The sequence below is a fragment of the Bartonella sp. A05 genome (genome assembly GCF_026930145.1).
Classification (GTDB): Bacteria; Pseudomonadota; Alphaproteobacteria; order Rhizobiales; family Rhizobiaceae; genus Bartonella.
Map to the genome: position 1 here is coordinate 403,701 of NZ_JANHOJ010000001.1, position 57,671 is coordinate 461,371.

The 57,671-nt window shown below is 40.5% G+C and carries 48 protein-coding genes and 1 pseudogene (2 of these 49 cut by a window edge); 22 read left to right on the top strand and 27 right to left on the bottom strand.

Going from position 1 to position 57,671, the window contains the following annotated elements:
• From cobT to NPX98_RS01600, 3 genes are all read right to left on the bottom strand, one after another.
• On the bottom strand, nucleotides 1–952 hold the 5' portion of the coding sequence (gene cobT, locus NPX98_RS01590; RefSeq protein ID WP_269022221.1) for a cobaltochelatase subunit CobT. The gene continues 950 nt to the left of window position 1, outside the view; 952 of the gene's 1,902 nt are visible here — the first part of the coding sequence; it begins with the start codon at nucleotides 950–952; its stop codon lies beyond the left edge, outside the window.
• Nucleotides 953–979: 27 nt separating this feature from the next.
• Nucleotides 980–1,954 (bottom strand): cobaltochelatase subunit CobS, encoded by a 975-nt coding sequence (gene cobS / locus NPX98_RS01595; protein ID WP_269022223.1) that lies wholly within the window; start codon nucleotides 1,952–1,954, stop codon nucleotides 980–982.
• Nucleotides 1,955–2,163: 209 nt separating this feature from the next.
• Entirely contained in the window at nucleotides 2,164–2,784 is a 621-nt protein-coding gene (locus NPX98_RS01600; protein WP_269022224.1) for a J domain-containing protein, read from the bottom strand.
• A gap of 122 nt (nucleotides 2,785–2,906) precedes the next feature.
• On the opposite strand from NPX98_RS01600, the gene NPX98_RS01605 reads away from it, so the two are divergent.
• The gene (locus NPX98_RS01605; protein ID WP_269022225.1) at nucleotides 2,907–3,185 is read left to right on the top strand and encodes a BolA family protein; all 279 of its coding nucleotides are present in this window, start codon (nucleotides 2,907–2,909) and stop codon (nucleotides 3,183–3,185) included.
• Here NPX98_RS01605 and NPX98_RS01610 read toward each other — a convergent pair.
• Together NPX98_RS01610 and NPX98_RS01615 are read right to left on the bottom strand one after the other, a co-directional pair.
• Entirely contained in the window at nucleotides 3,182–4,180 is a 999-nt protein-coding gene (locus NPX98_RS01610; protein ID WP_269022227.1) for a tyrosine recombinase XerC, read from the bottom strand. The genes NPX98_RS01605 and NPX98_RS01610 overlap by 4 nt on opposite strands.
• A gap of 38 nt (nucleotides 4,181–4,218) precedes the next feature.
• The gene (locus NPX98_RS01615; protein ID WP_269022228.1) at nucleotides 4,219–5,031 is read right to left on the bottom strand and encodes a SapC family protein; all 813 of its coding nucleotides are present in this window, start codon (nucleotides 5,029–5,031) and stop codon (nucleotides 4,219–4,221) included.
• A 154-nt stretch (nucleotides 5,032–5,185) separates the two neighbouring features.
• On the opposite strand from NPX98_RS01615, the gene rimM reads away from it, so the two are divergent.
• The 7 genes from rimM to NPX98_RS01650 all read left to right on the top strand — a co-directional run bounded on the left by rimM (nucleotide 5,186) and on the right by NPX98_RS01650 (nucleotide 11,597).
• A complete protein-coding gene (gene rimM, locus NPX98_RS01620; protein ID WP_269022229.1) occupies nucleotides 5,186–5,731 on the top strand; it encodes a ribosome maturation factor RimM in 546 nt (181 codons plus the stop codon).
• Nucleotides 5,732–5,775: 44 nt separating this feature from the next.
• Nucleotides 5,776–6,474 (top strand): tRNA (guanosine(37)-N1)-methyltransferase TrmD, encoded by a 699-nt coding sequence (trmD, locus tag NPX98_RS01625; RefSeq protein WP_269022230.1) that lies wholly within the window; start codon nucleotides 5,776–5,778, stop codon nucleotides 6,472–6,474.
• Nucleotides 6,475–6,665: 191 nt separating this feature from the next.
• Nucleotides 6,666–7,106 carry a 50S ribosomal protein L19 gene (rplS, locus tag NPX98_RS01630; protein WP_269022231.1) on the top strand — a complete coding sequence of 147 codons (441 nt, stop codon included), beginning with the start codon at nucleotides 6,666–6,668 and terminating at the stop codon, nucleotides 7,104–7,106.
• Between the two features lie 1,040 nt (nucleotides 7,107–8,146).
• On the top strand, nucleotides 8,147–8,548 hold the full coding sequence (sdhC, locus tag NPX98_RS01635) for a succinate dehydrogenase, cytochrome b556 subunit (protein ID WP_269022233.1): 402 nt from the start codon (nucleotides 8,147–8,149) through the stop codon (nucleotides 8,546–8,548).
• A gap of 18 nt (nucleotides 8,549–8,566) precedes the next feature.
• Entirely contained in the window at nucleotides 8,567–8,953 is a 387-nt protein-coding gene (gene sdhD, locus NPX98_RS01640; protein ID WP_269022234.1) for a succinate dehydrogenase, hydrophobic membrane anchor protein, read from the top strand.
• 5 nt (nucleotides 8,954–8,958) lie between these two features.
• Nucleotides 8,959–10,803: a succinate dehydrogenase flavoprotein subunit gene (gene sdhA / locus NPX98_RS01645; RefSeq protein WP_269022236.1), complete on the top strand. Its 1,845-nt coding sequence runs from the start codon at nucleotides 8,959–8,961 to the stop codon at nucleotides 10,801–10,803.
• Between the two features lie 14 nt (nucleotides 10,804–10,817).
• Nucleotides 10,818–11,597, top strand: coding sequence for a succinate dehydrogenase iron-sulfur subunit (locus NPX98_RS01650; protein WP_269022237.1), 780 nt, complete (start codon nucleotides 10,818–10,820; stop codon nucleotides 11,595–11,597).
• Nucleotides 11,598–13,062: 1,465 nt separating this feature from the next.
• Here the strand turns inward: NPX98_RS01650 and virB11 are convergent.
• The 16 genes and pseudogenes from virB11 to NPX98_RS01730 all read right to left on the bottom strand — a co-directional run bounded on the left by virB11 (nucleotide 13,063) and on the right by NPX98_RS01730 (nucleotide 27,157).
• Nucleotides 13,063–14,124, bottom strand: coding sequence for a P-type DNA transfer ATPase VirB11 (virB11, locus tag NPX98_RS01655; RefSeq protein WP_329957891.1), 1,062 nt, complete (start codon nucleotides 14,122–14,124; stop codon nucleotides 13,063–13,065).
• Entirely contained in the window at nucleotides 14,099–15,247 is a 1,149-nt protein-coding gene (virB10, locus tag NPX98_RS01660) for a type IV secretion system protein VirB10 (RefSeq protein WP_269022239.1), read from the bottom strand. Before virB10 ends, virB11 begins: the two co-directional genes overlap by 26 nt.
• The gene (gene virB9 / locus NPX98_RS01665; RefSeq protein WP_269022240.1) at nucleotides 15,247–16,044 is read right to left on the bottom strand and encodes a P-type conjugative transfer protein VirB9; all 798 of its coding nucleotides are present in this window, start codon (nucleotides 16,042–16,044) and stop codon (nucleotides 15,247–15,249) included. The genes virB10 and virB9 overlap by 1 nt, the downstream gene beginning before the upstream one ends.
• A 10-nt stretch (nucleotides 16,045–16,054) precedes the next feature.
• Nucleotides 16,055–16,753, bottom strand: coding sequence for a virB8 family protein (locus tag NPX98_RS01670; protein ID WP_269022241.1), 699 nt, complete (start codon nucleotides 16,751–16,753; stop codon nucleotides 16,055–16,057).
• The gene (locus tag NPX98_RS01675) at nucleotides 16,740–16,892 is read right to left on the bottom strand and encodes a TrwH protein (RefSeq protein WP_269022242.1); all 153 of its coding nucleotides are present in this window, start codon (nucleotides 16,890–16,892) and stop codon (nucleotides 16,740–16,742) included. Before NPX98_RS01675 ends, NPX98_RS01670 begins: the two co-directional genes overlap by 14 nt.
• 192 nt (nucleotides 16,893–17,084) lie before the next feature.
• Nucleotides 17,085–17,969, bottom strand: coding sequence for a type IV secretion system protein (locus NPX98_RS01680; RefSeq protein ID WP_269022243.1), 885 nt, complete (start codon nucleotides 17,967–17,969; stop codon nucleotides 17,085–17,087).
• Nucleotides 17,970–18,196: 227 nt separating this feature from the next.
• On the bottom strand, nucleotides 18,197–18,865 hold the full coding sequence (locus tag NPX98_RS01685) for a hypothetical protein (RefSeq protein ID WP_269022245.1): 669 nt from the start codon (nucleotides 18,863–18,865) through the stop codon (nucleotides 18,197–18,199).
• Complete coding sequence (locus tag NPX98_RS01690) at nucleotides 18,862–21,333, bottom strand: VirB4 family type IV secretion/conjugal transfer ATPase (RefSeq protein WP_269022247.1); 2,472 nt, start codon at nucleotides 21,331–21,333, stop codon at nucleotides 18,862–18,864. Before NPX98_RS01690 ends, NPX98_RS01685 begins: the two co-directional genes overlap by 4 nt.
• A gap of 2 nt (nucleotides 21,334–21,335) precedes the next feature.
• Nucleotides 21,336–21,659 carry a type IV secretion system protein VirB3 gene (locus NPX98_RS01695; protein ID WP_269022248.1) on the bottom strand — a complete coding sequence of 108 codons (324 nt, stop codon included), beginning with the start codon at nucleotides 21,657–21,659 and terminating at the stop codon, nucleotides 21,336–21,338.
• Nucleotides 21,660–21,671: 12 nt separating this feature from the next.
• Nucleotides 21,672–22,037 (bottom strand): TrbC/VirB2 family protein, encoded by a 366-nt coding sequence (locus NPX98_RS01700; RefSeq protein WP_329957892.1) that lies wholly within the window; start codon nucleotides 22,035–22,037, stop codon nucleotides 21,672–21,674.
• Nucleotides 22,038–22,200: 163 nt separating this feature from the next.
• Nucleotides 22,201–22,518, bottom strand: a complete 318-nt coding sequence (gene trwL, locus NPX98_RS01705; RefSeq protein ID WP_269022249.1) for a VirB2 family type IV secretion system major pilin TrwL — start codon at nucleotides 22,516–22,518, stop codon at nucleotides 22,201–22,203.
• A gap of 121 nt (nucleotides 22,519–22,639) precedes the next feature.
• Nucleotides 22,640–22,951, bottom strand: a complete 312-nt coding sequence (gene trwL / locus NPX98_RS01710; protein WP_269022250.1) for a VirB2 family type IV secretion system major pilin TrwL — start codon at nucleotides 22,949–22,951, stop codon at nucleotides 22,640–22,642.
• A gap of 110 nt (nucleotides 22,952–23,061) precedes the next feature.
• A complete protein-coding gene (trwL, locus tag NPX98_RS01715) occupies nucleotides 23,062–23,367 on the bottom strand; it encodes a VirB2 family type IV secretion system major pilin TrwL (protein WP_269022251.1) in 306 nt (101 codons plus the stop codon).
• A pseudogene (locus tag NPX98_RS06610) lies at nucleotides 23,333–23,568 on the bottom strand (KorA family transcriptional regulator). Before NPX98_RS06610 ends, trwL (NPX98_RS01715) begins: the two are co-directional and overlap by 35 nt.
• 322 nt (nucleotides 23,569–23,890) lie before the next feature.
• Complete coding sequence (locus NPX98_RS01725; protein ID WP_269022253.1) at nucleotides 23,891–24,520, bottom strand: hypothetical protein; 630 nt, start codon at nucleotides 24,518–24,520, stop codon at nucleotides 23,891–23,893.
• 1,332 nt (nucleotides 24,521–25,852) lie between these two features.
• Nucleotides 25,853–27,157 carry a ubiquinone biosynthesis hydroxylase gene (locus tag NPX98_RS01730; protein WP_269022254.1) on the bottom strand — a complete coding sequence of 435 codons (1,305 nt, stop codon included), beginning with the start codon at nucleotides 27,155–27,157 and terminating at the stop codon, nucleotides 25,853–25,855.
• A gap of 108 nt (nucleotides 27,158–27,265) precedes the next feature.
• Here NPX98_RS01730 and NPX98_RS01735 point away from each other — a divergent pair, with 108 nt between their 5' ends.
• From NPX98_RS01735 to NPX98_RS01760, 6 genes are all read left to right on the top strand, one after another.
• Nucleotides 27,266–29,719, top strand: a complete 2,454-nt coding sequence (locus NPX98_RS01735; RefSeq protein WP_269022255.1) for an FtsK/SpoIIIE family DNA translocase — start codon at nucleotides 27,266–27,268, stop codon at nucleotides 29,717–29,719.
• A gap of 105 nt (nucleotides 29,720–29,824) precedes the next feature.
• A complete protein-coding gene (locus tag NPX98_RS01740; RefSeq protein WP_269022257.1) occupies nucleotides 29,825–30,454 on the top strand; it encodes a LolA family protein in 630 nt (209 codons plus the stop codon).
• A gap of 5 nt (nucleotides 30,455–30,459) precedes the next feature.
• Nucleotides 30,460–31,263, top strand: coding sequence for an exodeoxyribonuclease III (locus NPX98_RS01745; RefSeq protein WP_269022258.1), 804 nt, complete (start codon nucleotides 30,460–30,462; stop codon nucleotides 31,261–31,263).
• 136 nt (nucleotides 31,264–31,399) lie between these two features.
• Complete coding sequence (locus tag NPX98_RS01750; protein WP_269022259.1) at nucleotides 31,400–32,869, top strand: efflux transporter outer membrane subunit; 1,470 nt, start codon at nucleotides 31,400–31,402, stop codon at nucleotides 32,867–32,869.
• Nucleotides 32,869–34,083, top strand: a complete 1,215-nt coding sequence (locus NPX98_RS01755) for an efflux RND transporter periplasmic adaptor subunit (RefSeq protein ID WP_269022261.1) — start codon at nucleotides 32,869–32,871, stop codon at nucleotides 34,081–34,083. Before NPX98_RS01750 ends, NPX98_RS01755 begins: the two co-directional genes overlap by 1 nt.
• 4 nt (nucleotides 34,084–34,087) lie before the next feature.
• Nucleotides 34,088–36,070, top strand: a complete 1,983-nt coding sequence (locus NPX98_RS01760) for a MacB family efflux pump subunit (RefSeq protein WP_269022262.1) — start codon at nucleotides 34,088–34,090, stop codon at nucleotides 36,068–36,070.
• A gap of 279 nt (nucleotides 36,071–36,349) precedes the next feature.
• Here the strand turns inward: NPX98_RS01760 and NPX98_RS01765 are convergent, their stop codons facing one another.
• The 5 genes from NPX98_RS01765 to NPX98_RS01785 form a co-directional block, all read right to left on the bottom strand.
• A complete protein-coding gene (locus NPX98_RS01765) occupies nucleotides 36,350–37,060 on the bottom strand; it encodes a YdcF family protein (protein ID WP_442864442.1) in 711 nt (236 codons plus the stop codon).
• A 4-nt stretch (nucleotides 37,061–37,064) separates the two neighbouring features.
• Nucleotides 37,065–38,039, bottom strand: a complete 975-nt coding sequence (locus NPX98_RS01770; protein WP_269022264.1) for a cell division protein FtsX — start codon at nucleotides 38,037–38,039, stop codon at nucleotides 37,065–37,067.
• Nucleotides 38,032–38,691 carry a cell division ATP-binding protein FtsE gene (ftsE, locus tag NPX98_RS01775; RefSeq protein WP_269022265.1) on the bottom strand — a complete coding sequence of 220 codons (660 nt, stop codon included), beginning with the start codon at nucleotides 38,689–38,691 and terminating at the stop codon, nucleotides 38,032–38,034. The genes NPX98_RS01770 and ftsE overlap by 8 nt, the downstream gene beginning before the upstream one ends.
• A 141-nt stretch (nucleotides 38,692–38,832) precedes the next feature.
• Complete coding sequence (gene acs, locus NPX98_RS01780) at nucleotides 38,833–40,791, bottom strand: acetate--CoA ligase (protein ID WP_269022266.1); 1,959 nt, start codon at nucleotides 40,789–40,791, stop codon at nucleotides 38,833–38,835.
• Between the two features lie 256 nt (nucleotides 40,792–41,047).
• On the bottom strand, nucleotides 41,048–41,728 hold the full coding sequence (locus NPX98_RS01785; RefSeq protein ID WP_269022267.1) for a YggS family pyridoxal phosphate-dependent enzyme: 681 nt from the start codon (nucleotides 41,726–41,728) through the stop codon (nucleotides 41,048–41,050).
• A 151-nt stretch (nucleotides 41,729–41,879) separates the two neighbouring features.
• Here NPX98_RS01785 and leuS point away from each other — a divergent pair, with 151 nt between their 5' ends.
• From leuS to NPX98_RS01820, 7 genes are all read left to right on the top strand, one after another.
• Nucleotides 41,880–44,525 carry a leucine--tRNA ligase gene (leuS, locus tag NPX98_RS01790; RefSeq protein ID WP_269022268.1) on the top strand — a complete coding sequence of 882 codons (2,646 nt, stop codon included), beginning with the start codon at nucleotides 41,880–41,882 and terminating at the stop codon, nucleotides 44,523–44,525.
• Between the two features lie 2,367 nt (nucleotides 44,526–46,892).
• Nucleotides 46,893–49,094, top strand: a complete 2,202-nt coding sequence (locus NPX98_RS01795; RefSeq protein WP_329957893.1) for a primosomal protein N' — start codon at nucleotides 46,893–46,895, stop codon at nucleotides 49,092–49,094.
• A 622-nt stretch (nucleotides 49,095–49,716) separates the two neighbouring features.
• Nucleotides 49,717–50,301, top strand: a complete 585-nt coding sequence (locus tag NPX98_RS01800; protein ID WP_269022271.1) for a F0F1 ATP synthase subunit delta — start codon at nucleotides 49,717–49,719, stop codon at nucleotides 50,299–50,301.
• The gene (atpA, locus tag NPX98_RS01805) at nucleotides 50,301–51,836 is read left to right on the top strand and encodes a F0F1 ATP synthase subunit alpha (protein WP_269022272.1); all 1,536 of its coding nucleotides are present in this window, start codon (nucleotides 50,301–50,303) and stop codon (nucleotides 51,834–51,836) included. The genes NPX98_RS01800 and atpA overlap by 1 nt, the downstream gene beginning before the upstream one ends.
• A 20-nt stretch (nucleotides 51,837–51,856) precedes the next feature.
• Nucleotides 51,857–52,768 carry a F0F1 ATP synthase subunit gamma gene (locus tag NPX98_RS01810; protein ID WP_269022273.1) on the top strand — a complete coding sequence of 304 codons (912 nt, stop codon included), beginning with the start codon at nucleotides 51,857–51,859 and terminating at the stop codon, nucleotides 52,766–52,768.
• A 19-nt stretch (nucleotides 52,769–52,787) separates the two neighbouring features.
• A complete protein-coding gene (gene atpD, locus NPX98_RS01815; protein WP_269022274.1) occupies nucleotides 52,788–54,374 on the top strand; it encodes a F0F1 ATP synthase subunit beta in 1,587 nt (528 codons plus the stop codon).
• Nucleotides 54,375–54,421: 47 nt separating this feature from the next.
• A complete protein-coding gene (locus tag NPX98_RS01820; RefSeq protein ID WP_269022275.1) occupies nucleotides 54,422–54,838 on the top strand; it encodes a F0F1 ATP synthase subunit epsilon in 417 nt (138 codons plus the stop codon).
• A 1,178-nt stretch (nucleotides 54,839–56,016) separates the two neighbouring features.
• Here the strand turns inward: NPX98_RS01820 and NPX98_RS01825 are convergent.
• On the bottom strand, nucleotides 56,017–56,301 hold the full coding sequence (locus tag NPX98_RS01825) for a DUF883 C-terminal domain-containing protein (protein WP_269022276.1): 285 nt from the start codon (nucleotides 56,299–56,301) through the stop codon (nucleotides 56,017–56,019).
• Nucleotides 56,302–56,544: 243 nt separating this feature from the next.
• Here NPX98_RS01825 and ispG point away from each other — a divergent pair, with 243 nt between their 5' ends.
• Nucleotides 56,545–57,671, top strand: the 5' portion of a protein-coding gene (gene ispG, locus NPX98_RS01830; RefSeq protein WP_269022277.1) for a flavodoxin-dependent (E)-4-hydroxy-3-methylbut-2-enyl-diphosphate synthase. 127 nt of this gene lie beyond the right edge of the window; only the first 1,127 of its 1,254 coding nucleotides appear in the window; the start codon lies at nucleotides 56,545–56,547; the stop codon falls past the right edge of the window.

Genomic DNA, 57,671 nt, shown 5'->3' on the forward strand with positions numbered 1-57,671 from the left:
TAAGCCTCTCCATTTGTTGCAAAGTATGGAAAGGGGGTTTTGATTTATGTATTGTTTTCTGGCAAAGATTTTCTTGTTCTGCCTCACCTTTAGCATCATCACTTGATTGGGTGGCTCGAGCTTTTCCTTTGTCTTGTGTATCGCTTTTTTGTTCAGTTATTTTTTTTTCATCACTTTGGAGATGCTTTTTGTTCACGCTCCCTTCGTTTTCTTGATTTTTGATATCATCACTGTTTTTTGATTTTTTGTTGTTGGTATTATCGGAATTATCTTCCAGTTTGACCGCCATCTTTAGTGCAAAAAGCATCTGGCGTACAATACGCGCGAAAGCATCTTGGTTATGAATATGGTGTGTGAGTTCGTACAGTTCTGAAGCGGCTTTTTGCTCGATTTCTTGACGCCATAGCTCCAGTACCGATCCGGCTTCTGGTGGAGGAGGACGTGCTGTTATTTTTTCGCGTAATAGAAGTGCGATCGCTTCCTGGATAGGCGCTTCACTTTGGCTGCTGATCATTTGATAATGGGCTTTTTTGTATTTATCAGCGAGCATTCTATCAAGATTATATGCGATCCCTTCCATTGCTAAAGTGCCAATTGCCTCAACACGTGTTTGCTCAAGAGCGTCAAAAATGGCACGTGCTTCAGGTTCTGTTGGGGAGAATTGGGCGTGAATATAGCTATTATGCCACGCTTTTCGTAACGCTATGGAATCTCCTAATCCGCGTGTGACAGCAATATCTGCATCTGTTGCATGTTGTGGCAATTCTGGTAAACAAGCGCGATTTCCATTCAGTGATGGTCTGTTATGGCTAAAAACGATTTCAAGATCGCGTGTGCCAGCAATTGTGCGTATACAGATGGAAGTGGCTGTTTTGAAAGATTCAACATCAAGGTTGTCGTTGAGAGAGCGATTTGTCAGATTTTGGTAGTTATCGCCAGCTTCTGCGACCATGATTGACGGTTTCCTTAGAGTCAGACATCATGAATTAAATGATGCGGAGAGCTCTTTTCCAAAAGCACGTTGATAAAATTCTGCAACAGTTGTACGTTCGAGTTCATCACATTTATTGAGAAAGGTTAAGCGAAAGGCAAAGCCAATATTTTGAAAAATTTCGGTATTTTCTGCCCAAGTAATAACTGTACGTGGACTCATAACTGTTGAAAGATCACCATTGACAAAAGCCTGGCGTACCATGTTAGCGACATGCACCATTTGTGAAATTGTTTTTCTTCCTTCAGTTGTTTGAAAATATTTGACCTTCGAATAAACGATATCGACTTCGGTGTCATGGGGCAAATAATTTAATATGGTTACAATAGACCAACGATCCATTTGGGCTTGATTGATCTGTTGGGTGCCATGATAAAGCCCCGTTGTATCGCCAAGGCCAATCGTATTTGCTGTTGCAAAAAGACGAAATGCTGGATGAGGAGAAATAACACGGCTTTGATCTAACAGGCTGAGTCGTCCAGAAGCCTCAAGAACGCGTTGGATGACAAACATAACATCCGGTCGGCCTGCATCATATTCATCGAAAACGAGAGCGATATTATGTTGATAAGCCCATGGTAAAATACCATCTTTAAATTCAGTAATTTGCATACCATCTTTTAAAACAATTGCATCTTTGCCTACGAGATCAATGCGGCTGACGTGACTATCGAGATTGATCCGAATACAAGGCCAGTTAAGGCGTGCAGCAACTTGTTCAATATGCGTTGATTTACCTGTGCCATGATAGCCAGAAATCATAACACGGCGGTTACAAGAAAAGCCTGCCAAGATGGCTAAGGTTGTTTGCTGGTCAAAAAGATAATCGGGATCTAAATCAGGGACGTGCGGGCTTGTTGAGCTAAAAGCAGGCACTGTTATATCCGTATCGATTTTGAACACATCACGAGCACAGATTGTGATGTCAGGCATATTTTCGTTTGCAAAGTTTGTTTTGGTCATTGTGTTTCTGGAAAGAGATCCGCTGTTCATCATCTGAGTAAACAAAGAATACAAGACATAGAACACTTATGCAATGCTCTATGGAAGAGAGTATTTAAGTATGAAGGAAACATATTGGTACATTTTGGGTACATTTTATGTCACAACGCTTTGAGAAATAATGGTTAGATGGACATTTAAATAGGGTTGTTTAGCACATAAATGGGGTTTTAACACAGACCAGATTTTTTTAGTAAGTTATAAGCGCTTAGAACTTCGCGAAAACGTTCTTCAGAAGAACGATTGCCACCATTGGCATCAGGATGATGTTTTTTGACCAATTCTTTATATTTTGTTTTAATGTCTTCGGCGGAAGCATTCGTTTGTAATCCTAACGTATCAAAGGCTTTGGCTTCCAAGGGTTTTATTTTGCGTGAGCTGGTATTGGTCGCATGGCGTTGAGTGAAAATTGTGTATGGGTTGCGCATGCGATTTTGATAGGCTGCTGTTCCAGAGCGAATCTTAGAATAATCAGCTGATGTTTTTGTTGATGTGCTATTGCTAAAGTCGGTAGACCATGTTGGACGATGCCCCGTGAGAGCATCTTTTTGAAATTTCGCGATATCTTTATCGCTGAGGCCTGAGAAATAATTAAAATTCTTATTGTAAGCGCGCACATGGTTGATACAGAAGTACAAATATTGTCCTTCGCGATTTCGACCTGCTGGTGCTTTGTGCGAACCTGCTTTTTCACAACCCTCCCACTGACATTGCTGTATTTGTGATTCAGCCTGTTTTTTTCTATTAGAACTGATACGAATTGAGTCGAATAATTTAGATGTTGTTGTCATGTGTTTGACTTATGCAAAATTGATCTGTTTGACAAGAATTGACTTTTGAAAAATTTGTTCTCATACGCATTTTGTATCAAAAAAAGCAAACCATGATACCTGTTTTTGTAAAGGAAAAAAAGATGCCAACCGCGGTTCAGACAATTATTAAGACAAAACTCAATGACGCTTTCTATCCGCAAAAGCTTGAAGTGATTAATGAGAGTCATCTTCATGCCGGACATCATCATGAGAGGCATATTTTCGATGGTCAAGGGGAAACGCATTTTCGAGTAAAAATGACTTCTTCTTTTTTTTCAGGGATGACGCGCGTAGAAATACATCGGGCAATTTATAAAGTTTTGCAGCAAGAGTTAGCGGCAAATGTACATGCTTTAGCGCTTGAGGTTGAGTGTATCTAACATTTTTTTCTCGGTTTACAAATCTTTGAAGCGCGTGGATGCGCTTTTTGATAAATTTCCGATAAGTGGTTTGTTTCCAGGTGAGTATAGACTTGTGTTGTGGATAGGTAAGCATGGCCAAGGAGTTCTTGAATCGTGCGTAAATCTCCTCCTCTCGATAAAAGATGGGTGGCGAAAGAATGACGCAATGCATGTGGTGTGGCAGTTTCTGGCAAACCAAGGCTGGCACGTAAGTTTTGAACGGTGCGCTGAATAATAGCTGGCTGCAAAGGCTTTCCTCGGGCGCCACGAAACATTGGTTGGTTATTTACCAAAGGATAAGGACAACATTTGAGATAATGTTGAACTGTTTCATAAACAGTTTTGATAAGGGGGATAAGACGTGTTTTTCCGCCTTTTCCAATAACAGATATGCTTATCATCTCGGGATCAGAAAATTGCTCTGGAGTAAGCGATAAAGCTTCCGATATCCGCATGCCACACCCATAAATGAGAATCAAGACAGCAGCATTACGAGCAGTGATCCATGGTTCATCTTCCTGTTGATTTTCTTGTTTGACCATTTTCAGTGCTGCTTTTATAGTTAAGGGTTTTGGAAGAGACTTTTGGTGTTTTGGTGTGCGGATAAGCTGAGCAGCAGGAACATCAACAATTCCTTCGCGAGATAAATATCGAAAAAAAGAGCGCAAACCCGCTATACCTCGGCTCAAGGAGCGTGCGCTTATGTTGTGTGTACGACGATCGGCTAAATAAGCGCGCAAATCAACAACACGCAAATCAGCAAGGTCATTGAAAGTTGGTTCGTTCCCTAGATGTCGACAAAGAAAAGACAAAAATTGTCGTGTATCCCGTTCATAGGATTCCACTGTTCGTTCGGACATCCGACGTGTTTGTGTAAGACTATCCAACCAGTTTTTTCTTGCGGTTAAAACGGCATGATCTGCTGGAATCAGAGGAACATTTTTGTTTTTTTTTCTGTCATCTGTTGAGAGCATTCTTTTAAGGGTACTATTATTTTTCAGATTTTGCAGTATTAGCGGTTATCACCTTGCTTTGGAGGCTGTTCTTTATGATTGGTGGTTTTATTATCTCTTTTTACATCGGCGATTTTATTGTCGCTTTTCATAGAGAGTATTTTTAAAAGATTGTTCATTGACATAAGATGTGCAAAAATACAGCCCAAGAAACCATTTTTATGCAGTTTGGCAAGCTGATTAGCGGATAATTTGTTGAGCTTTTCTTCATCAACAATCCAGAAATGTTCTAATTTTGCTGAATGACCTTTGTCGTTTGTCACATTGATTGATTTTTCGCTCAAAAGGTCCATGCTTGCAAGAGTATTAATAAATTCAGAAGTCTTGTCCATAGCAATTCTAAATTTTTCCAGAAATTGGATACGCTCTTCCAGAAAAGGAGAAACAGACCCATCTGAATTGAAGAGATCTACGCCTTCAACTTCATTAAACATGCCTGACTCTTGGTCAAAGCAAACAGAAAGTTCTTTTTCATTTGGTATTTGTGCGAGAATAAAAGGATAACGACGAATAAAAGCAGGAATATAAGTATCTTTTTTCCAGTTTTTATTGGTCGTGACGTAATCATTTTCATTATTAGAAAGACCAACTAGAGCAACAGATGTATAGTGTCGCTTATTTTGTTCATCTTGTGCACTCATAAATAAAATAGGATAATCTAATGCAGTTGTAAAATATTCACTGTTCGCTAAAGGAACCCAATGTGTATTCTTAGCGAAGGACATATCGCTCGAGGGCTTAAATTTAAGGGTTTTGTGGGTGACTTTGTTGATGGGGATAATATTTTTATAAAAAAGCATGATATTTGCCATAAGATTTTATCCTTCGTTAATCTGTTTTTTGTCACCAAAAAAGGCCTTTTCAAGAGATTTTTGATATGGCAACAACAATGAATAGAAAGTTACAGATATATTAACAGTTTTTAAAGAGATACTATTTTTACATGGAGCATAATAGAAATTTTACATGGAGAATAATAAAAAAAAGCTTAAAAATAAAGTCTGTCTTGCCATCATTGGTTCTGCCCATGGTATAAAGGGAGATGTGTGGATTAAGGTATTGAGTGATGAACCGAAGCGTTTAAAAGCTTATGGAGTTCTTTACGATGAAATGGGGCGTTCGTATGAAATTGTAACACTTCGCGCGCAAAATAAGGGTGTAGTTGTGCGTTTTAAAGGGATTGAAGGGCGCAGTGCTGGAGAAGCTTTAAAGGGAATTCATCTTTACGTTGAACGCGATCAATTGGCAGATGATTTGGGTGAGGATGAATTTTATCAAATAGATTTAATTGGGCTTCGTGTGTATGATTGTACAGATCAGATCCTGGGTGAAGTGAGTGGTTTTTTTAATTTTGGGGCTGGTGATTTGCTAGAAATACGTTTAGACACGCGAAAAACAGTGCTCATTCCCTTTAGCAAGGCAGCTGTACCAAAAATTTGCATTGCTTCTGGTTTTCTTGTTGTCGATCCATTGGCTGCCGGTTTATCTAGTGGTGAAAAAAAGTTAAAGTAGAAACGCGCTTGAACTTAAGAGAGCGATGATAAAGGAATGCAAGCATGAAGTTTCAAGCGCGTGTCTTAACGCTTTATCCTGAAATGTTTCCGGGTTTTTTGGGTTATTCTCTAGCTGGGCAGGCTTTAAAACGGGGAATATGGTCACTCGATACAGTGCAGATTAGAGATTTTGCTTTGGATAAGCACCATAGCGTTGATGATACACCGGCTGGCGGTGGTGCTGGTATGGTCATGCGGGCAGATGTTTTAGCAGCTGCCATTGATAGTTGTCCGCCTGATTCGCCAAAATTATTGCTAAGTCCGCGCGGGCGGACTTTTAACCAGGCTTATGCGCGGTCTTTGGCATTGGGTTCGGGAGTAACGTTGATTTGTGGACGCTTTGAAGGGGTGGATGAACGTGTGATAGAAGCGCGGAAACTGGAAGAAGTTTCAATTGGTGATTATATCCTTTCAGGTGGAGAAACGGCAGCGTTTGTTCTCTTAGATGCAATTGTGCGGCTGCTTCCCGGTGTTATGGGAAATAGGGTTTCTGGGGAATATGAAAGTTTTGAAAATGGTTTACTGGAATATCCACATTATACGCGCCCTTCTGTTTTTGAAGGACGAGGCATTCCACAGGTATTAGTATCAGGTCATCACAAAGCCATAGCGGATTGGCGCCAAAAGCAAGCCGAAGTGTTAACATCTCAACGTCGCCCCGATCTCTATGCTCTTTATGACAAAAATCGTCAGAAAACTTGATTCATTATGTAAGATAGTGTATTGCACAGTGCACTTTCCAGAGATCTTTCTGTGGATACAAAAATAAAAGATAGTGTATTCGCTCCTGTGTAAGGCATAGCCTAAAGAACGCCTTTTCTATATTCAGGAAAGCTTTTTTCGGTGAGGGTTGAGCGCTCTGACTGTTCGATAAGAACATAAGGATGAAAGAAATGAATATTATAGCACAGCTTGAAGCTGAACAATGTGCAAAAATCGAAGAAAAACGTAAACTTCCAGCCTTTCAAGCAGGTGATACGGTGCGTGTTATGGTGCGTGTAACGGAAGGTACGCGTACGCGTGTTCAGGCTTACGAGGGCGTGTGCATTGCGCGTTCAGGGGGAGGTTTGAATGAGACCTTTACAGTGCGTAAAATTTCTTATGGTGAAGGTGTAGAGCGTGTGTTTCCGGTTTATTCTCCTTTGATCGAGGGGGTTGAGCTTGTGCGTCGGGGTAAAGTTCGTCGTGCAAAACTCTATTATCTTCGTAAGTTAAGAGGTAAGGCGGCGCGTATCGTTGAAAAAAGAGATTACCGTAAAAAAGATGCAAAGAGTGCTAAGAGAATAGAAACCACGCCTGTTGCTGCAGATGCTGTAGGACAAACTGCTGAATAAGCACTCATTGATAAGATTCATGGAAAAAGCGGCATAAAGCCGCTTTTTTGCTGTTTCGTTAAAAAAATTAGCCAAAGAAAACAGTCTCTTATAAAAGAAGATAAAGGAGCCTGTTTTTATAAACAGTGTATGATAAAATTGGCACTGTGTGAATAAAATTTGGAGAGATTAGATTTATTTCATCCTCTTTAAGAGATATAATGTGCTTTCTTCAAGGTTGATTATTCTCTTGTTCGTGAAGGTGTAAGATCAAACTCAAGGGAGGATTCCCTTTTGGAATACTGCGGCTGGCTTATTGCTCCGGCCTTATTATACGGATGTTTGTAGTGATTGAAGAGTGTTCACATTCTAGTCAATCGTTTTGATCAATTGTTTTTCATAAAGACAGCTATGGCTAAGTTCATATATTTTTGTTCAGTGGAAAAATTAAAGATATTCAGCTGATTGTCTTCTTGAGCAGAATAAAAAAGTTTCTTTAACAATTTTAGCAATGATAGTTTCAGGTTTAGGTTTTGTAGAAAAAATTCAGGTAGAAAGTTCTGTAAAATTTATATCAAAGTGGAATCCGATCGGCGTGTGTTTGAGTGTTCTATATATCATTGCTACGGATGATGCGCGTTGGTAACTGAAGAAGCTAGTTGTGCTTCCGTGTCGATCGTGATTTGAAAGCTATTAATAAAGCTTAATAATGCGTATCTTGATTTTTCCACAATGTTTGCAGCTGTAGTCATTTCATGGAGATATTTGGGAGTGGGATTGAGAAGATCGAAAAAAAAATGCGTTTGTACTTCAGAAAAGATGTTAGACCTTTGACGTCCAGATAAAATTGTACTAAACAAGGAAAGTCTCGTAGCTTATATGTCTGTGGGACAATCGGTTTTTTTTATGCGCGACCTTTAATCCGTCATTTTAAACAACCGACCTGTAATATGAGCATCTTTGAATGCTAAACAAGTGAAAGCGGGTAATGCACTCGATCGTTGTATGCGGGTTTTCTCGCTCATGATGCAGTTTGCAGTAAAGCCAGGTCAGGATATTTTATGATAGAGACAACTAGGACAAAAGATCGCCCTCGTTCTCCTCATTTGAGCATTTATCGTTGGTCGAGCACTATGGCAGTATCAATTGCTCACCGTATTACCGGAATAGCCCTTTATTTTGGGATGGTGTTCCTTGCTATTTGGTTGATTGCGATTGCTTGCGGGGAGGAGGCGTTTAGAACCGTTAATAGGATTTATGGATCTTTCCCTGGGCTTTGTCTTTTATTTCTTTATACGCTTGCTGGGGTTCATCACATGGTCGGGAGTATTCGTCATCTTGTTTGGGACATGAATCCTTGTCTTTTAGCCAAAGAAAAAGCAACGTTAACTGCTTGGACAACAGTTTTTATTTCCCCCATTCTTACGATTGCAATTTGGGTTATTGGATATATCGTTATCTAGCCAAGGGTGGAGAGACGTATGAAAAAAGATTTTCGGACAGAACTAGGGAAAGTGCGCGGTCTTGGGAGCGCACGTGAAGGCACAGAGCATTTTTGGTTAGAGCGTTTAATGAGTTTTGTCATGGTGCCGTTTTTTCTATTTTTTATGATTCTTTTTCTGTCGCTTATTGGGAAGGACTATAGTGTTGTTCATACGCGTCTTTCCCATCCCGCTGTCACTGTTTTAATGGGGTTGATGGTTATTTCAAGCCTTTATTATATGAAACTTGGAATGCAGGTTGTTATTGAAGATTATATTCCGCGTGAAAGTGTGCGGATATTATTTCTGGTATTGAATATCCTATTTTGTTTTGTTCTGGGGGGTGTGATGATTTTTGCCCTTTTAAAAATTTCATTAGGGGTTTAAACAGTATGATGGGCACAGTATCATCTTCGGGTGTTAAAGTGGGTAGCGCTCCGTATCTCTACGTGGATCATAAATTTGACGTTGTTGTTGTTGGTGCAGGCGGTGCTGGTTTGCGTGCAACTCTTGGTATGGCTGAACAAGGGCTAAAAACAGCCTGTATTACGAAGGTTTTTCCGACACGGTCGCATACGGTTGCGGCGCAAGGTGGTATTGCTGCATCGCTTTCGAATATGGGGCCTGATAATTGGCAGTGGCACCTGTACGATACGGTAAAAGGGTCTGATTGGCTTGGTGATACCGATGCAATGGAATATTTGGTCCGTAATGCGCCTGCTGCTGTTTATGAACTAGAACATTATGGAGTTCCTTTTTCACGTACGCAAGAAGGCAAGATTTATCAGCGTCCTTTTGGGGGGCATACAACAGAGTTTGGAGAAGGACCACCGGTTCAACGTACTTGTGCGGCAGCTGATCGCACGGGGCATGCGATTTTGCATACACTTTATGGGCAGAGCTTAAAGCATAATGCGCAGTTTTTTATTGAATATTTTGCGCTCGATTTAATCATGACTGATGGTGTGTGTACAGGTGTTGTGGCTTGGAATCTTGATGATGGTACAATTCATCGTTTTTCTGCCAAGATGGTTGTTCTCGCAACAGGTGGTTATGGACGTGCTTATTTTTCAGCTACATCAGCGCATACTTGTACAGGTGATGGGGGCGGGATGATCGCACGCGCTGGGTTGCCGCTTCAGGATATGGAATTTGTGCAATTTCATCCCACAGGCATTTATGGTTCTGGCTGCTTAATCACAGAAGGAGCGCGTGGTGAAGGTGGCTATTTGATTAATTCTGAGGGTGAACGTTTTATGGAGCGTTATGCACCCTCTTTTAAAGATTTGGCCTCACGTGATTTGGTTTCGCGTTGTATAACGCTTGAAATTCGTGAAGGGCGTGGCGTAGGTCCGAAGAAAGATCATATCTATTTGGTTCTTAATCATATTGACCCTGCTATATTGCATGAGCGTTTACCGGGGATTTCGGAATCAGCACGGATTTTTGCGGGGGTAGATTTGACAAAAGACCCTATCCCTATTCTTCCAACCGTTCATTATAATATGGGCGGAATTCCCACCAATTACTATGGAGAAGTTTTGAATCCAACGGCGGATTCTCCTGATCGTGTTCAACCAGGTTTGATGGCTGTAGGTGAGGCAGGGTGTGCGTCTGTTCATGGCGCCAATCGCTTGGGTTCGAATTCCTTAATTGACCTTGTGGTGTTTGGGCGTGCAGCTGCAATTCGTGCAGGTGAGGTCATTAACCGTGATACAGAGATCCCGCCCATTAATAAAGCGGCTGTTGATGAGATTATGACACGTTTTGATCGCTTGCGTTTTGCTCAGGGATCTATACCAACAGCTGTGTTGCGTGAAAAAATGCAACGCGCTATGCAAGAGGATGCTGCGGTATTCCGTACAGCAGATTCTTTAAAGCAGGGATGTCAGCGGGTCAGTAAAATCTGGAATGAACTTTCTGATCTCAAAGTGACAGATCGCTCACTGGTATGGAATTCTGATTTGGTCGAAACATTAGAGCTTGAAAATCTGATGGCAAATGCCATTACGACTGTTTATTCTGCAGAAGCGCGTTTAGAAAGCCGTGGGGCACATGCTCGTGAAGATTATCCAGAGCGTGACGATAAAAATTGGCGTCAACATACGCTTTCACATTTGTCAAAAAATGGGAAGGTGACATTATCGTATCGTCCTGTTCATGTGGATCCATTAACATCTGAAGCGGACGGTGGTATTGACTTGAAGCGTATTGTGCCTAAAAAACGTGTTTATTGAGGGGAAAATGAGCTATGGTACAAATTAGGCTGCCCAAAAATTCTCGGGTTAAATCCGGAAAAGTTTGGCCTAAACCTGAAGATGCTAAACAGCTGACGGAATTCCATATTTACCGTTGGTCACCGGATGATGAAGAAAATCCCCATCTTGATACCTATTATGTGGATCGTTCAGCTTGCGGTCCGATGATTCTTGATGGTCTTTTGTTTATTAAGAACCATATTGATCCAACTTTAACATTTCGCCGTTCGTGCCGTGAAGGTATCTGCGGTTCGTGTGCGATGAATATTGATGGAACAAATACGCTCGCTTGTACCAAAGGTATGGATGATGTGGCTCATCCGATCAAGGTATATCCGCTTCCTTCTATGCCGATTGTTAAAGATTTAGTTCCTGATTTGAAGCGCTTTTACGCGCAGCATCGCGTCATTGAACCTTGGTTGCAAACTGTTTCGCCTGAGCCCGCGAAAGAATGGTTACAGAGCTACACAGACCGTAAAAAAATTGATGGTCTGTATGAGTGTATCCTTTGTGCTTGTTGTCAGACATCATGTCCAAGTTATTGGTGGAATGGCGATCGTTATTTGGGGCCCGCTATTTTGCTTCAGGCTTATCGCTGGATTGCCGACTCCCGTGATGAAATGAGCGGGGAACGTCTTGATAATCTGGAAGATCCTTTTCGGCTTTATCGATGCCATACAATTATGAATTGCGCGCAAACTTGTCCAAAGGGATTAAATCCAGCTAAGGCAATTGCTGAGATTAAAAAGCTTATGGTTGAACGCTGTCTGTGAAAGAGAGACGGTTAAACGGGAGCAAATCAGGATTATAGCGAATATATGCATGTTTTATATTGCGTGCGCGTGTACGTTACAATATCAGATGAGATGTATCCGTATAATTTTGTAATTTTCCGTTTTCTTTTTAGGGTGTTGCCTAGGGAAGGACGTTATAAAATTTGTTACATTCTTAAGTATGGCTTAGGAAGCAAAAATAACTTTAACTACATTTAAAAACGAGATGTATATTTCGGTCAGATAGATGATTTCACTAAAAAATATATTTTGAATTTAAATCTGCTGAAGAATACTCCAGAATAGGAATTCTGCTTAATTCTAATAGAATATTATAGGCTTTAAATTTTACTTTTCCTCATATGAAAATGGGATTTTTCAGATTAAAGCGTCAATATTTTTATTGCATTTCTGTTTCATTGAAGCAGATTATCATTCTTTGTATATTCGCTCAATAAATCCATTTAAACGGTAGCCACAATGCTTGGTGATCCTATCCTATTTTTCACTCTATAAAAGATAAAATTTTACAGAAATTATGCGCGATATAAAAAGGTTAGTTTTTATTGGTTCTTATACAAGGCACTATAGGATGACTAAGAAACACGCTATTTTGGTTATTGCGTTCATTAATTTGCAACCTTTCGTTATGAGCTATAGTTTAGATGCAGCTATCTGATAAAGGACTCTTACATGGAAAATCAGCTACAATAATCGAAAAGTGATTGCCCATCTTTGCAAAGTCATCTCAAGAAAAAAGTGACAAAGTGGGCTGTATTGTATTAAAAGTGACAAGACAAGATCCAAGGAATGCGGAAGAGATTTTGTTTGCTCACACTTGATATATTGGATTAGGAAAAGAAGTTTTTAGAAGCAATTTTAGAAGTTCGTGCGCTAAAATGCAATGAATAAGATGGTCGATATGCGTTGCTGTTTATGCTCTAATGAGAGTGGATTTTGCCAAATCATAGTGTGTATCATGTGCAATTATGTGTAGCTCATACAGTGTAAATTATGGCAAGGATAAAGACTGCTAACTTGTTACCAACGATGGTATGAGGGTTCTTTACGTCTCAAATCACAAGGTAATGGATGAGAAAAAAGGACACGAAATTGCTGATCGATATGTCATTAGCATAGTGTAGCAATGTGATGATGTTTTCAGGAGCTTACTTTGGCAGTTTTTCGTCGATATTTATACCAAAAGCATGGTGTAATGGTTGGATGTTTATTCTGTAACAATGTCTTCTGTTTTACATGGAGCTGGGCTGATTTTGTTGTGAGATTTTGCAGGTTACTTCCTTATTCATGTTATGCACTGCGAAAATGCCAAAAGCTTGCAAAAGAAACCAAATAGGGTAGGGGAGACAGAAATCAAAAAGTTTAATAAAGAATACAAAAATACCCAACGATTTATTACAAGCTTTTGTTGATTTTTACAGTCTTACTGAAAGAAGAAACCTGCTTAAACCATTTTTGATTTAGAAAAAATCGGATCATAAAAAACTTCAACGAGTTTCCTATCTTTTAAAAACAAAACAACATCAAGTGTCGTGTAGAGCACTTGCTTTATCATTTGTATGTCAAGTTGACGACCGATTTCTGATTGCTTGATAAGTGCGGCACATCGTTCAAATGTTTGCAAAGCACTGTTTGCGTGTACCGTCGTAATAGAACCAGGATGCCCAGTATTGAGCGAATTGAGATATTCCCATGCTTCATCGCTACGCAGCTCGGCGAGAAAGATACGATCAGGCGATTGACGCATACACGCATTTAAACATTCATCAGCTGAGATACGACCTTCACTGTTACCGTAAATCATATGCACACGATTAGGATGATTTGGTAAAAAAAGCTCATGAACGTCTTCAATGGTGATAATACGCTCTTCCACGGGCACATTTTCAATCAGAGATCGGGCAAAAGTCGTTTTCCCCGATCCGGTCTTGCCTGCAATGATAATATTGCGTTTATAAAATACGCATTTCTTCAAGAATTCGCGTATTTGTTCATTGCGCTTGAGTTGTAATAGCTCGATTTCAAATGGTTCCAATCGTGCGAAATTTTGCACAGATAACAGATTATTTGCTTCGGTTTCCGTAGGTTTATTAAAGCTTACATCGGTAAATACACTAAATGCACCCTCACCGTCGAGTTCTTCCAACGTTTTGGCCGTTAGTGTATGTTTACGGATCATAAATGACAGTGTGCCATCGACAACGGTTGGTGCTTGTACAATTGTACCACGTTGTCCTCCTGGTAATATCACGTAATTAATGCTTTTTGGAGACATACCATTATAAACAATAATAGCAGTGATAAGCGTTTGTAAAAAAGAGGCTGTCAGTTCAGGAACATCATATGCTTTCCATCCCTCAAAAGTTTTCGTCCATAATTCACAGGGGCGACAGATAGACAATTCAGTCACTTCCGGAATTTCTAAAAAGCGATCAAGTGGTCGCAGAAGTTGCGCAATCGCTTGATCTTTTTGTATTGGGTTAATGTGTAGAGAGGGCATAGACATCACTGAAATCCAGATCACGAGCAACGAAAATATTCAACCGTTCACCTTGGTTTTTGTAAAGTGTTGGCGTAATGTTGATAGAATTTTGAAGAGTTTCCATAGCGACAGATTGAGCACCTTGCTGCATCTCCGGTAGTGGCACTAAATTATTGGTTTTCTCACTTGTTTTATCTTTCAACCAGTTTCCTGAGCCACCAATTATGCTTACCATGATAGCACCACCAAACCGTTTCCAAAAATGTTCATCAACCCAACCACCGATGCCAGATTCACCGAGAGGACCAGTTCCTGGCGAGTCAAGGTTTATAATAACACCGGAAGGTGTTTCAACACGCACCCATTGCACAAAAACACGTGTCTGTCCTTGTTGTATACCACTTTGATAGATACCGACAACTTTGGAACCACGATCGAGTAAAACAACTCGGCCACTCGTAGAATAAACGTTTCGTGTTAAATGACATGTTGTCATACCCGGCTGTGTCGTGATAATTTTTGTTTCAAGCACACAATCTAGCTGTGTTCCCTGTGTAATAATAAGGTCACGGTTATGAAGCTGACGTGCGCGTGATGGGTTCAACCGTACAGGCTGCAATTGACCGAACAGATCATCGTTTGTTGTTCCAGTGTTGGACTCTTGATTTTCTTCAATGTGTGCGCTGCCTGTATCAGATCCACCTAGACTTGAATTGAGCATACGCTTACGAGCTATCTCTTCGGAATCCCTTATTAATTGCGATGGGATGGTTGTTTGAATAAGCTTAGACCAGTTTGGTGGTGTATTCTGTGACGTTTGTTCTACATCCTCTATAACGCTTGGCTCCTCTTGGATTATCCGAGGCGTATAACTGGGTATAACTTGTTGTACCGTCTGTTGATGTTCTTTTTCCTCATCATCTTCTACGGTGGTATTACGTATTTTCCATGCCTTCCAAGTTAATCCAGCCGACACTACAATCACAGCAATGAGCATTATCAGCAACAATATACGTGCACCAGGAATTACTGGACGGCTTTCCGAATCGAGTTTGGAATTTCCATAATCGCCTACAATATGTTGCGGCTCAACATGATCCAGTTCTAGGCCTGTGTTGATTTCATCTCCTTTCTTGTCGCCGAACATTATTTGTCTCCTTTATTGATGCGATGAACTACCGTGGATATCGTACCCGTCGTGTTTGGCACACCATGTGGGTCATAGGCTTCATTGAAGATAGCCAAAGCGCGGTCACCAAGTCGTATGATCCATCTTGGATTAACTTTATGAACAGCAATAATATTATTGGAATCACCCACGACCGTACGCGGTATTAAGCTTTCGTTTCCTTTAGCGTCCACCACATAAATTGATGGCATGTCCATGTTGGCGGAAAACTTGAAATAGGTGATTTGTCCGTTGTCCCAAACATTCATCGGAGCAACATCTTGGTCACCGCTCATGGTGTAGCTAAGATTATACGCTTTTACTCCTTGATAAAAACCACGCTCGATGGAAAGGCGTTGGCTATGTTCGCGTGCTTTTTTATCTTCTACATTGGGATAATTGAAAGCTAATTCATAGATGGCTCCAGCACGGTCATTTCGGAATTGTAGTCGAAACTTATAGCTACGTTTATTCGTAACGACGATCATGTTGGTATTGGCAAGCTCAGCTTTGGGCTTGATAAAAATATGTCGTCCAGTATTGGCAAAAGCATAGGCATCAGAATCACCAAATGCATGGGTAATATATTGCTCTCCCTCTTCGAGCATGATGTGTGTTGCTACACCCAGAACGGTTTCAATTTGAACCACATCAGAAGCATCATAGGTTACATAGCGAATTCTATGATCATTTTGCGAACTTTCTGGGGTCACAAGCGCCTGTACGGGCATCGCATAAAGCGGAGCCAGTAAGGTAACAAACGCTAGTTTCTTCATAATTAATTCCTCAATTATTCGAAAGTATTTCCGGGTCAGTGCGGTAGCTCGTAACCTGAAAACCAAGGGGGTTAATCAACCGATCAGATGATTTCATCGGTGCATCAATATAGGTGTAACCAATTGTTGCGATTTGATGTTGCTGTGGCTCACTAGATCCGTTGATATTTTGTTGCTGTGTTGTAAAACGCACAGTTGCTTGCCCACGTCCGTTTGGCTGAATTGAGCGTATTTTGACCAAAATGCGTGCTTTGTTAGAAAGCACTTGATCGCGAGCATTTTTACCATCATAGATTTTATAGAACTCCTGTTGAACGGCCGGCGCACTTAAAAGCGCTGCAGTATCATAGTTCAACTGAATGGTATCATAATCATAGGTTTCGCGGTTAAGAACATACTGATTGAGCCAGTACATGTCTACAACTTCGCCGTAACTGGTTTCATGCTCGCGTATCACAGAAACAACATCAACTGCACCGGTTGCGTTATCAACGCGTAATACAAGAGGAGCAGGAGCCGATTGGGAGAAGCCAACAACTCCACACATCATGCCAAGAAATCCAAAAATGCAAGCAACACCTGCTACGCGCCACGCAATTTTACGCGACTTAACAAACTCGCTAATGAGATCACGCTCTAGACCCCGACTTTCTTCAAAGTAACGGTTAATTCGTTCTGCTTTAATTGGTCTCAAGTTATTTTGTATCATATTTTCCTCGCTGAATTTCGGCAGGGATCGTCTTATTAATAGGCACTCGATCCAAAACATCTGGCTTCTTCGGCTTTGGAGCTGATGCGCAGGACGATAAAATCGTTGTCATTAAAATTGCACAAATAATAGACCTCACTTCACTATTCCTCTTCCTTAACTTTTAAATCCAGCACAACCCCTTCCTTCCACTGTTATTATGATGAAAAAACACCAAACGCGCGATCGTCTTTGTTTCTTTCAAATTCACTCTTGTTTGCAAAATTATCCACTCCAATATGAGATTATCTGCTATGCAATCGACCATATCTTTGATCATTTAACCGTGCGATTACTGGCGTTTTCTCCCCACTGCTTGTGTTCCCCATAGGTGCCCAAGAGTAAGACCTTTTGTTAAAGTATTCGCTAGACTCGAGAGCTTAAACAAAAACATAACAAAGAAAATAAATAGAATAACGGCACCGCCAAGCGTATAACCTATGTTCTGCGAACCATCGAATTTGATATTATCTACGTAATTGTAGAAAATTCTTAAGATGTAAGGCAACATAATGTGCAATAATACAATAAAAATCGTATAGCACACTGTTTGAGCAGCCCACCGCTCGAAAAATCGATATGTTGATTGCCAAAGTAAAGTAAGGATAAAAATTGGTCCAAAAGCTATAAGAAAACCAAATATGAGTTTTGTCATCACAAGAAATACACCACCAATTGCTACGAGAATGCTTGTGATAAGCAAAATGAGAATTCCGAAAAATCCGTACAATGTTCCATCAGAACTCAAAAATGCAGATTCCTCAAAGGCTAAATTTGCACGATCAAATCCCATGTTTGCTGTCATATCAAGTATTACAGACATTTTTTTATACTGGTTTTTAGGATCGTAATTAGTATTGTAATCATTAATGTACGCACTGGCCAGTGCTGATTCAGGCAATGTTTCAACTACGTTTCGAATATTGTTTTGATAAAGTCCTCCTGCCATAGCAATTGAAGTAATGATACCTATGCGCAAACTACGACTTATAAAATAAGAAAATGGCATATCTATTACACCACGCAAAATAAGCCATCCATAAACAATGAAAGAAATAGTCAAGCTGGACAAGACTAAGGGCTCAATCGCGGCAAACACTTGTGACGAGCTATGATTATATTTTGTCAATACTGAATCTAATATACGTAAAAGATCTGTAAACAGTGTAAAGGTCATGGCATTCTCGTCTAGCTGATTGTCAAAATTCTGTTATTTTGGCACATTAATCTATATTGCATTTGCCTTTATGTATCCGTCACAAGTTAGTTTTCATCTCAAAAACATTTCATATCAAGTTAAGTCTCTCTGTGCGCTCTTCCTGATGACAAAATAATTGAAAGATCTGCGTTCGCTCCTTATCCCTATAAGAAGATAGAACCAACAGCACAAACAAAGCCATTTTATTAATCATCTGACAATTGATTGAACCTCAAAGTTTCAATACGTGACCGATAATCCGTTATACGTGGCATACCTCTATTGCTACTGCTTAGAATCTTCTGATTACGCTTACGCTTTTGTTGATCGATCAGTGCCTGTTCAGCATTGCGCAGCTGTACGACCATCTGCAGTTTTGCTACCTCATTTTGGATTAGGGCTAGCTCACTATCCATCTGGAGTTGCAACTTAACAAGATCTTCCATATTTGTGCTGCCTTGAGCTAATTTACTCTCAGCATCTTTCAACATAGTGTTTAGATGCTTATGGCGTTCCTCCGCATTGCTAATAGTCTTCATACTCATATCTTTATCGGCTTGAATTATTCTTTCAATCGATTCACTCAATGGAACTCTAGGATCAGTAACAGCTCTTTTAGTTTTTCCATCATTGAAAAGTGATTGTGCATCCTGTAAAAAAAGATTATCGTGATCTGCGTGTATGTTGAATATCTTACCTTTACCTGGTTGTTTAGGAGGAGCAGGGGGATGGTAATTTGTTTGAGAGCGTTGACCACTTCCCCACCAATTGGCTGTGATATCATGATTAGCGCGCGGGAAAATGGTTGCTAACGCTAAGTTTGGTGTTCCAAGAATTATAGCCATTACAGTGGTAGTCAGTATTAACTTTTTCATATTGTGCTCCTTTCAGCTTTTACACGTTGTAAAAAGACCGGCAACCATACTGCCGGATTATCGCCAACTTCAGCGATAACAGCCTCAACTAATTCCGCATTGTCAGGTGTTCCCGACAAAACAAGGAGTTCATCATCAAAACTCTGCTCTATAGTTTGTCCATCAATTGTCATCTGGAACTTGCCAAGATCTAGCTCGGCAAGTGCGGATTGATCACCCTGTTTAATAAGAAACCGACGACTAAATTCACCAAGATTTTTGACCAGCTCAAACTCAGCATCTGTCAACTTGAAGCCTTTTGTATAGTCTTCGTAATTTGCTTTAGGGTTGGCAAGAAAAATATACGTTGCACATTGCTGAATCAGAGTCTTAGCGATATTGCTTTCTAGGGCATCACTAGGTTCTTGTGTAGCGTAAACAAAAATACCATTCTGTTTACGGATAGTCTTTTGTTTATCTTTTGCTAAATCCTCAAAATATGTATCTTGCAAAGGTTTCCAAAATTCGTCAAAGATATACATGAAACGCTGCCCCTGAATCATGCCTTCTGTACGATAGAGCAGGTACATCATCACCGGGGTACGTGTCTCCGTATTATCTAAGAATTCAGTAATATCAAAGCCGTAAACTTGATGTGTCGATAAATCAAGACTATCACTTGGATTGTCAAACAACCACCCATAATCCCCTCCTTCGCACCATTTTATCAAACGAGCGTGGACAGAAGGATGAGCATTATGATCGTCTAAACGTGGATTTGGTAAGAATTGCACCAACAACGACAAACGACGCAGAGATTTGTCAATGCTGCTGCTCATAATGGCCATGATAGCTTGATTAATTTCTTCTTCATCGCGATGCGTAATCTCACCACCCGTTTCCGCCAACTTTCTGATAAATTGTTTCAAGAAAATTATGTTGTCTTGCGTAGGCGGAAGCTGAAACGGATTGAAGCCGCTTGGTCTGCCAGTTTTAAGGGGTAGATATTGACCACCTATGGCTCGAATAATAATTTCCATACCGCGATCTTTATCAAAAACAACAGTTGTTGGTTTGAATTTCTGTGCTTGCGCCAATAAAAAACCAAGCAGTACAGTCTTACCAGAACCGGACTGTCCAATCAGTGCTGTATTGCCGAGCAATCTCTTATCTGTTGCATCTTCTTCAAGTTGAGAGCTATGAAAATTAAAATAAAGTGGCGTTTTACTAATTGTTTTGAAAATTGTAACTGCTGGACCCCATGGATTTCCAGTCGGTTTTCCTGACATGAAATTATGGAAGGACGAAAACGATAAAAAATTAAGCGATGTAATCGGCGCAGGACGTGGCCGCCATTGCCAATTTCCAGGGAGTTGCGCCCAATAACCAGCTTCTATGGCGAGGTCAATAGGTTTCGGCAGAACTCCAACATCTAAGATAATCGAATTTGCTTTTGCCACATAGTCGCGAACCTCTTGTACCGTGTCACCATAAATAGTGAGGGTGCAATGATGTTCACCCATGACAAAATGCCCACTGACAAGCTGATTAAGCGCTTCGCTAATCTGATCAATCTGACTCGTCGCGACATCCCGAGCATCAATAAGATTACGCTGATGTCGCTGCAAATAATCTTTCGCAGCATGCCGTGATAAAATGGAAAAACTTTGTGTCAAGATGAACTCAAAATCGCTTTCTAGAAGCCCATTAAACTGGCCTGGCTTGGTCGATTCATCATATTCTTTAATTTCCATCATTCCAAATCGACGTATTCCGTTAGATGTGCGGAGTTCACCAACAGCACCCCATTTCGAGAAAAAAGGCCGATTGATGGCCATATAATCAGCAAAACGATCACGACAGACCGGTATAGGGTAATGTTCACCATTGATCAGCATACTGAGGAATTCGAGAGCAGACGAATAAACGTGACCATTTTTCTCATAAATACCAAGCAGTTCTGCACCGTAACGTTTCAATGATTGACCCAGTGTACGGTTAATTTCGTTTAGAGCTTTGATACATGATGCTTGCCGTATTTTTTTTTGCTCGAATGTTTCGCGTTCGTATTTAGCAAAAAACGACATTATTTTATCGGTTACGGGTCGGAAAACAACTGTTAGATATAAATCGTTAACCATTAGATTGTAGCCAGTAAAACTATGTCGATATTTTTCATCAAGCTGGTAGCAAAACACCTTATCGAATGTAGAATCAGGATATTCATAAACACGACGACGTACGATATGCGTCCACAAAGACAGATTTGCTGACGCAATACCGCGCAAAGTATTATTGAGTTCTCTTGTCCATTGGAAAATATCCTCTTCCGAAGCACTTTGATGTGAGCGTCCGTCAATTTTCCAAACCGATAAATACTCAGCATTCTTGGTAGAAATAACGGTGTCCGTAACGTGATGTGAATAAGGAATGAACAGACTTACTGGTGTTTCTGACGCAAGCAGCTTGCTATTTTCAATAGCCTTCATGTTTATCTCCTTTTGCGATAATCAAAGGGGCTATAACTTGAAGCACCCCAAAAGCCTTTATTGCGGTTTCGAAATTTTGTATCAAACCACAGTCCCCAGACACGAAATGCCTTATCATCGTTTTTTGTGATTTGTGTCATAACGAACCACAGTGGTAGTGCTATGACCCAGCAAAATATACTTACTGTCATAGCAATGATAGCGACACCTATTGCCATAATTATAAGCGGTATCATTGGCACTCCCCAAATTGTTGGAACGCGAGTAGCGCCTTTGAATAAAGGGAACGATTTAGGTTTTTGCGGCTTTGTTGCTTGCGATTTCATAAGCAGCTCCAATCAAGTAACGCTGAATAGAACATTACTAACAAAGAACGCTGAACCCGCGATAACAACACTAATTGCCCATCGCACAAACGTACTTTTTGCGATGATGCGAAATAGACAACCGATTGTTAAACACAGAAGAATAAATGCAGCGACAATTGGAACAATTATATTCAACGCGTACTGTATTTCAATAACATCTCTGATATAGGATATTGTTTGAGCATATGCAGTCTGAGTCATTAAAAGCATGATTATTGCTACGAAAGCAGCAGTAATTTTGTTTCTAATTCTTATTTGTAGAGTATTTGATTGTTTCTTCATGTTTCTATTCTCACTAAGATTAATTTCTATTCTCATTAAGATTAAAACTGCCATAAACAACACTTATCTTTCGCAGCATGAGTAAACTCACTGATAATCTCAAGTTACTAGGAAGATAACTCTTTGCCTTTTATGAAATCTCATGCTGCGTAGTTTCACCGTTTACTCTAATTTGACTTGTTAAGAATATTTCATACTGCGCGGTTTCAAATTTACTCTAATTTGACTTGAACAGCATATTAGCAAGTTGAAGAGCTGAACCAGCAACAATGACACCGATTGCCCACCGTATAAATGTATCCTTTTCTATATAGCGACCTGCATAGCCGATAGCTAAACCCAAAAGAATGAGAGCGGCCGCAATGGGAATAATTTTATCTAGTTCCCCCTTAAACTTAGTTAAAACACCCGAAACATTGGCTAAACCTGCAACTTGAGCGTATGCAGGCTGGACCACAAAAAATACACATGCAGTTGCGAAAACGGAGATGATTTTATTATTAACTTTTGTTTGAACAGTATCTAACAGTTTCATATAATTATTCATCCTAGTTAACATTGAAGTTTCTATAAATTGAACAGCAGAGGTAGGATTATTAAGACATTCCTAATTTTAAATACATATCGCTCTTTAAGATGAAGGAACACCCAATACCTTACGCTTGCTTAAACAACAAAATGGCAAGTTGGCTTGCCGAGCCAGCAACAACAACGCCGATTGCCCATCGTATGAAAGTATCTTTTTCAATATAACGCCCTGCATAACCGATGGCTAAACCCAAAAGAATAAGGGCTGCAGCAATAGGAATAATTCCATTTAGCTGCGTTGTTAATGTCTCTAAAACGGTTTTAGCACCAGTCAAATTTTGAGCATATGTAGGGTGTGCCATAAAAAACACGATCGCAGTTGCAAAGGCAAAAATAATCCTGTTATTAATTTTCTCTTGAAAAATATTTGATAGTTTCATGTTCTGTATCCTAGTTAAGACTGAAGTTGTTAAAATTTAATAGTATGAATAAAATTATTGAAATATTCCAAACACTTGAGACGTAAATCGCTTTTTTAATGAAAGGAATCCTATGAAAATAACATATTAGCAAGTTGGGTTGCTGATCCAGCAACAACAACGCCGATTGCCCATCGTATGAAAGTATCTTTTTCGATATAACGCCCTGCATAACCGATGGCTAAACCCAAAAGAATGAGAGCGGCCGCAATGGGAATAATGATTTTTAATTGATCTCTTAATCCCTCTAAAGCATTTTTAGCATTATCTAGACTTTGAGCATATGCAGGATGCGTTATAAAAAATACAGCCATAGCTGCAGAAGCAGTGACGATTCCGTTGTTAATCTGTGCTCGAAGCGTATTCGATTGTTTCATATTGTTTATCCTTATAAAATAAAAGGCTGCCCCAAATAACTCCTCGCTCCTGAAGGAATCTAAAGAGGCATTTCGGATCAGCTCAGGTTTAAGTTGCCCCCGCTGTGTAAGAAGCGCATATTTACTTGGCTTCTTAGTTACCGAATTGTCTGCAACGAATGTAAAGTACCATTCCCTCCCTGGATACATAACGACTGTAATTTCCGCATCACTTCCTGAAAACGCCCTATCAACACTGCATTATGTTACCATTTGCATGTTTCTTTTATTCTTTTAACGAGAATAGATTTGATCCAGTCTTATTATCCGAACCCAATTTTTACTTATTTTCTACGATTGTACTTTATCAAAATTGCAATTTAATACACAAACACGGTATTTTCCTTTCAGAAGAAAAGGCATTTGCTGCTATAAAAACATTGCAAATACTACTCATTTTGTATACAAACGCACTTTCCTATCTTTCTTGATGCTAAGTAAGGCATTTTAACCCTTAAAAACTGCGTAAAATTTGAAAAAACCATTAGCTATACACCCAATTTTGTGGAACTTTATCAATGTAAACATCAATTTCGCGTATATTTTGCGGTTGCTGCCACGCAAAATCATCACAGATCTGCGCAACAAAATCACTTGACTCGAAATCTTGCTGTTCATTGTCATAAAAATCGTAAATTTCTAAAGCTCTATCGAGATACGCCAGCACATACTCAACAATATACATATGCGAACCCAATCCAAATGCTTGCCCTAAACCATTGCAAACATTATCTTGATCGTAAGGAAGAGAGTTGTACTCAAACCATAACCCCTCTACATTGCCTATCGAAGAGGATTGCATAGCATAACTCTTTGCCAACTCCATTTCTGTTGGATAGTGACTATAGAAATCGTCAACTGATTTCGTACGAAAAAAAATACCGCTCTCTAAAAGAGAAACTCTATCCTCATTTGAGTAAGGTTTACCCTCTTGCAAAGGCTGCCATAATTCATCCATTGACGATTGATATTCACTCTCGATAAAAAGCCCATAAGAACCAGAGACATACGTTGGAATTGGAACTCGATTCCAACTCTCAGCTTTAACTACTGAGCTAAAAAGAGATGTGCCAACAATAACTGATGCGTAAACAAGCAAATCTCTGTAATTCAAGGCCAATCTCCATGAAAATGATACCACGGTTTTAAAACTCTAGAGGGGCAAAAATCGTCTAGAATTATGTTTAAAATATGGCATATCGTAATTCTTTTTGAGCAAAGAGAATAAATTTTAGCGAAGGTAGCAAAAATGTGACTATCTTAAAAACAAGCCCCCTGATGAGCTGCGGAAATGCATGCTCAAATTGGTATGGAATTCAAAAAATGGCAAGAGAAGGAAAAACAAGATATAGGGCGAAAAATTATTGAGATTAACTCATATATACGGGATTGATATCGCTAATTTGTTAGCAAAAAGTGTTGTTATAGGAATCCTAATTATCAATGGGAAATTGGGTGCAGGTGTAAACCCAAATGAGCTAAAGAGTGGTTGAAAAATGGTTATTAGTTTGAAGCATTAAAAGTAGCAGAAATACTCTCAGTATATGTATGAAAGACGCATAGAATGGGAATAGAAGGAATATTAAGGGATGTTAAGTTGGAGATGGGATATTTTTAATGTTTAGCGTGTTAAAACGTTATAGTGGCAAAAAATCGCGAAATGCATGAAATGAAGGAGTCCTTAATGGCATTAGCACCAGTGTGTTTATGCGAAAAATGTTTCTCTGCTATGTGCAAGCATGCGTATGTTGACAATACCGATTTAGAATATTTTTCGTCTGTTTTCGTTTAGATGTGGCGCTACGACATAAGTTTGAAGAGGTTTCATCAAGACTTATCATATGCATCAATTGATGACACGGATGAAAATTGAGAACAATATTCAGCTTTTCTCCAATCGTTGCTTTGTCGAGATAGATAAGGCAGCTGGGATCCGCAATTCATGAAACGCCGCTGTAGAGAAAGTGCATATGATAGAATGAGTTTTGCCAAAAGTACGGCGCTTTTATTGTTTTATAAGAAAGGGAATAGATGCATATTTTACAGTTTACAAAAACCATTTTCCATTTTTTCTCTGCTGCATGGGAGACTATTTTGCAGATGCTCCATAGGATATAGTGGGAAATAAGGCAAGTTCGTTTGCTGTTAATTCATTAAAGGAAGGTATAACAAAAAGGGCACTGATAATGGTATTCAAGCATAATGGAGAGCACAATCAGTGCGTTGAAAATTGCCTTATGGTGTATAAGGGCTAGAAAAAAGTGTGTTTCATGAGATTGATCAATGAATGCTTACTTTTTTTAAGAGGTATGATAAAACTTTAGTTGTAACCATAAGGATTATAAAATGCTTTTAAAAATAAGGGTGAACGCATTTCTATTGTTTTATTTTGATACAAAACACCCTTTATAAGTTAAAAAAGCGCAATGATACAGTTTGTTTTGGTTTAGAGTGGGAGACCACGTAAAAGGCGCGGAGCGTTTGGGGTAATGCCGGCAGCTTCCTGAATGAAATATTGTTTCATTTTCGGCATTCGATTGACAATTCCAAGGCCGATATCGCGGAGCATGCGCAAGGGTAGAATATCATTAGAAAAGAGTTGGTTCAGAAAATCATTGCTTAGAGTCATGCGTACAATTTCAAAACGCCGACGGCTTTGATAACGCTCGAGAGCAGAGATTGATCCAATATCAAGGCCCAATCGTGCTGTTTCAATAATGATTTCGGCTAAAGTGGCGCTATCGTGCAACCCTAAGTTAAGACCTTGTCCTGCAATGGGGTGAGTCGTATGAGCAGCATCCCCGATGAGAACAAAACGAGGTTTAATGCAATTGCGTGTTAAAGAGAGAACTAAAGGGAAGGCTTGGCGTTGACCATTCCAAGAGAATTTTCCTAATCGGTAACCAATACGTTTTTCGATTTCAGTTTCAAAAATAAAAGCATCGGCTTTGAGAAGATCTTGAGCTGTTTTATGTTCTTCATTCCATACAATGGCCGATCGATCGCCTTTAAGAGGCAAAAGAGCGAAAGGTCCCGCGGGCAAGAAATGCTGAATCGCTTGACCATGATGGGGAGATTCGTGGTCAATAATGCACATGATAGCTGTTTGTTTATAGGAGTGAGAAAAGGTTTTAATTTCTGCTTTTTCTCGTAGTTTCGAACGTGCTCCATCGGCTGCAATCAGCAATTTTGTTTGCCAGGCTTCGCCATTGCTTAAGGTGATAGTTGTATGCTGATCTTCTTGATAAAAATCGACGACACGTACATTTTCGATGAAAATGATATCTAGATTTTTTATACGGTCTTTTAAAACATTGATGAGTTCTTTCTTTTCAACCATGGTGGCAAAAGGTTCATTGGGTGCAATATCTCCCTCAAAGGTTAAAAAAGTTGGTTTGATAGGATCATCTGTGCGCGCATCGGTAATGATCATTGAATGAATGGGTTGGGTATGAGGTTTGAGGTGTTCCCAGCATTGTAATTGTTGCAACATACGAATAGAAGCAGCAGTAATGGCGAATGCTTGTATATTTTGGGTGGGTGCACCTTCTTTGGGAGTGGCATCAACGATATTGATCTTCAGTTCAGGTGCAGCTTGTTTGAGTGCTATTGCAAGTGTTAAACCAACCGCAGAACCTCCTGCAATGAGGAGATCACATTGTTTTATATTTTGATTGAGATCAAAAGACACCACATTTCTTTCCAGTTTTGCGTATTTTTCAATAAAATTGATACCTCTCTTCAATATCATTTTTTGTGTAGTTTTAAAGAGAAATTGTTATGATTATGATAATTGAACTATATTAATATTTTTGTACTATAATTTTTCTCTGAAGAATTTTACATTTAGGATTAATTAATGCAACAGAGTTTTTCTCCTTATGATTTATCGGCTGAGCCAGAGGATCTATCAAGAGCGAAGGGCTATAAAAGTTCAAGTTTTGTGAGAATGTTTTTGCGCCAGATTGGTGCCTTTATTGGGCTTGGACTCTTTGGAGCCATTGTTTTTTGTGTTTTAGCCTTGGCAACTTGGAATGTTGCAGATCCATCATTGACTTACGCAAATACGAATAAGGTCACAAATCTTATGGGGTGGTCTGGTGCGGTTTTTTCGGATCTTGCCTTACAGATGTTTGGTTTGGCAAGCCTTGGTATTTTGTTACCACCGTTGTTTTGGTCATTCTTGTTAATGGCACAAAAAGATATCCATAATTTGATTTTGCGACTTTTTTTGTGGGTGATTTCAACGGCACATTTTGCAGTTGTTTTTGCTCTGATAACACCTGTTGCATCTTTTACGCGCTGGCCTTTGCCAATTGGTCTTGGGGGTGTTGTGGGTGATAAAATTATAAACGCTGCTTATTTGCTTTTATCTTTTTCTCTTTCTTCTGTGCAGAGTGTTCTTTTGGGCGTTGCTCTTGCACCTTTAGGGTTTTTGATTGCTGCTCTTGCTGGCAATGTGGCGTGGCGACGTTCAGCAAATAAAAGAAAAAGGAAAAAGACTCGGGGGGCTAATGTTGTGAATCCTGTTTTCGATATTTCAGAAGATCCAGAAGATTCTGTAGATGATGTGCGGCATGGTTTCTTTGCGACAACTGTTGGAGCAATTTTGCATTGTATTTATTTTGTACAAGCTCGTTTTAGTCGTTTTTTTTCGTTGAATCGAGCATCTCATAAAAAAGAAAAGGACTTTGATCGGATTGAGCCAGATTTTTCAAATGAAGAAAAGAAATGTGAAAATTATACCAATAAGATACCTGTTTTATCTAACAAGAAATTTAAGCCTGTATTGGTTTTTTCTAATGGTGGTTTTACCCTTCCTTTGTTGGATTATCTCTCTGTTTCTCCACCAGCTATGAAAGATGCAAAACTGTCTCCTGCTGCTTTAAAAGTTAATTCTCATGAGCTTGAAAATGTTTTATTGGATTTTGGGATCAAGGGAAAGATCATTGATGCACGTCCTGGTCCGGTTGTGACTTTATACGAATTTGAGCCAGCTGCAGGTATTAAATCTTCCCGTATTATAGGTTTATCGGATGATATTGCTCGCTCAATGCGTGCGATTTCGGCACGTGTTGCTGTGGTTCCGGGGCGCAATGTGATTGGAATAGAGTTGCCCAATGCAACGCGTGAGACAGTTTATTTGCGAGATATTTTGCAGGCGCAGGAATTTTTGGACAATAAGGCAAAGCTCGGGCTTGCTTTAGGTAAGACAATTGGTGGTGAAGCGGTGGTCGCAGATTTGGCAAAAATGCCGCATCTTTTAGTGGCAGGAACAACGGGATCGGGGAAATCTGTGGCTATTAATACCATGATTTTGTCGCTTCTTTATCGCATGACACCTGAACAATGCCGTTTAATTATGGTGGATCCTAAAATGCTTGAGCTTTCAGTTTATGATGGCATTCCGCATTTGTTGACGCCTGTTGTAACAGATCCTAAAAAAGCGGTGATAGCACTTAAGTGGGCTGTTCGTGAAATGGAAGAACGCTATAGTAAAATGTCAAAAGTTGGTGTTCGTAATATTGATGGTTTTAATGCTCGTTTACAGGAAGCGCGCAACCAAGGCGAAACGATAAAACGTACGGTACAAGTCGGATTTGACGATAAGACAGGAGAGCCACTTTATGAAACAGAAACACTCGATTTAAGCCCCATGCCCTATATCGTTGTCATTATTGATGAAATGGCAGATTTGATGATGGTTGCTGGTAAGGATATTGAAGGAGCAGTTCAACGTTTAGCGCAAATGGCGCGTGCTGCTGGTATTCATGTGATTATGGCAACGCAACGTCCTTCAGTGGATGTGATTACGGGTACGATTAAAGCCAATTTTCCTACTCGGATTTCTTTTTCTGTCAGTTCAAAGATTGATAGTCGGACAATTCTTGGTGAACAGGGAGCTGAACAACTGTTGGGACAAGGAGATATGCTTTTTATGATGGGAGGGGGACGTATCCAGCGTGTTCATGGGCCGTTTGTGGCTGATAATGAAGTTGAACAGGTTGTTGCGCATCTTAAAGCTCAGGCACGACCTGATTATTTGGAAACTATTACCCAAGAAACTGAAGAGTATGGCACTGATGTGAAGTGTTCATCGGTTTCCTCACCAGATGATCCTTATAGTCAAGCAGTCGCGGTCGTTCTGCGTGATCGTAAAGCTTCAACTTCTTATATTCAGCGCCGTTTAGGCATTGGCTATAATCGTGCTGCTTCATTGATCGAACGTATGGAAGAAGAGGGGATCATTGGCCCAGCTAACCATGCAGGTAAACGAGAAATTTTAGTGACTGCTGAAGATAAGCCATTTTAAAGTTGAAAGTCTTTCTATGGCTTTTAAAATATCCTCTAAAAAGTGTTCATTCATCTTCTGCCACTTAATATTTCAAGTGAACAGATGCTATTTGGAGCATTATCTATGAATCTTTATTTTTTTTCACGTAGAAGAGCATTGGGTCTTTCTTGTATCTTTGTTTTTTTATTATTGGCCTTTCCTGTTTTGTCTCAATCAGCCGGTCAGGTAGCGCGGGCGCAGAAAATTGCTAATCATTTTGCGGCGATAAAAACGATGACAGGCGATTTCGTGCAGTTTAGCCCACAGGGAAAAATGACTGAAGGAACATTTTATTTAGAGCGTCCCGGTAAGATTCGTTTTATTTACAAAGGAGTGCCTTTGCAGATTATTTCTGATGGAGAATTTGTGGGCGTTAACAATCGCGCTTTGAATACTTGGAGTTTTCATCAACTGTTTCAAACGCCGATGAAGCTTCTGTTGGGTGATGAAATTAATTTATCTTCAGGCAATTTATTGGCACTTCGTGATGATCCAGGGGCAACAACGCTTATTCTGCGTGATAAAAATATTGGTAATGGGCAAATAAAGATGATTTTCGACTCTAAAAGCTATGCTTTGAGGCAATGGACAATTGTTGATCAGCAAAATTTGGAAACGACTGTTCAAATCATGAATGTGCGTATGGGGGTTAAGTTTGTTGATGGAATGTTCACAATTCCCCGTAGAAATGTTGCATCGCGGAATCGGAATTGAGATTTATGTCTTTTTGTATTTCTACTTGGAATATTAACTCTATTCGTTTGCGTCTTTCTCAGGTTCTTCAGTATTTGGATATGTTTTCTGCAGATATTTTGTGTTTACAAGAGACAAAATGCCCAGATGATTTGTTCCCATGTGAAGCTTTTGAAGCGGCAGGTTATAGGCATATCGCTTTGAACGGTCAAAAATCTTATAATGGTGTTGCAATCATTTCGCGTTTGCCGTTTATAAGCGTTGAAAAACGTTTTTTTTGTCAAAAGAAAGATTGCCGTTATCTTTCTGTGGTTATTGAAACGCATGGCAAGAGAATACGGATTCATAATTTTTATATTCCAGCTGGTGGCGATGTGCCTGATGCTGATGTGAATGAAAAGTTTCGTCATAAGCTTGATTTTTTAGAAGAAATGTCTTCTATCCAAGCGGATCAGGGAGATGGTTTATCTTCTGTTTTGTTGGGTGATTTGAATATTGCTCCTTTGGTTGATGATGTTTGGTCTCATAAGCAATTATTAAAAGTTGTTAGCCACACACCAATCGAAACAGAGCGTTTACAGGCTTTATGTTATGAAGGTGGTTGGATTGATCTGATGCGAATGAAAATTCCAGCTCCCACTAAGCTTTATACTTGGTGGAGTTATCGTGCGCGCGATTGGATGCTTTCTGACCGTGGTCGGCGACTTGATCATATCTGGTCTTCTCCAGATTTAGCGCATTTTGTTGCTGATTTATCGATTTTTCGTACTGCACGAGGATGGATTCAGCCTTCAGATCATGTTCCTGTGAAAATTACATTTGATTTCTAAGGATGTGTTTGATTTTTTACACAAAATTTGAAATAAATATTTCTGATTTGAAATAAACTTTCCTGTCGGAAATTCTCGTTGGTTTATTTCAAGGCTTTGTTTCGTGGCTTTATTTCAGGGTAATGCGGGAGAATAGATGCAGATTACTACTCTAAAAAGAGTTGCTTCGAGGTATTTTTTTTGTTGTAGCTCTCTGTATCTTTTGGTGCTATCGGGCTGTCTTGTTGGTCCTGATTATCATAAGACATCTTTTGTCGTTCCAACGGATTGGGGGCAACATTCTGAGCAAGTATCTAAGGAACCAGTCGCGCTTCCAGGATGGTGGCGTCGTTTAAATGATCCTGTTTTAAATGAGCTGGTAAACTATGCGATTTCTGGAAATAATAGTGTTGCTGTCGCTAAAGCACGGGTTCGTGAGGCGCGCGCTGGTGTAGGGCAAGTCACAGGATCTCTTGCTCCGAGTCTTTCTGGATCAATTGCAGGAAGTCGCAGTTCGGAGATGTTTGTAAACCAATATCGTGGTGGTTTTGATGCTGTCTGGGAGATTGACCTTTTTGGGGGACGCCAACGTGCAATTGAAGCGGCGGGTTATGGTTATGATGGAACTGTGGAAGATTTGCGAGCCACAATGGTAATCCTACTAGGGGAGGTGGCAAAAAATTATGTTGAAGTGCGTGGTTGGCAACAAAAATTATTCATTGTGCGCAAAATTTCTTCCTCACATTATAAAACTTTTGCACTGATTCGTAAAAAATTAGCAGCTGGTGAGGTCTCGGAACTTGATGTTTCAAATGCACAAGCGCAAATGGTTAATACAGACGCCGATATTTTGCAAATGGAAGCTGCTTTATCGATGAGCATTCATCGTCTTTCCGTATTAACTGGTCGTGTGCCTACAGCTTTAGAGAATCTTTTGCAGCAGAGCGCTAAAGAAGCTAAAATTCCGCAACCGGAATGGCCGATTCCCGCAGGAATTCCAGCTGATATTTTATTAACACGTCCAGATTTACGGCGGGCAGAGCGTCAATATGCTCAAGCTACTGCGCGGATTGGTCAGCGTGAGGCGGATCATTATCCATCGTTTAGCTTAAGCGGTAATATTTCAACAGCGGCGACGGAAATTGGTCAGTTAGGGAAAAACTCAACGATTGGTTGGTCTTTTGGACCAAGCCTTCGGTTGCCTTTGTTTAATGGGGGGCAAGTGATGGCGTCTGTTGAGGTTGCACGTGCGCAACGCGATCAAGCTTTTATTACTTATCGCGCAGCCGTGTTGCAAGCTTTAGAAGAGGTGGAGAATGCACTTGTAGGATTGGCCAAGGAACATGAGCGTTTAAAAAAAATTACAGCTGCAAATGCTGCCTATTTGCGTTCATGGAAACTTTCACAGAGTCTTTTTGAAAGTGGAAATACAAGCTTCCTTGAATTATTAAATGCCAATCGTTCGTATTATTCTTCGCAAATGGCTCTTGCAGATAGTCATGTTGCTTTGGTTGCGCAATACATTGCACTGATGAAAGCGTTAGGTGGCGGGTGGGATGGTATGGTTGATGTGTCTCGCCCAGAGGTAGTTGACGGGGTTACGCATTCACATACGAAGGTAGATTAATGAAAAAAAGTTTCATCATAAAACGTAAAAAACTTTTCCTATTTTTTGCTGGAGCAACTTTTGTTACTTTTTTCTTGCTGCTTCGCTCTCTTTTTTCTGATCCATCTACGCCAGTTTACATGACTGCTGTGGTGAAGCGTGGAGATATTGAAGAAAGTGTTCTTGCTTCCGGTATTGTGCGTCCTTATCGGTTGGTTGCTGTTGGTGCGCGCGCAACAGGACGTGTTGTTGCGATGCATGTTGCGCCCGGAAGTGTTGTAAAAGAAGGGGATTTATTAGCAGAGATTGATCCCACAGATCAGGAAAATGATCTGAAAAGCAAAAAAGCAGCATTGGCTCATTATTCTGCGCGCCTGGTAGAACATGAAGCTTACCTTGCGCTTGCACAGAAAAATTTAAAGCGTTACAAAAACTTGAGTGAGGTACGTGCGATTTCACAGGCTAACTTGGAAGATGCTGTGACACAGGTGAAAATACGCGAAGCACAAATTGCTCAGCTTCGAGAACAGATTACGCAAGCACAAATTGATGTGGAGAGTGCAGAGGTTAATTTAAGCTATACGCGTGTGATGGCACCTTCATCAGGAACAGTTTTAGCAACTGTTGTTGAAGAAGGGCAAAACATTAATGCGGTTCAGTCGGCGCCAACAATTGTTATTTTAGGCGATTTATCCAAAATGACAGTTAAAGCACAGATTTCAGAAGCCGATGTTTTGAAAGTTCGTGCGGGGCAAACTCTTTATTTCACGGTTTTGGGCAATTCACAGCGTCGCTATGAGGGAACGCTAGAAAAGGTAGAGCCTGCACCGGAAGCAATACGGTCTGATGTCAGTATTAATCCTGGTATGGTGGGAGGTTCGAGCGCTTTAGCGTCATCGGCTGTTTATTATAATGGCATTGTGCATGTTGAAAATAAGGACAATTTTCTGCGTACTTATATGACTGCTCAAGTTCATATTATATTAGGCCGTTCTCGGAATGTTTTGTTGGTTCCGAGTAATGCTTTAAGGGATGAAACACAAGAACGTAAAGCATGGGTTCAGATTTTGGTTGGAAAAAATAAGGTTATTGAGAAACAGGTGACGGTGGGCCTGAATAATAAAGTAATGGCTGAGATTGTTTCGGGACTTAATGAGGGCGATGTGGTTATTACGGGCTCGCGTGATGGGACGGTGATTGCGTCTTCTGAAGTGCAGAGTGAAGATGAGATTTGAAGTTATGAAAACAGAGCAAAAAGATGCTGTCCTTGTTTTAGAAGATGTCGTGCGTGAGTTTTATTCTGGTGAAACACTTGTCCCCATCTTAAAAAACATCAATTTAACCATTATGCGTGGTGAAATGGTGGCAATTGTGGGGCCTTCAGGTTCAGGAAAATCCACGTTGATGAATATCTTAGGCTGCCTTGATCGACCGAGTTCAGGGAATTATTTTATTTCAGGAAAAAAAACATCCTTGCTTTCAGCTGATGAGTTGTCGGCTTTGCGACGCAATCATTTTGGGTTTATTTTTCAGCGTTATCATTTGTTAGGTGAATTAACAGCTCTTGGTAATGTTGAAATTCCAGCTATTTATGCAGGGTATGCATCGAAAACAAGAAAGAAACGTGCACAAAGCCTGTTAACGCGTTTGGGTATGTGTGATCGGATCAGCCATTATCCAAATCAGCTTTCAGGTGGTCAGCAACAACGCGTATCGATTGCACGTGCGCTCATGAATAATGCTGAGGTCATTCTTGCTGATGAACCAACCGGTGCGTTAGACAAACAAAGTGGTCACGAAGTGTTACGTATTTTAGACGAACTTCATCAAGAAGGACGGACCATTATCATTGTAACGCACGATATGAAGGTGGCGGAAAGAGCAGAGCGTATTATTGAGATCAGTGACGGGAAAGTTGTTGCCGACACTTTATCAAAGAATAAAAAGGAAAAGGCTGTTAATACGCCGCTTCATGAGAAAGAAGATCTAAAAAGCGCAAAGCGGTTCGGATGTTTACGTTCTTTAGCGGATCGTTTTCGTGAGGCATTTATCATGGCTTTGTTGGCAATGAATGCGCACAGAATGCGAACGTTTTTAACAATGCTTGGGGTGATTATTGGTATTGGAGCAATTATTGCAATGGTGGCTTTGGGTAATGGAACCCAGGAAAAGATTTTAGAAAATTTTAAAGGTTTGGGTTCCAATACATTGACAATTTTTCCAGGTAAAAGTTTCTCTGATCCGCAGGCAGACAAGATAACCAGCTTGGTTGAAGCAGATGCAGAAGCTTTATCTGAATTGCCTTACGTCTCTGGTGTAACACCTCAGATTTCAGCAAGCTCAACGGTACATTATGGTGGTGTTGAAGCCAATGCTGTGATTGCAGGTGTGGGAGAACAATTCTTTCAGACACAGGGGCTTGAAGCTGTCGAAGGGCGGTTATTTGATCAACAAAGCGTGCATAATCGAGCAGTTGATTTGGTGATTGAAAAAGATGCAATTCCTGTTCTTTTCCCTCACAACCGCGAAAGTCCTATCGGGAAAGTGGTGCATGTGGGGCAAGTGCCAGCACGTATTATTGGTGTTGTAGCTCCGCAAAGTTCTGGGGGGATGTCAAATACGTTACAGATTTATTTACCTTACACAACAGTACAAACCCGTTTCCTTGGTACAACAACTGTTCGTGCAATTACGCTTAAGGTTGCAGACGGTATCGATTCGAAATTAGCGGAGTCTTCGATACGGAAATTTTTGACAATGAGGCATGGCGAAGAAGATTTTTTCATTAGAAATTCGGAAATCTTCCTTAAACGTATCATGGATAGTACGCGTATTTTAACGCTTTTGGTATCTTCAATTGCGGCAATTTCGCTGATTGTGGGTGGTATTGGGGTTATGAATATCATGTTGGTTACTGTTTCTGAACGGATTAATGAAATCGGAGTGCGTATGGCAGTTGGTGCGCGCCAGAGTGATATTTTGCAGCAATTTTTAATCGAAGCAATTTTGGTTTGTGTTATTGGTGGTGGTTTGGGAATCTTGCTTGCTTTTTTTATCGGAAGTCTGTTTGTGCTGTTTGATGCGCCTATCCATTTTGTTTATACGATCAGTTCAATCATGATGGCCTTTGCCTTTTCAACATTTATTGGAGTGTGTTTTGGCTTTTCTCCAGCACGCAAGGCATCAAAGCTTGATCCTGTTGTTGCTCTCGCACGTGATTAAAGGCTGTTTATTTAGAGTGTTATAGCTGCTGTTATATGCTTTTAATAGCAGCTATAGATTGTTAATAAGATGTATTGATATAATGCAAAATAATTATATTTGTGCATCATCACAAGACAATCTATAACAATCGATGCTTTGATGATTGAATATCGTTATGTCGATTTTTCTCCATTTGCAAGCTACTATTATTTCTTTTCTTGAGGAAGTCATCACAAGGAAACATTTTCTAGCGCAACTATAAAGGCAGAAAATGAGTGGAAGGTTAGTATACAAAAATTAGTATGCGATTCTCATACGGAGCCAGATCGTTTTAATATATTCGGATACAAGAATGCGTATTTGATTGATTTGTTGTATCATACTTTCTGAGGTATTCTTTTTAACAGGATAGGCAATAAAATTGATATTCGGCATTAAATGTTTGAGTTCAATCAAAGATCGCTGCATATGATAATCATGCGTAACGATGTAAATTGTCTTATAGTTATTTTTTTTGATCCAATTTGCACTTTCTTTAGCGTTTCCTTCAGTGTTTATGGCTTGATATCCAATGTCAACGCAACAGGTAAAGAGCTGCGGATTAATATGTGTGATGCGCATGAATCTCTTTGGATTAGTGTTTGTGTTGACTCCACTAATCAAAAGCCGCGAACCAAGTCCTTGTTGTAGAAGGTTTAGCCCTGTTTCTATTCTATTTTCTCCTCCTGTAAAAACGATAATTGCATCAGCTTGTGGTAAAGGATTTGGTGGTTGAAGCTGCCAAATTTTTTCAGAGAAAATAATAAAATGTGTGCAAAAAGACAGGACTAGAATCACAGGAAAAAGAAAGCATATCAATGGTAAATAATGAAAAAGGCATTTGTGTCGCTCCGGAATGCGTGTTGTCCGCTTTGGAAGGGTATGCCTCATACTATTGTGCGTATGTGATCGGCCTTTGCTGCACGGGCGGTGTTTTTTGGGTGAGAAATCAGGTAAATTGTGAATCATAAGATTAAAATAAGCCGTTTTCACGTTGGTCGATTTTTTTAAGCTGTGCGAGAATAGTGATCCGACTGGTAAGCGCGGTGATGAAAGAAACAAAGAGAATAAGACAAACCATTTTTCCATAAGTGTTAAAACTTATCAAAAAATGTCCAAATAATGCGGTAATTTGGCTAGTTTCGGCTTTACCTAAATTATGATTTGTCCAGAAAGCAAAAGCACTGAAAAAGAAAGCACTTGTAACACCACCATACAAAGCGCCACGCAGAGCAGTTTTAAAAAAATGCCAGTCAAATTGTCGAGCAATGAAATTGATTTCAGTGCCGAGGAAGTAGAGTACATTGATAATATGCGCGTTTTCTGCCAAAGCATTGCGTGTTGCAAAGATAATCGTGAGCATAAGCGAGCCTAGAACGAGTGCCAAAATTGAAAAACCAATGATAACTGTTGTGTGTGCCATTGTTACAAAACGGTTGACCCAAAAGCGATGATCGTCAAACTTCCCTCCTGGGATTTGTTTTTCGATTGCCTGACTGATTGCACGCAGGTCGGTTATTTTGTTCCTTTTCAAAGTGACAATGATGAGTCGGGGAATTGGTAATGCACTAAAGGTTAAACCTGTTCCAAGCCATGGTTCCAGCAATTTTTCGGTGGCTTTTTGGTCAACAATTTTGGCATCTTGTACGCTGGGAAATGTTTTGACTAATTGAACCGCATCGCGTAGAGTTTTTTCGATGTCGACATTTTCAACGGGGCGTATTTGAATTGTTGCTTCGCGGTTAATTTGAGTGCTCCAATTATTCGCAGTATGTTGCACTAAATCAACACCGATGAGTGCTAGGCTTGAGAGAAATGTCATGATAGCAATGACTGCAACGAGTGCTTGTCCAGAAATATTGTTGCTTGGAATAATAGCTGTTCTGGCTGCTTTATCGCGTATAAATATTGGTTTTCTAATACGAACAATGGAAAAGAATTTATTCATAAATCGTCATCCGCCCATTTTGAAGAGTCATACGCCGTGCTGCAACTTGCTCCATGAGTGCTAAATCATGAGTGGCAATGATAACAGCTGTTCCAAAACGATTTAATTCAATAAACAAGCGTAATAGACGTTTTGCTAAAGGTGGATCGACATTCCCTGTGGGCTCATCAGCCAGAAGGATTTCAGGTTGATCAATGAGTGCACGTGCAATCGCCACTCTTTGTTTCTCTCCGCCTGAAAGAACAGGTGGCAAAACATGAATATGATTTCCAAGCCCAACCCACTGCAAAAGATCTTCTACTTCACTGCGATAAACAGCTTCTTCTTGTCCCTTAATGCGTAAAGGTAGTGATACGTTTTCATAGGTGGTCATATGGTCAAGTAAACGAAAATCTTGCAAAACTACCCCTATACGCTGTCGTAAAGCAGGAAGCTCTTGTCGTTTCAGCAATGCTGTATCGGTTCCAAACAAATCGATATGGCCACGTGTTGGTTGTATTGCAAGAAACATGAGACGCATCAACGATGTCTTCCCTGCACCAGAAGCACCTGTTAGAAATTGGAATGATCCACGAGGAATATGAAAGCTAATATCACGTAGAATTTCTGGTCCCATTCCATAACGTAGACCGACATTTTCAAAGCGAATCACTCTTTGTTCCCACTTCTGTTTTTATCTTGAAACATTACGAAATACCCCTCTTTTTACTCTTTTATTTATTTTTGTGCTTTTACAGGCCAATAATACGATTATGTCTGTATTTATATTTCCTTTTTTATTTCATTGCTTGCTTCAGTGTTCAACTTCTGTATTTTGGCGGTTGGCAATGAGGTCGTCAACGACTTGTGGTTCGGCAAGTGTTGAAATATCTCCTAGATTATCAAAACTATTTTCAGCGATTTTTCGCAAAATGCGTCTCATAATTTTTCCCGATCGCGTTTTGGGGAGGTTAGGGGAAAATTGAATCTTATCTAACGTGGCAATAGGTCCAATTTCTTTTCTAACGTGTTGAATAAGGTTTTGGTGCAACTCTTCACAGGGTGTTATTCCTTTCATTAAGGTTACAAAGCTGTAGATTCCTTGCCCTTTAATCGGATGGGGATATCCTACAACGGCTGCTTCTGAGACAGCGGCGTGTGAAACGAGTGCTGATTCAATTTCCGCGGTTCCCAGTCTGTGACCAGAGACATTGAGGATGTCATCGACCCGTCCTGTAATCCAATAATAACCGTCGCTATCGCGTTTACAACCATCACCTGTAAAATATTTTCCTTTATAGGGAGAAAAATACGTTTGAATAAAGTGCTCATGGTTATTGTAGAGAGTGCGCATTTGACCTGGCCATGAATCGATAATACAGAGATTGCCTTCTGCTTCGCCTTCCAGCACATTTCCTTGAGCATCAACGATTTGAGGCTGAATGCCAAAGAAAGGGCGTGTAGCTGAGCCAGCTTTGAGTTTTGTCGCGCCAGGTAAAGGGGTAATCATATGGCCCCCTGTTTCTGTTTGCCACCAGGTGTCGAGAATAGGGCATCGGTTGTCTCCAACCGTATGATAAAACCATTTCCATGCTTCTGGATTAATAGGTTCACCTACGGTGCCTAAGAGACGTAAAGATGTTCTTTCAGAGCGTTTGACGAATGAATCTCCTGCACCCATTAAAGTGCGGATAGCGGTTGGTGCCGTATAGAGTATGTTGACTTTATGCTTATCGACAATTTCCCAGAACCTGCCTTGATCGGGGAAAGTTGGTGAACCTTCAAACATTAAAGTGGTAGCGCCGTTGCATAAAGGCCCATAGATCAGATAAGAGTGGCCGGTGATCCAGCCAATATCAGCGGTACACCAGTAAATTTCATGAGGATGATAATCAAAAACATATTGATGTGTCATCGCTGCATAAATGAGATAGCCAGCGGTGGTATGCAAAACGCCTTTTGGTTTTCCTGTCGATCCTGAGGTATAAAGGATAAAAAGCGGATCTTCAGCATTCATGTGTTCTGGTGGGCAGTGAGCTTCTGCATGGCGGACTTCTTCATGATACCAGAAATCACGTCCTGTAAGCCAGTTGATTGGACCATTTGTGCGCCGTATGATCATGACGTGCTTTACATGGACATGTTGGCGTGCCGCAATATCGATCGCTTGATCCACATTGTTTTTTAAGTTAATTGCTTTTCCTCCACGTAAGCCTTGATCGGCTGTAATGATGAATGTTGATTCGCAATCAATGATACGTCCTGCGATTGCTTCAGGGGAAAAGCCAGCAAAAATGACGGAGTGAATAGCGCCAATGCGTGCACATGCAAGCATTGCGTAAGCCGCTTCAGGGATCATTGGCAAATAGATTGTAACCCTGTCACCTTTTTTAACGCCATTGTTTTTTAAGATATTAGCAAAACGACAGACATGTTCATAAAGCATGTTATAGGTTATTGTTTTATCATAGTAAGGATTATCGCCTTCCCAAATCAATGCGATGTGGTCACCCTGGTTTGTTAAATGGCGATCAATGCAATTATAAGCAACGTTTGTTACTCCGTCTTCGTACCATCGAATGGATACATCGCCGTTAAATGAAGTGTTCTTTACTGTGGTGTAATGTTTAAACCATTCAATGCGTTGGCCATGTTGTGCCCAGAAGGCTTCTGGATCATGGATACTGTCTTGGTACCATTGTTGATAGGTATCATGATCGATCAAAGCATTTTTTCTTATATGATCGAGTATAGGATAGATTTTTTCAGACATAATTCCTTCTCCCATTTTATTGTGTCGAAAAAAGCGGCTATCAGGTTATATTATTTGGGCTGGTATACTCTCCTTTAAATGTTCCCTTTAGAATAAAAGCTTACTTTATAGATTAGACTAAGTCATATAGATTTGAATAGTTATTTTTTGAAAGCCTGATGCGATTGTCGTTCAAGCAGTTATTGCATGGGTGTTTTGCAGAAAAAAGCAATCTCTGATTTGTATGGCAAAAAGCTCCTGAGCAGTACGAAAATGATTAGATAGGACGTTTTCCAAACAAAGCTGAGCCAATGCGCAGGGTGTTTGCACCGAATTGAAGAGCGGTTTTAAAGTCATTGGACATTCCCATAGACAGTTTTGCAAGATTCGCTTCTTTGGCCAATTTTGCTAAAAGTGCAAAATAGGGGCCGGGATTTTCTTGTACTGGGGGAATCGCCATGAGGCCGATAATATCAAGCCCATAGTGATTTTGACACTGGGTTACAAAAGTTGTGACTTCTTGCGGTGCAATGCCACTTTTTTGTGGCTCTAATCCAATATTGACCTGAACGTAGCAGGGAAGATATTTTTGTTGTTTTTGCATTTCTTCAGCTAAGTGTTGAGCTATTTTTTCTCGGTCGATGGTTTGAATGACATCAAAGATTTTGACTGCTTCTGCTGTTTTATTGGATTGCAAGGGACCGATGAGATGAAGTTCAATGTTCTTAAACTGTTTGCGTAAGAGAGGCCATTTTTCGGCGGCCTCTTGCACACGGTTTTCAGCAAAGATAGAGTGTCCGGCTTGTAAAAGAGGAACAATATTGTCGATAGCAACAGTTTTTGAAACCGCAACCAATTGAACACTTTCTAAGGAACGGTGATACTCTTTACATGTATCAGCAATGTCTTGCTTCAGGTTTTCCCATGCTTCAATAAAGGTGCTATTGTTTTTGCTCATGCATGTGTGCTTTCTGTTTTTTGTTTCATCATTGGATTATTGTTTATAAAAGATTTTAAAACATTTGTCGAAAAGGTTGACGAAGGCTTCAATCCATGGTGAATCATCGAGAATGCTTTTAGGTTTAATTTTATTAAAGAGTATATAGGGAATGACAGTCGAACGCTATAATCCACGTGCACAGGAACAAAAATGGCAAGCGATTTGGGATGAAAAGAAACTCTTTCAGACCACCGATGATGGAAAACGTGAAAAATATTATGTTTTAGAGATGTTTCCTTATCCTTCGGGTCGTATTCACATGGGACATGTGCGTAATTATGCCATGGGGGATGTTGTGGCACGTTATAAGCGTGCGAAAGGGTTTAATGTTTTACACCCAATGGGGTGGGATGCGTTTGGAATGCCGGCTGAAAATGCTGCTATGCAAAATAAAGTGCATCCAAAGATTTGGACCTATCAAAATATTGCAGTTATGCGCACGCAATTAAAACAGTTAGGGCTTTCTTTGGATTGGTCGCGTGAATTTGCAACCTGCGATGTGAATTATTATCACCGCCAACAAATGTTGTTTCTTGATTTGTATCAGAAGGGGCTTATTGCACGGAAAGTGGCCAAGGTGAATTGGGATCCTGTTGACCAAACCGTTTTAGCTAATGAGCAGGTTGTTGATGGTCGTGGGTGGCGATCTGGTGCGTTGGTTGAACAGCGCGAGTTGACGCAGTGGTTTTTCAAAATCAGTGATTTTAGTGAAGATTTATTGGTAGGGCTTGAAGAGCTTAATCAATGGCCGGAAAAAGTCCGCATCATGCAGAAAAATTGGATTGGTAAGTCACAAGGTTTGCTCATCCGTTGGGTTTTGAACAATGCAAGCACTGATGATAATGCGACAAGTGCTGTTAATAACTCCGATGAGTCTTTTAATGAAGTTGTCTGCTATTCAACCCGCCCTGATACTTTATTTGGAGCGTCTTTTTTAGCGCTTTCTGTGGATCATCCTATCGCTCAAGCATTGGCACAAAAGAATAAAGCGCTTGATGCTTTTATCGCAAGTTGTCGGTGCGGTGGAACCACAACTATGGCATTGGAAACAGCTGAAAAACAAGGATTTTGTACGACATTGATGGCGGTTCATCCATTTGACTCGGCATTGCGTATTCCCGTTTATATTGCCAATTTTGTGTTAATGGACTATGGAACAGGGGCTATTTTTGGTTGTCCTGCCCATGATCAACGGGATTTGGATTTTGCGCGTAAATATAATCTTCCTGTACGGCCCGTGGTTTTGCCACAGGATGTTGAAGCGCGGGATTTTGTGATTTCTGAAACGGCTTATACCGGTGATGGGGTGATGATTAATTCAGACTTTTTGAATGGTTTGACACCGCAGGAAGCTTTTGAAGCAGTTACCAAACGTCTTGAAGAACAAGATTTGAATGGTCAACCTCAGGGGCAAAAAACAGTGCAATTTCGGTTGCGTGATTGGGGAATTTCACGTCAACGTTATTGGGGCTGCCCAATTCCTATGATCCATTGTGCCACTTGCGGTGTGGTGCCTGTTCCACGTGTTGATTTGCCGGTCGTATTGCCTGAGGATGTGACGTTTGATCGGCCTGGAAATCCTCTTGCACGTCATGAAACATGGAAAACGGTTGCTTGCCCTTCTTGTGGTCAGCTGGCTCAACGTGAAACCGATACAATGGATACTTTTGTTGATTCTTCTTGGTATTATGCACGTTTTACCGCGCCTTGGGCGCAAGAGCCGGTAGATCAGCAAGCAATAGCCCAATGGTTACCTGCCCAACAATATATCGGTGGGATTGAGCATGCGATTCTCCATCTTTTATACGCACGTTTTTTTATGCGTGCTATGAAGTTAGCTGGTTATGTCACTGTAGATGAACCTTTTAAAGGGCTTTTTACGCAAGGTATGGTGGTACATGAAACCTATCGGGATGATCAAGGGTGGGTATCACCGGCAGAAGTTTCAATTGTTGAAAAAGATGGAAAACGTCAGGCATATAAATTGACTGATCAGAGCGAGGTGACGATCGGTTCGATTGAAAAAATGTCGAAATCAAAAAAGAATGTGATTGATCCTGATGATATTATTGCTTCTTATGGAGCAGATACCGTGCGTTGGTTTGTCTTATCGGATTCTCCGCCTGAGCGTGATGTCATTTGGACGGAATCGGGTATTGAAGGAGCACATCGCTTTGTACAGCGCGTTTGGCGCCTTGTGGCTTTGAGCGTTCCAGTTTTAAAGGAAGTTGTGCCGTGCGCGGGGCAGCAGGGTGCTGCTTTACAACTTTCAAAAACAGTGCATCGCACACTTTGCGCTGTGGAAGATGATTTAGAAAAGCTGGCGTTTAACCGGGCAGTTGCTCGCCTTTATGAATTATTAAATACGATGGCGCCATTGGTGAATACGGTGGCACGTGCTGATGAGGATATGAAGTCTGCTTTGCGTCAAGCATTGGACTTTTTCTTCGCAATGATTGCACCGATGATGCCTCATTTGGCGGAAGAATGTCATGCCGCTTTAGGGGGAAAAACGCTGATTTCCGAATGTGCTTGGCCTGTTTATGATCCTGCATTAACCATTGCAGAATGCATCACTTTACCGGTACAGATTAATGGCAAAAAGCGGGGTGATGTGACGGTTGCTGCGATGGCAGATAAAGCAGCAATTGAAGAAGCAGTTTTAGCTCTTGGTTTTGTGCAAGCACAACTGGAAGGAAAGCCGATTAAAAAAGTTATTATTGTTCCGCAAAGGATCGTGAATATCGTTGTCTAAGAGTTTTTGAGTACAGTTTTTGCGTGTATTATCGCACCTTTTATGGTTACACAATTGAGCCACTGTATTGACAGGAGCCGTCGCTTTCAACAGAGGTGGCTTCTATGTCTTAAAGAAACTATTCAAAGGGAGCGTATACAGGTCTTTTTTCTAAGTTTGCAACGATTGTAATTATTGAAGAAACCTTAAGTCGTTTCGGCTAAAGGGTACACAATTATTTGTTATTTCTTCTATACAGAAATGGAAGTACATCTTCTGTTCCGGTTTATCAATTATCCTTGTAGGCATCTGTTTTTACGCATGCGGCTGTACAGATAGAGATGAAGCAGGATATGGATAGAGAAAGGCGCCCTTCTATGGGGTTGGTGGTGAGTTAGGTAGCCTAACTCTAAAAATATGATCATGTTCTTATTGCGAAAGGAAAAGGAGCTGTGAGTACGTCTTTTGAGCGGCTCCGTCAGGAATATGCAACGGTGCAGGTTAAAAAAGATGCACAAAAGCGAGCGGCTAGAAGAATTGGCTGAACAGATTTTTATGCTGCTTTTAAAAGATATTTCAAAACTATAAGCTATTAGTTGCAACTATAAGTTTATTGGTTGAGCAATCTTTTGACCTACTTTGTCCTAATCCTCTCAGAACATGTGTAAACCTTGATTGGTTAGAGGAGATGATCAGAGCTTTTAAGATTGCAGGTGGAGCCCGAGAGCGAAATCAACACATAAAATCAATAATTTATATACAAGTTATAGGAAATACGAATCAATTGATCTGATTGACTTATTTTGATCTTATTTGCTTATTTTAGGACGATTCTGCACCTTATTTATGATTGTCTACTATAAATATTTTGTATTCCATGTAACGCATAGAACGCAAATGCGTTCTTTTTTTCAAAAGATGAAAAGAAATAATACGTGCTCAAAGTTAATTCTCAACACATAATCATATCGCCTATAAAGGCGGTGCAACATGAATCATTGTATCTATAGTTTCAAATTGCTAGTAATTTCTACTATAAGTCTTTTTTCTTTTTTTGTATTTAGAGCTTTTCGTATTACCGTTTCTGTATTTACGATATTCGCCTGTTTTTCGATTGTAACTCCATGAGTTACCACGGCTATCACGACCATATAAACCTCGAGAATGACTTCCATAACTCCAAGTTGAACCGGTACGCGAGTTATAACCCGTACCATTAGAATAACAGTTTCCATAATGATTACATTTAGCAAAAGCCTCGCCAACTAAGAAAAACAGGGCGATTGTGATGATAATGGCTCTAATCATTGTTTCTTCTTTTTTATACGCAATCTGTCGATTTCGATTGATGTAATATTTAACAACATTTCGAACGAGGTAAGTTATTAACTATTTCTATTTTCCGCTTAATTACGGTAATATATCAAATTGTGTTATTATTTGAGAATGGAAATAGTATATTAGCCACATTATATTATTCATTGTAATGGATTCAAGAGAAACATTCACGACAATGAAAAAATAATCAGTGTGCAAATATGTGTTCAAGAGAATGCGCAATCATCGATTCTTCCAATAAAGAAAAACAAATGTTTCTCCGGTTCTTACAGAGCGCAAAGCTTGATTTGCAGAAAACAGGGGGGAGATTTGTTTTCAATTTTTTGTGCGTTGATTGCTTTACACTCTTTCAAACCGTCGCGTGTTAAGGGGTGTTTGATGCAAATATGATTTTCTTGTCGCTTTCCACATCAGTGGTTTTATTCCCGCTTTCCATAGAAAGTATTTTAAACGGTTGTTCATCGATAATTATCGGCAATGTTTGCTTAAATAGCAGCTTTCTTCATGATATTTTCAATTTGGTTGCAACAATTGCAGCAGAGATAGGATTTTTGATAAGTGCATGAATTTCTTTTATGAGCACAAAATATTGCGTATTGCTTTGAGAATAAAGAGAAAGATTGGTGATGATGCGCTTTACCAAGTTTAAATTTTGTAACTTCTGGATGTCTCAAATATGAGCACTATCCACAAAAAATCATTCCAAACCTTTTCGGGTTTTGTAAAAACTTTTTCTTAAAAGTCACTGAGGTTTCATCCACCCTGTGTTATGCAATATTCTTGATTTCAAAGGCAAAGGGTTGGCTAATATCTGTGCTGTAAGTAAAAAACTGTTGGGAAGACGGGAAAAATAAGAGAAAAGCGTATTACGATATCGATAAGTATAAAATAATTTTTCTTTGGCAAAAGGGGAGGAACAAGGTCAAAACAAAAGGCTTGTTCAAAGAAGAAAAGTTCAAAGAAAACAAGACATGGGAGATAATATGGGGGGCGTAGAGATAATAGGGCGAAGATATAAAGAAAATGGTGGTATAAGAGGTTAAATCAAACGTGATAGAAATGCAGATTGTTTCAGTTTTGGTGCCGCTTCCTATTCCTCATGCTTACAGTTATGAGGTTCCAGCTCATATGGATGTCAAGGTTGGGTCTTTCGTTCGTGTTCCTGTGGCGGGGCGTGAGATTTGCGGTTTTGTGGTTGCAATGGGAGATCGGACAAATGAAGGTGGGCAGGTGGCAGTACCTGTGGCACGTGAAAAATTACGCTTGATTACACATGTTTTCAATGGTCCATCATTGAAAGCTGAAATGATCGCATTTTTGCGGTTTGTTAGTCACTACACCATGGCGCCTTTTGGTCTTGTTGCGCGGTTGGTTTTGTGTGTTCCGGCAGCGTTAGAGCCAGAAGCACAGATTTTAGGTTTGCGTTATTGTGGAGGAAGTGTTGACCGTTTAACACCAGCGCGATCGCGGGTTTTAGAATTGGTATGCGATGGCGCGGTTTGGACTCGTTCCGGTCTTGCCCATGCTGCTGGGACTTCTGCTTCTGTTATTGATGGTTTAAAAGCACTCGGGATTTTTGAAGAGGTTATGGTGCCGGCTCAGGGGGCACTTATGGCGGTGCCTGATCCTAATTTTTGTTCACCCATTTTGGAAGAGGCGCAGAAATCGGCAGCATCTCTTCTGCGGGAAGGTGTTTTATCTTCTCAATTTCAAGTTTTTTTGCTTGATGGGGTTACAGGGTCAGGCAAAACGGAAGTGTATTTTGAGGCAGTTGCTCAAGCACTAATATGTGGTAAGCAGATTTTGATTTTGTTACCGGAAATCGCTTTGACACAGCAATTCTTAGATCGTTTTCATGCGCGTTTCGGCGCTTCAGCAGCTGAATGGCATTCTGATTTGGCGCCGCGTCGTCGGGAACGTGTGTGGCGGCAAGTTGCAGAAGGGAAGATCCGTGTTGTTGCTGGGGCGCGTTCGGCGCTTTTTCTTCCTTTTCAAGATCTTGGGTTGATTGTCGTTGATGAAGAACATGATGGTGCTTATAAACAGGAAGAACGCATTTTTTATCACGCGCGTGATATGGCTGTTGCAAGAGGTTCTTTTGAGCATTTCCCTGTTATTTTGTCTTCAGCTACCCCTTCGATTGAAAGTCAGGCTAATGTTTTCAAGGGACGTTATCAACGGGTGTCTTTACCATCACGTTTTAAGGCGGCGGCTCTGCCACAGTTGCAGATTATTGATATGCGTCAAGGAGGCGTTGAAAAGGGGCGTTTTATTTCGTTTGCTCTCGAGCATGCTCTCAAACAAACATTGGATAAGGGAGAACAAGCTCTCCTGTTTTTGAATCGACGCGGTTATGCCCCTTTAACTCTCTGTCGGGTTTGTGGACATCGTTTCCATTGTGAGGATTGTTCGAGTTGGTTGGTTGAGCATCGTTTGCAAGGCAAGCTCAAATGTCATCATTGTGGGTATCATGAACCTTTGCCAGATGTCTGCCCTCAATGTGGAACTTTCGATCATTTAGTGGCTTGTGGTCCGGGTGTGGAAAGAATTGCCGAGGAAACAAAAAGACTGTTTCCACAAGCACGATTGTTGATTTTGTCTACGGATTTAAAAGGCGGAATTGGTCAATTGCGGCGAGAATTAAAGGCAATTGCTAATAGGGATATTGATATTATTATTGGAACGCAGTTAGTGGCCAAAGGGCACCATTTTCCGGGTCTTTCTGTGGTCGGCGTGATTGATGCTGACCTTGGTCTTGCCAATGGCGATTTACGTGCAGGGGAGCGTACCTTTCAGCTTTTATCTCAGGTCACGGGGAGGGCAGGGCGTGAAGGGCTGGATAGTTTAGGATTGCTGCAAACTTATCAACCCGATCATCCCGTCATACAGGCATTGCTTTCGCGACAGCGTGAGGATTTTTATACGCGTGAACTGGCGATGCGTCAGCATTATCATTTACCACCCTATGGGCGTTTTGCCTCTTTGATTGTGTCTTCAAAAAATCGCCAAGATGCCGAAAATTACGCGCGTGCGTTACGCCAAGCGGCACCATCAGTACAAGATATAACGCTGATGGGGCCAGCGGAAGCACAGTTGGCACTTGTGCGTGGGCGTTATCGTTTTCGGCTTTTGCTGCACGGGTCGCGTTCTTTTGATATGCAGGGGTTTATTCGTGCTATGCTTGCGAATGCGCCAAAGATGCATAGTTCGGTACGGGTTCAAATTGATATCGATCCGCAAAGTTTTCTATAAAATTTCTATAAAAAATGAGAGATGCGTTCATTATGTTCATTATAAAGAACCCTTTTGAAGAAGGCGTTGTAAACAAGATGATTTGTTTTGGGCTTGATTGGTCGTTTTAGCTTCGAGTAAGGCGCTCAGTTTTTGTGGTACTATGGCCGGATTGTGTGCAGCACAGATTTCAAGTATTTTCATATTTGCAATGAAAGTATATTGACATAGGCAATCATAGATTGATGGAATAAGCGCACATATGCGATCGTTCAGCGGATGTGGTGATGGACATGTTTGATCTAAGATTACGTCGGATGTTGATTGTTCAGTGTTTGAACTTTTGCATGAAGGAAGATATGAAACAATAGGGTCGTATCTTAAATGATATGCAACTCAGAAAAATGTGTTTCTCATTCTTATTTTTCAAAAGATTATTTTTACGGGTATTTTGGTTATTTTCTTAAAAAAAAATTAAAAAGCATTGCTTTGGAGTGTTGCGAGTCGGTAATGACTATGTTAGAAGCCAGAAAGTTTTATTGTTCTGAATTTCAAGGAGAAGATTCTTAAAGTTTGGAGCATCTTATCTATGTTATTATCTGATAGTCATCAGAGATTTTCTTAAGGGAAAGAGGCAATATTCGTGTCAGATTCATGTTCTCTTATACCTCTGCCATTGGTAGATCAACGTTATGCGCAAGCACTTTTTGATTTGGTTCAAGAAGAAGGTTGTGTTGAAGATGTTGAAAAAGCATTGGCGTCTTTTTTGGTTATCTTGGATAAAGATAAAGATTTGAAGTACTTTGTGCAAAGCCCATTTTTTTCAGTAAAAGAGCAAGTTAAAGCGTTATGTTCTGTTTTTGAAAGCATTGGATTTGCTGATGTAGGTGCTGGTCAGATTGTTCGCAATTTTTTGCGTGTTGTTGCAGTAAACCGTCGACTTTTTGCTTTATCTGGTATTTTACGTGCTTTTCAGCGCCGTGTTGCTCTATCTCGAGGAGAAGTTTCAGCACAGGTTGTTTCTGCGTGTCCGTTGGATGCAAAGCAAAAGGAAGCGTTGTGCGCAGCTTTAGAAGATATTACTGGGGGGAAGGTTTTGCTACGCATCTCTGTTGATCCAGCGATTCTCGGGGGACTTATCGTTCGCTTTGGATCGTATCAAATTGATACATCCATTGTGGCAAAATTGTTTTCGCTTAAGCTTGCATTGAAAAAAGAGGTCAGCTGATGGATATTAGACCATCCGAAATTTCAAAAATCCTAAAAGAACAAATCAGAAACTTTGATCAAAAGTCTGAAGTTTCAGAAATTGGTTGGGTTTTGTCTGTGGGTGATGGTATCGCCCGCGTTTATGGTTTGGATAATATCCAAGCGGGTGAAATGGTTGCTTTTCCAAATGGTGTGCGCGGTATGGCGCTGAATTTGGAAATCGATAATGTTGGTGTTGTGATTTTTGGATCAGACCGTGATATCCGTGAAGGTGATGCTGTTAAACGACTGGGAGCCATTGTGGATGTTCCCGTAGGGCCAGAATTGCTAGGGCGTGTTGTCGATGCACTCGGTAACCCCATTGACGGGAAAGGGCCCATTAAAACGGCGAACCGTCGTCGTGTAGATGTGAAAGCGCCCGGTATCATTCCACGTCAGTCCGTTCATGAGCCAATGTCAACAGGGTTAAAGGCTATCGATGCATTAATCCCTATTGGGCGTGGTCAGCGTGAGTTGGTGATTGGTGACCGTCAAACAGGTAAAACAGCAATTTTGCTTGATACATTTTTGAATCAAAAGCCTTTTCATGAAAAGGATGCAGGGGGTGATCAGGACAAAGTTTATTGTATTTATGTGGCCATTGGTCAAAAACGTTCAACGGTTGCGCAATTTGTGAAAGTCTTGGAAGAACGTGGGGCGCTTGAATATTCGATTGTTGTGGCAGCAACAGCTTCTGATCCCGCTCCAATGCAGTTTATTGCTCCTCTTGCTGGTTGTGCTATGGGGGAATATTTCCGTGACAATGGTCAGCATGCTTTGATTGGTTATGATGATCTTTCAAAACAAGCTGTGGCTTATCGTCAGATGTCTCTTTTGCTTCGTCGTCCTCCTGGTCGTGAGGCTTATCCTGGAGATGTTTTCTATCTTCATTCTCGTCTTTTAGAACGGGCTGCAAAATTGAATGCAGAAAATGGTTCTGGATCTTTGACAGCTTTGCCAGTTATTGAAACTCAAGCGAATGATGTTTCTGCCTATATTCCAACCAATGTGATTTCGATTACCGATGGTCAGATCTTTCTAGAAACCAATTTATTTTATCAGGGAATCCGTCCGGCAGTGAATGTTGGTCTTTCAGTATCGCGTGTTGGTTCTGCTGCACAAATTAAAGCGATGAAACAGGTTGCAGGTTCAATCAAGGGTGAATTGGCTCAGTATCGTGAAATGGCAGCTTTTGCACAGTTTGGTTCAGATTTAGATGCATCAACACAGCGTCTTTTAAATCGTGGTGCGCGCTTGACAGAGCTTTTGAAGCAGCCGCAGTTTTCGCCACTTAAGACACAAGAACAAGTCGTTGTTATTTTTGCTGGTGTGAATGGTTATCTTGATGCATTAGAGGTTTCTGATGTTGGTCGGTTTGAGCGGGGGCTTTTGACAATTTTGCGCAGTGATCATCAAGACCTTTTGGATGCTATTGCTGATCAAAAGCAAATAACAGATGATATTAAGGGTAAGCTGGTCGCTATCCTTGATACTTACGCAAAGAAATTTTCGTAATTGATTGGTGGAATGCTTAGATGGCGTCGCTGAATGATCTTAGAGACCGTATCGCCTCGGTTAAGGCAACACAGAAGATTACAAAAGCCATGCAAATGGTTGCAGCGGCGAAGTTGCACCGTGCACAAGAGGCGGCTAAATCTGCGCGTCCTTATGCTCAACGTATGGCTGCTGTTTTAGCGAATGTGACCGCTGATATTGATATGGTCGATGCACCACCTTTAATGCGTGGCACAGGTCGGGATGATATTCATCTTTTGGTAGTTTGTACAGCTGAACGTGGTTTGTGTGGGGCTTTTAATACACAAATCGCGCGTCTTGCTCGTGAGCATATTGATGCACTTCTTTCTGCTGGTAAAATAGTGAAAATCTTGACTGTTGGCAAAAAAGGTGCAGATATTTTGCATCGAGATTTTAAAGCGCTTATGATTGATCATGTTGATTTGCGTTCTGTGAAGCGTGTTGGTTTCGCAGAAGCTGCGGCAATCAGCCAGCGTATTACGGATTTATTCAATGAGGGTGCATTTGATGTTTGTACGCTTTTTTATTCTGAATTTGTTTCAGTGATTAATCAGCGTCCGATAGCTTTAGGTTTAATTCCCGTTGCCTCTCAAAAAGATTCTCTTTATGAAGCAGAAGTTGCGGGAAAAGTGGAAAAGAGCGCAATTCTGCAATCAACAGTTTATGATTATGAGCCGGATGCCGCTTCCCTTTTGGATGAACTTGTGCCGCGCAATCTTTCTGTGCAAATCTTTCGTGCTTTGCTGGAAAATGTTGCTGGTGAAATGGGTGCGAAGATGAGTGCTATGGATAATGCATCGCGCAATGCAGGTGAAATGATTAATAAATTGACCGTGACTTATAATCGTCAGCGTCAAGCGCAGATCACTACGGAATTGGTCGAAATTATTGCGGGCGCTGAAGCGCTTTAAATTGAGAAGGTAAGGATTGATGGTAAAAGCAGTGGCGTCAAAAAAAGGGGCATTAAAAGCTGAGGAAAAAAAACCAGCTGCTCGTTCAGGCGTAAAGAAAGCCGCCTCAAAGTCACAGGTGGATAATTCTTCTGATTCTGTAAGCACATCTTCTAAAGATGTTTATGAAAAGGGCGCAGTTGGTAAAATTACGCAGGTTATCGGAGCTGTCGTTGATGTGCAGTTTGAGGGCGAATTGCCGAATATTCTCAACGCGTTAGAAACGGAGAATTTAGGCAATAGGCTGGTTTTAGAAGTGGCACAGCATTTAGGTGAAAATACAGTTCGTACCATTGCTATGGACACAACAGATGGTCTGACACGTGGCCAAGAGGTTGTTGATACAGGAGCGCAGATCAGCATTCCTGTTGGAGAAGCAACACTGGGTCGTATTATGAATGTGATTGGGGAGCCAGTTGATAATGTTGGGCCAATTCCTACGACAAAAACACGTTCAATTCACCAAGAAGCACCTGCATATGTTGAGCAATCAACGGAATCAGAAATTCTTGTCACCGGTATTAAAGTTGTTGATCTGTTAGCGCCTTATTCCAAAGGTGGTAAGGTTGGCTTATTTGGTGGTGCCGGTGTTGGTAAGACCGTTTTGATTATGGAGCTTATCAATAATATTGCAAAGGCGCATGGAGGATATTCTGTGTTTGCTGGTGTGGGAGAGCGAACACGTGAGGGCAACGATCTTTATTATGAAATGATCGAGAGTCGTGTCAATGTAAATCCAAGAGACAATAATGGTTCAACTGAAGGATCAAAATGTGCACTTGTTTATGGGCAAATGAATGAACCACCGGGAGCACGTGCACGTGTTGCTCTTTCGGGTTTGACAATTGCAGAAAGTTTCCGCGATGAAGGTCAGGATGTTCTTTTCTTCGTCGATAATATTTTCCGTTTTACACAAGCAGGTGCGGAAGTTTCAGCTCTTTTAGGGCGTATTCCTTCTGCTGTGGGATATCAGCCAACTTTGGCTACGGATATGGGTGCTTTGCAAGAGCGTATTACCAGTACAAAAACAGGTTCTATTACGTCTGTTCAGGCCATTTATGTTCCCGCCGATGACTTGACGGATCCAGCACCTGCTACATCCTTCGCGCACTTGGATGCAACAACGGTTCTGTCTCGTTCGATTGCTGAAAAGGGGATTTATCCAGCGGTTGATCCGCTTGATTCTTTCTCGCGCATGTTGGATCCATTGGTGGTTGGTGAAGAACATTATGCCGTGGCTTGTCAGGTTCAAACGATTTTGCAACGTTATAAAGCATTGCAGGATATTATTGCTATTCTTGGAATGGATGAACTTTCTGAAGAAGATAAGTTGCTGGTAGGGCGGGCGCGTAGAATTGAGCGTTTCCTTTCGCAGCCTTTCCATGTTGCTGAAGCTTTTACCGGTTCACCTGGAAAGCTGGTGTCTTTAGAAGATACTATCAAGGGATTTAAAGGGCTTTGTGCTGGTGATTATGATGATTTACCAGAAGCAGCTTTTTATATGGTTGGTTCAATCGATGAAGCAATTGAAAAAGGAAAGCGTTTAATTGCAGAAGCTTCTTCTTAAGGGAAGCTGTGTAACGAATGCTTGTCGTAGAATGACAAGAGGGATCTGTGGAAAATAATAGAGCAGAGCGTTTTTTATTTGAGCTTGTGTCGCCTGAAAAACTTGTTTTTTCAGAGGAGGTTACGTCAGTCGTTCTTCCTTCAGCCTCAGGCTATTTAACGATTATGGCTCATCATGCGCCTTTAATGGCGAGCATTGTGCCGGGCAGTATTCGGGTTTTTACTTCTTCGGGTGAAAAATTATTTGCTATTTTGGGAGGTGTGGTTGACATTACGTCTTCGGGTTGCTCTCTTTTAGCTGAAACTGTTGTTGCTATTGATCATCTTTCCTTTGAGGATTTAGAACGGCGGATTTCGCAAGTGCGGGAAATGTTAGAAACAGGCTCCAGTAATAAGACAGATCATACGGTAAAAGATTTTTTCTACCAGCTTACGACGATTGGTGGTGTGTCTACGGAAGCATAATGCAGTACGCAGAAAAAGACGATATAAACAGCAGAGTATGCGTTGCGAAAGCAGATTGGCCGTATTGGTCTGAAGATATTTAGGGGATGTCTCCTATTTTAGTGCTGTTTATGCAGGGTTTTTGTTAGAGTGTGTTGTTTATTATATTCTTGCCTTGTTTGTTGTATAGCAAGCCTATTGCTTAATGGTGTGCAGTATTTATTAGCTCAACATTATTCAATATATTTGTAATTTTTACATGACATTGACTGATGTTGTAGGGTTGAGTACTGTCTTGTTAGTTCCAAAATATGTTTTACGATCATATTAAGTAAATCTATTATTAGTTTGGATTATGTGCTTGTTCTAAGTAATCGATTTCTATTTTTATCTATATTATGCAATAATGATTTGTTACAGATTTTTTGGATTTGTTGAAAACTTGCTCCTGTCACTTGGTTTTTCGTTTGTTTGACATATAGCTGATTGCTGCCTTAGCACCAATGGTCTCTTCTGGTATTTTTATAGGGCAGATGTTTTTGTATCAGCGATATGATTTTGCTGATTTTAGTTTGAATCACACTTTTTGTATTATATGCATTGTTATACTGGGTTGTACTGGGCATGTTGTATATGAGGTGGCGCGCAAGTAAACAATATATTCTAACTATCTCATAATTTGTATTTGTTTTTTCTGATAATAATTCATTTTTTAAAATTATAAAAGAAACATCACGTTCTCATATGTGTATTGGACACTCTGTTGTTTTTCTGTTAATGGGTTTAGTGATTAAAATTAACATGTCATATGATGCAGTTTTCTACTGCGAGAGGTCTGGGTTTTCAATATTAAAAGCGGGCATTGTCATTGGTAGTTGTATCAAAATGGTGCAGACTATTTCAGTTTATATTGCTTTAGATCCAGGGTAGAAGATATTGAAGAGGCTTATTGGTATATTGGTGGTTATGTGTGTACACTTCATTGCACGTTGCTGGAGGTTAAAACATTGCTTATTTTGAGTTTAATTTTTATTCCATTTGCTTACAGCAAGTGGGCATTCACTATAGAGGATTTCATCTGGTTTATCATTACTTTTCTTTGGTTCTAAATGATTCTTGTGCACTATGAGATTTTTAAAAAATCATAGAAAAATGCCCACTAAAAAGTGGGCATTGATGGGTTTTAGTAATCTGTGTATTTAATGTTTACGTATCAGTAACAAACCAACGAGAGCTATTCCTGCGGCCAATGCAATGGTTGTTTTAGGGTTTTCTTTTACCTTTTTTTTCAATTCTTCAGTGTGTTCGTTAACGTGATCAAGAGCATGACGCCCTTTCTTTTGCCAGGCGTTAAGCATATTAGAAACGTTGTTCAAGTTTTTGTCATTAGAACGCCAATGGTTGATTGCTGAGAGTTCATTTTTTAATTGTGCAATGCGTTTTTTTATTTTAGCATCTTTGGAAAGGGTGGAAAATATGCACATAGGTTTAACTCCTTCATATTTAATCGTATCTCAGAATAGGCGGAATGGTGTTTGAGATCTGCCATAACGGCTTGGAAATGAAAAGGTTGCATAGACTTTTCTTCTTACGGAGAACAATTAGTCGTCAAGAGTATGTGCCAAATGGTATAATGTTCTGATTTATTCATTTTTTCGCATTGTGCTATGATTAAGTGCTGCCATAATGATGATAGGGCGTGCAGGTTTTGACGATTTGAGGAACGAATGAGCACAGCATATTATTTATCTAAGCCCTTAGAGAGACGCCGGTCTGTTGCTGTTGCAGTCGGTGATGTGATTGTTGGTGGTGATAGCCCAGTAGTGGTTCAGTCTATGACCAATACGGACACTGCTGATGTGGATGCAACGGTTGCACAAGTTGCTGCTCTTTGGCAGGCAGGATCGCAATTGGTACGGATAACCGTTGATCGTGATGAAGCGGCTGCGGCTGTGCCTAAGATACGAGAGCGATTGGAACGGTTGGGGATTTTTGTGCCTTTAGTGGGGGATTTTCATTATATTGGTCATAAACTTCTGGCGGAGCATCCTGCATGTGCTGAAGCGTTGTCGAAATATCGGATTAATCCTGGAAATGTTGGTTTTGGTGCAAAAAAGGATCAGCAATTTACGGAAATCATTCGGATTGCTTGCCATTACGATAAACCAATACGGATTGGAGTGAATTGGGGATCACTTGATAATGTGTTATTAACACGGCTCATGGATGAGAATGCCAAACAGGAAAAACCTTTATCTGTGGTTGAGGTGATGCGTGAGGCTGTGGTTCAGTCTGGGCTTCAATCGGCATTGTTAGCTGAGGAAGTAGGGTTGAGGCGTGATAAAATAATTCTTTCGGCTAAGGTGAGTGATGTACAGGATCTTATTGCTGTTTATAGCACATTGGCAGAGCGATGCAATTATGCGCTTCATTTGGGTTTAACCGAAGCGGGTATGGGGACAAAGGGTGTTGTCGCTTCTTCGGTAGCTTTGGGAATTTTGCTACAGCAGGGAATTGGCGATACAATTCGTATTTCTTTGACGCCTGAGCCGGGTGGTGATCGAACACGGGAAGTAAGAGTTGCTCAAGAACTTTTGCAAGTTATGGGGTTTCGACAGTTTTTACCCGTAGTTGCTGCTTGTCCTGGCTGTGGTCGTACGACATCAACAGTTTTTCAACAATTAGCGCAAAAGATCGAAGCAGATTTATGTAAGAATATGCCGGTTTGGCGTGATAAATATCCTGGCGTTGAAGGTTTAAAGGTTGCTGTCATGGGATGTATTGTCAATGGTCCGGGGGAATCAAAACATGCCGACATTGGAATTTCACTTCCTGGAACGGGTGAAAGTCCAGC

Bases quoted from the DNA above. Each gene is read 5' to 3' on its own strand.
- cobS (WP_269022223.1), bottom strand. From the start codon at position 1,954: ATGACCAAAACAAACTTTGCAAACGAAAATATGCCTGACATCACAATC.
- NPX98_RS01600 (WP_269022224.1), bottom strand. From the start codon at position 2,784: ATGACAACAACATCTAAATTATTCGACTCAATTCGTATCAGTTCTAAT.
- NPX98_RS01605 (WP_269022225.1), top strand. From the start codon at position 2,907: ATGCCAACCGCGGTTCAGACAATTATTAAGACAAAACTCAATGACGCT.
- NPX98_RS01610 (WP_269022227.1), bottom strand. From the start codon at position 4,180: ATGCTCTCAACAGATGACAGAAAAAAAAACAAAAATGTTCCTCTGATT.
- NPX98_RS01615 (WP_269022228.1), bottom strand. From the start codon at position 5,031: ATGGCAAATATCATGCTTTTTTATAAAAATATTATCCCCATCAACAAA.
- rimM (WP_269022229.1), top strand. From the start codon at position 5,186: ATGGAGAATAATAAAAAAAAGCTTAAAAATAAAGTCTGTCTTGCCATC.
- trmD (WP_269022230.1), top strand. From the start codon at position 5,776: ATGAAGTTTCAAGCGCGTGTCTTAACGCTTTATCCTGAAATGTTTCCG.
- rplS (WP_269022231.1), top strand. From the start codon at position 6,666: ATGAATATTATAGCACAGCTTGAAGCTGAACAATGTGCAAAAATCGAA.
- sdhC (WP_269022233.1), top strand. From the start codon at position 8,147: ATGATAGAGACAACTAGGACAAAAGATCGCCCTCGTTCTCCTCATTTG.
- sdhD (WP_269022234.1), top strand. From the start codon at position 8,567: ATGAAAAAAGATTTTCGGACAGAACTAGGGAAAGTGCGCGGTCTTGGG.
- sdhA (WP_269022236.1), top strand. From the start codon at position 8,959: ATGATGGGCACAGTATCATCTTCGGGTGTTAAAGTGGGTAGCGCTCCG.
- NPX98_RS01650 (WP_269022237.1), top strand. From the start codon at position 10,818: ATGGTACAAATTAGGCTGCCCAAAAATTCTCGGGTTAAATCCGGAAAA.
- virB11 (WP_329957891.1), bottom strand. From the start codon at position 14,124: ATGTCTATGCCCTCTCTACACATTAACCCAATACAAAAAGATCAAGCG.
- virB10 (WP_269022239.1), bottom strand. From the start codon at position 15,247: ATGTTCGGCGACAAGAAAGGAGATGAAATCAACACAGGCCTAGAACTG.
- virB9 (WP_269022240.1), bottom strand. From the start codon at position 16,044: ATGAAGAAACTAGCGTTTGTTACCTTACTGGCTCCGCTTTATGCGATG.
- NPX98_RS01670 (WP_269022241.1), bottom strand. From the start codon at position 16,753: ATGATACAAAATAACTTGAGACCAATTAAAGCAGAACGAATTAACCGT.
- NPX98_RS01680 (WP_269022243.1), bottom strand. From the start codon at position 17,969: ATGACCTTTACACTGTTTACAGATCTTTTACGTATATTAGATTCAGTA.
- NPX98_RS01685 (WP_269022245.1), bottom strand. From the start codon at position 18,865: ATGAAAAAGTTAATACTGACTACCACTGTAATGGCTATAATTCTTGGA.
- NPX98_RS01690 (WP_269022247.1), bottom strand. From the start codon at position 21,333: ATGAAGGCTATTGAAAATAGCAAGCTGCTTGCGTCAGAAACACCAGTA.
- NPX98_RS01695 (WP_269022248.1), bottom strand. From the start codon at position 21,659: ATGAAATCGCAAGCAACAAAGCCGCAAAAACCTAAATCGTTCCCTTTA.
- NPX98_RS01700 (WP_329957892.1), bottom strand. From the start codon at position 22,037: ATGGCAGTTTTAATCTTAATGAGAATAGAAATTAATCTTAGTGAGAAT.
- trwL (WP_269022249.1), bottom strand. From the start codon at position 22,518: ATGAAACTGTTAGATACTGTTCAAACAAAAGTTAATAATAAAATCATC.
- trwL (WP_269022250.1), bottom strand. From the start codon at position 22,951: ATGAAACTATCAAATATTTTTCAAGAGAAAATTAATAACAGGATTATT.
- trwL (WP_269022251.1), bottom strand. From the start codon at position 23,367: ATGAAACAATCGAATACGCTTCGAGCACAGATTAACAACGGAATCGTC.
- NPX98_RS01730 (WP_269022254.1), bottom strand. From the start codon at position 27,157: ATGATATTGAAGAGAGGTATCAATTTTATTGAAAAATACGCAAAACTG.
- NPX98_RS01735 (WP_269022255.1), top strand. From the start codon at position 27,266: ATGCAACAGAGTTTTTCTCCTTATGATTTATCGGCTGAGCCAGAGGAT.
- NPX98_RS01740 (WP_269022257.1), top strand. From the start codon at position 29,825: ATGAATCTTTATTTTTTTTCACGTAGAAGAGCATTGGGTCTTTCTTGT.
- NPX98_RS01745 (WP_269022258.1), top strand. From the start codon at position 30,460: ATGTCTTTTTGTATTTCTACTTGGAATATTAACTCTATTCGTTTGCGT.
- NPX98_RS01750 (WP_269022259.1), top strand. From the start codon at position 31,400: ATGCAGATTACTACTCTAAAAAGAGTTGCTTCGAGGTATTTTTTTTGT.
- NPX98_RS01755 (WP_269022261.1), top strand. From the start codon at position 32,869: ATGAAAAAAAGTTTCATCATAAAACGTAAAAAACTTTTCCTATTTTTT.
- NPX98_RS01760 (WP_269022262.1), top strand. From the start codon at position 34,088: ATGAAAACAGAGCAAAAAGATGCTGTCCTTGTTTTAGAAGATGTCGTG.
- NPX98_RS01765 (WP_442864442.1), bottom strand. From the start codon at position 37,060: ATGATTCACAATTTACCTGATTTCTCACCCAAAAAACACCGCCCGTGC.
- NPX98_RS01770 (WP_269022264.1), bottom strand. From the start codon at position 38,039: ATGAATAAATTCTTTTCCATTGTTCGTATTAGAAAACCAATATTTATA.
- acs (WP_269022266.1), bottom strand. From the start codon at position 40,791: ATGTCTGAAAAAATCTATCCTATACTCGATCATATAAGAAAAAATGCT.
- NPX98_RS01785 (WP_269022267.1), bottom strand. From the start codon at position 41,728: ATGAGCAAAAACAATAGCACCTTTATTGAAGCATGGGAAAACCTGAAG.
- leuS (WP_269022268.1), top strand. From the start codon at position 41,880: ATGACAGTCGAACGCTATAATCCACGTGCACAGGAACAAAAATGGCAA.
- atpA (WP_269022272.1), top strand. From the start codon at position 50,301: ATGGATATTAGACCATCCGAAATTTCAAAAATCCTAAAAGAACAAATC.
- NPX98_RS01810 (WP_269022273.1), top strand. From the start codon at position 51,857: ATGGCGTCGCTGAATGATCTTAGAGACCGTATCGCCTCGGTTAAGGCA.
- atpD (WP_269022274.1), top strand. From the start codon at position 52,788: ATGGTAAAAGCAGTGGCGTCAAAAAAAGGGGCATTAAAAGCTGAGGAA.
- NPX98_RS01825 (WP_269022276.1), bottom strand. From the start codon at position 56,301: ATGTGCATATTTTCCACCCTTTCCAAAGATGCTAAAATAAAAAAACGC.